The organism is Phenylobacterium sp. (genome assembly GCF_030651185.1).
In the GTDB taxonomy this organism is placed as follows: domain Bacteria; phylum Pseudomonadota; class Alphaproteobacteria; order Caulobacterales; family Caulobacteraceae; genus Phenylobacterium.
Map to the genome: position 1 here is coordinate 1 of NZ_JAUSCJ010000010.1, position 56,335 is coordinate 56,335.

The window sequence follows — 56,335 nt, forward strand, 5'->3', positions numbered from 1 at the left end:
GGTGGCGCTGAAGGGCGGTGGCGCCAACGTCCCCGTCGAGCGCGCCCTCGACCTGGTCTATGGCTACGCGGTCGGCGTCGACCTGACGCGCCGGGACTTGCAGAACGCCGCCAAGGACAAGGGCCAGCCCTGGGAAGCCGGTAAGGCCTTCGACGCCTCGGCCCCGATCTCCGCCATCCGCCCCTGGACCGGCCCCGCGCCGCAGGGCCGCATCGCCATCTCCGTGAACGGGACGGTGAAACAGGAGGGCGTCGTGGCCGACATGATCTGGAACGTCGCCGAGATCATCGCCGAAGCCTCCAAGCTCTGGACGCTCGCGCCCGGCGACCTGATCTTCACGGGCACCCCGGAAGGCGTCGCGGCCATCGTGGCCGGCGACAGGATCGAGGGCGAGGTCGAAGGCGTCGGCGCCCTCAGCTTCACGATGGTTTGAGATGAGCCTGACCCTCTATTCCCAGTGGCGGGCCACCGCCCCCTACCGCGTGCGCATCGGTCTGGCGCTTAAGGGCCTCGACTACGCCTATGAGCCCGTCGACCTGGTGGCCGGCGCCCAGCACAAGCCGGCCTATCGGGCGGTCAATATCCAGCGTCTGGTGCCGACCCTCGACCTCGGCGACGGGACCGACGTCCTGACCCAGAGCCTGGCGATCCTGGAATATCTCGATGAGACCCATCCGGACCCGGCCCTGATGCCCAAGGATCCGATGGACCGTGCCCGGGTCCGCGCCATGGCCGGCGTCATCGCCTGCGACATCCACCCGCTCAACAACATGCGGGTGCAGCGGGCCCTGGAGGCTATGGACGTCGCCGCCCCGCGCCGCGCCAAGTGGACCGAGCGCTGGATCGTCGACGGCTTCAACACGCTTGAGCCGATGATCGCCAAGTACGGCAAGGGCTTCTGCTTCGGCGACACGCCGACCATCGCCGACTGCTGCCTGATCCCGCAGATCTATTCCGCCGCCCGCTACAAGGTGGAGCTGGACGCCTGGCCCGCGATCCAGGCGGTGGGGCTGCGCTCCAAGGAACACCCAGCCTTCATCGCCGCATTGCCCGAGAACCAGCCGGACGCGATCCCGGCCTAACCAATTCCGCTCATCCCGGCGGAGGCCGGGACCCAGATTCAACCCCGGCCTTCGATCAGGAATCCCGTTCGTGTGGTTCGTGTGGTTCGTGGTTCCAACTCTTCAAGCCGTGCGGCTGGAGAGGCCCATCAGATGTCCACGAACCACACGAACCACACGAACGGTGGATCGGCTCTCAGGCACTTGATGCATCTGGGTCCCGGCCTTCGCCGGGATGAGCGGTTGAGGGGGCGGAGCCTAGTTTCCGCGCACCCGCACCCGCGCCGTCACCTTGCGGCCCTCTGAGTCGATGACCATCAGGCGGTAGAAGCCGGGCCCTTTGGGCCGCCAGACGACGCGGCCGGAGACCGGATCGCGGTCCAGCGGCTCGCCGTCGATGTACCAGGTGAGGCCTTCGCCGCCGGCGGCCAGGACCAGGCCGCGGGACCTTGGCCCGAAGCTTGCCACCTGCACCGCCGAACCGTCCGGCGGGAAGATCAGGCGCGGGCCCGGCGTGATGGTGTCCAGTTTCTGCAGGGCCTGCGGCGCGGCGCGGGGCGCGATGGGGCGCGGGGCGGCGGCCGGGGCGTCCAGCAGGTCGGCGACGTCGAACAGCAGGGGCAGGGCCGCGTCGCGTCCGGTCAGGCCGCCCCGCGCGCCGCCATCGGCCCGGCCCGTCCAGACCAGGATCACGTACTTGCCCACCACACCGGCGGCGACGGCGTCGCGGAAGCCGTAGGAGGTGCCGGTCTTGAAGGCCATCAGCGGCCGGCCCTTGGTGAGGGCCGCCGGGCTGGACCCGGCCGGTGGCGGGGTCTCGCGCAGGATGTCCAGCACCTGGGTCGCGGCGGCCGAGCGCATCAGCCGGTCGCCGCCTTGGCGCGGACGTTTCGCCGCGTCGGCTTCCGTCCAGGCCAGGGGCTTGGCCACCCCGCCGTCGCCCAGGGCCGCATAGAGGACGGCCAGGTCCCGCAGGCTGATGCCGACGCCGCCGAGGGCGATGGCCAGGCCCGGCGTGCGCAGCTGGCGGCGCGGGCGGACGAGCGTCACGTCGACGGCGGCCAGCCGGGCCTCGAAGGAGGATGGCCCCACCTTCTCCAGCAGCTCGACGGCCGGCACGTTCAGGGAATGGGACAGGGCCTCACGAGCGGTGACCTTGCCGTGGAACACCCGGTCGAAGTTCTCCGGCTGGTAGTCGGCGAAGCGGCGGGGCGCGTCGTTGATCTCGGTGTCGGGCGCCGCGATGCCGTCGTCGAAGGCGAAGCCGTAGATGAAGGGCTTCAGCGACGAGCCCGGCGAGCGGATGGCCCGGGTCATGTCGATCCAGCCGCCGGGGCGGTCCAGGCCGCCCGAGCCCACGGCGGCGCGCACGGCCCGGCTCTTGATCTCCACCACCAGGATGGCGGCGGTATCCTCCGGCCCCTGGGCGCGGGAGACGGCGGCCGCCAGCGGCTCCAGCCGCGACTGCAGGCCGGCGTCGATGGTCGAGACCACCGACGCCTGGGAGGCGGGCGCGGCGCGGGCCAGCTGACCCGCCACGTGCCATGCCATCGACGGGAAGGGGGCGCGGCCGGGCAGGGGTTCGCTGTCGGCCTCGCTGGCCTCGACCTCGGTCATCCGCCGGGCGCGGACCACCTTGTCCAGCACCTCGCGGCGGGCGGATCGCGCGGCGTCGGGGCGACGGTCGGGGCGGCGGGCCTCCGGCGACTGCGGCAGGGCGATCAGCAGGGCCTGCTCGCTGTCGGTCAGGGTCTCCGGCTCATGGCCGAAATAGGAGAGGCTGGCGGCGCGAACCCCCTCCAGGTTGCCGCCATAGGGGGCCAGGGTCAGGTAGAGGGCCAGGATCTCGCGCTTGGAATAGCGGGCCTCGATCTGCACCGCCCGGATCATCTCGATCAGCTTGGCGCCGAGGTTGCGCGGGCGGGGCTCCAGCAGGCGGGCGGTCTGCATGGTCAGCGTCGAGGCGCCGGAGGTCACCTGGCCCCGGACCAGGGCCGAGCCCCCCGCCCGGATCACGGCGATGGGGTCGACGCCCGGGTGCAGCCAGAAGCGGGCGTCCTCGATGGCCACCAGGCGTCTTTGAAAGCTTCTATCTGTGCGCGCCAGATCCGCCCGGATCCGCCATCGCCCATCCTCCACCGGCAGGGCCCGCAGCCAGGCGCCGCGCTGGTCGAGCGCCACCGGCGAGGAGCGCTTGGCGCGGGACAGGTCCGGCGGCGCCAGGGCGTCCAGGGCGACCACCGCCGTCTCGACAGCCAGCAGGGCGATGAGCGCCAGGGTAAGGCGCTTGATTCTTTCCTTCTCCCCTTGCGGGAGAAGGTGGCCCTGCGGAGCAGGGTCGGATGAGGGGTCGCCCAGACCTCTCCGTCGAACCCTCGCCAACAGCGCGTCGAGGGCGGCGCGACCCCTCACCCGACCGTCCTCCGGACGGCCACCCTCTCCCGCAGGGGGAGAGAGTTTACGCGAATTGGCTCAGACACTACGGCCCCGGCGAGATGGTGGTCCGGTCGGCGGCCGTGCGAGCGTTCAGCGCGGGACGGTACATGTCCTTGGCCTGGGCGCCCGGCAGCAGGAAGTCGCCGGCGGTCACCGCGCGGGCCACATAGGCGAAGGAGAAGCTCGCCTTGCCCGCCAGGTCGGTGGCGGCGACATAGCGGTCGTCGCGGCTTTCCTGGACGTCGGCCCCGGTCAGGGTTCCCAGGAACCGGAACGGTCCGTTCTGGGCGTCGTCGGGTCCGAGCACCGTCTCGATCTCGAAGCCCGCGGGCAGCGGATCGTCGATGACCAGCGACATGGAGCGCGCCTGGCCGGAGCGCCCGGAGATCACCACGATCACCCGGTCGCCCTGGCGAAGCGCCCGGGGATCGACCACGCCACCGGTGAAGCCCACCAGCCGCTTGCTGAGGCTGATCCCGCTTTCGCTGGCCGGTGGGGCGGCGATGGGCGTGCCCGTCACCGTCACCGTCCGCCACAGCGCATTGCCGCCGTTGACGAAGCTTGCCGCCGAAAGCTTGCCAACCGCCCAGCGCGGGGCGCCGCCCGCCGGATTCAACGGTATGGCGCCGGTGGCGGTCACCTTCATCGGACCTGCCGCCTTCAGCATGAAGTGGGCGGCCTGCAGCAGGCGGGCTTGCTCCTGGGTGTTGAGGCTGTCGGGGTCTTTCACGGCGTTCTCGAGCCGGCCCTGAAGACCACGCGCCATGCCGCTTTCCCCGGCTTCGTAGGCGAGCGCGATGACGCCGGCCAGGTCCCGCAGCGGGCTCTGGTACCAGTCGCTGTCCTCGCGATAGCCGAGGCCGGCGATGGCCTGGCGCAGGGCCGAGCGGGCCCGGGCGTGGTCACCCATCAGGGCCAGACCGGCGCCCACCTGGGCCTTGGCCAGGGGCGACTTCTCGCTCTTCATCTGCACGTCGTGCCACCAGCGCAGGCGGCCCAGGTCACCGCGTCCGCCCTTGGCCAGGACGTAGAGGGCGTAGGCGGAGGCCCGCGACCGCATGGTCTCGGTGGCTTTCTTGGACGCCTCAGGCGAGCCCGCCCACCACTCGGGATATTCCGTGCGGTAGGAGATCGAGACCCAACCGGTGGGCTGGGAGATCTGGCGCATGGCCGACAGCGCCCGGTCGACCGCCTGTTGCGGCACTGGCACGCCCGCGCGCTGGGCCTCGATCAGGAAGTCGGTGGCGTAGGCGCCCAGCCAGGCGTCGGCCTCCCCGTCGCCCACCCGCCAGAGGCCGAAGGCCCCGTCGAGGGTCTGGCGGTCCAGCAGGCGGCCCACCGCCCCGGCCAGGGCGGCCGAAGAGCGCTTGACCTTCGGGTCGCTGCTGACCTCCTGGGCGTAGAGCAGGGGATAGGCCGCCGAGATGGTTTGCTCGGTGCAGCCATAGGGGTAGCGCGACAGGGCCACGGCGATCGGCCCGGGGTCGAAGCCCCGGAAGGGGGAGTAGCTGACCTGCAGGGTCGCGTCGCCCGCCGCCAGACCTGAGAGCAGGTTGGCCGTGGGTGTGTAGCTGGTCCCGGGGCGTTGCAGATCGATGGTGGTCCGGGTGACAGGGCTCCAGCCCAGGCGGGTCTGGATCGGATAGTCGCGAGTGGTCGTGAAGCCCGGTCCGGAAACCGTGAACCCGACCTTGCCGATACCGGCGCGGATGGGGGCGTCGAAGGCTATCCGCTCAGCGACCCGCTGATTGAGGGCCAGCTGATAGGCCTTCTTGAACGGCGCCAGGATGCCGCCCGACGAGGTGAGCTGGGCGACGTACTGGCCGACCTTGCCCTCCAGGTTATGCAGTTCCAGTGTCGCGAAGGCCTTGTCCCCGGGGGCCAGGAAGCGCGGCAGGGAGAGTTCGGTCACCACAGGCTCGCGCACGGTGAGCGGCTTGGAGGCCGATCCCACGGCGGTGTCGGTCCAGGCCACGGCCATCAGCCGCAGTTCGCCGTTGAAGTCCGGGGCGGGGAACTTGATCACCGCCTTGCCATCCAGCCCGGTCTCCACCACCCCCGACCACAGGGCCACGGTCTTGATAGGGGTGACGGTCAGGCCCTCGCCGCCGATCTCGTCGCCGCCGAAGCTGACATTGGCCGGCGCGCCCAGGTTCGGGTCGAGCATCCGGCCGTAGTCGTCACGGTAGTCCAGCGTCAGGGCCTTCTTGCCGAAGTACCACTTCACCGGATCGGGGCTGTCGAACTTGGTCAGCCGCAGGATGCCCTCGTCCACGGCCGCCAGCGTCACGTGCGCCCGGCCGCCGAGCCCGGCGCCCTTGATGGTGATCGGCACGCTGAGCGTGGCCTTGGAGTCCACCTTGACCGGGGTTCCCAGCTCCACGTTGAGCTTGCGGCTCTTGGGATCGAGGGGGACGTAGACCAGGCCGAGGGCCCGGCGGGGCTTGGGCGCGGCGACGGGATCGCGGGGCTGCACCACGCTCACCAGCACATAGGCCCCGCCGCCCCAGGCGCCGTTGGTCTTCAGGCGCACGGTGGCGCCGTCCTTGCCGACCGTGACGGTCTTGAAGTCGATCAGCCGGTCGGTGGCCACCGCGATCTGGGCCTCCCCGGCATAGGGGGGCTTCAGGGTGATCTCGACGGTGTCGCCCTGGGCGTAGGCCTTGGCCCCGGCGCTGACGCGCACGAAGTCGGGGGCCTCGACGTCCTTGGCCGGCGCGCCCCAGCCCGAGGCGAAGCGGATGACGCTTTTCGCGCCGCCGGGTCCGGTCAGCTCCAGGCGATAGTCGCCCCAGCCGAGACGGCGCGAGATGCGGGCCGGAGCCCCGGCGCCGACGTTCAGCGCACCCTTCTGCACCACCACGTCGCGGCTGGTCCGCCGCCACTGCCAGCGGCCGTCCTGCTGGAACCAGTCATAGTCCCAGTTCTCGGCGATCAGGCTGTAGGCGACGCCGTTGGCGGATGTGCGCTTGCCGGCCGCGTCGGCGGCGATGACGTTCAGCGCGATGGTGGGGTCGCCATTGCCACCGGTGTCGCCCTGGTCGACCTTGACCCCCAGATAGAGGGGCTTGGTGCGGATCTTCAGGTTCAGCCCCTCGCGCACCGGCCGGCCGCCGGGCTCGAAGACGCTGGCGGTCATGATGGCCGACAGCGGCTGGGGGGTGTCGCCGGCCTCGGCGGCCGACAGCTTCAGGACCGCGCGGCCCTCACCGTCGGTGACGGTCTGGCCGAGATCGAGGTACTTCTCCTCGAAGGGGCTGACCTGGTCGCCCCACGAATAGCCCTCGAACTGCGGGAAGGGATCGGCGTCGACCTTCAGCCGCGCCTCGCCCTGGACCTGCAGCCCGGCGCCCGCCGCGCCGTAGAGGAAGCGGGCGTTGATGTCGACATTGCGGATTTCCGCGGTCTTCAGCGGAACCGATTCCTGGCCGACGGTGGTCACCGCCAGGCGTTGCGGGGCGAAGTCCTCGACCGAGAAGCTCAGGCTTCCGGCGGGTTGCTCCAGGCCGTCGATCTCGACCTTGGCGGTCCAGCGGCCACGGGGCGCGCTCTTGGGCAGGACCACGTCGGCGCCCACCGAGCCTGCCGGGGCGCGGTCGAAGGCGTAGCGCTTGAACTCCACGCCCGAGGGCCGACGCACCACGATGGCGCCCTTGCGGTCCTTGACGGCCTTGACCTCGCGGTCGCGGAGCAGGGCGTTCAGGTGGACGGTCTCGCCGGGGCGATAGATGCCGCGATCACCATAGATGTAGGCGTCGACAGCGGTGGAGACCGAGCGGCCGGCCGTGCCGCCGTCCGGGCTTTCGCTGGTGCGGCCGCCGATGCCCTGTTTCGACAGGTCGACGGGCGCGCGGTCGAGGTCAAGCACCGCGAGGTCGCCGGCCTGGCCATAGGCCATCACCATCTTGGCGTCGGCGGGGCCCTCGCCCTCCAGCAGGGCGTGGTCAAAGCGCACGCGGCCCGAGGCGTCGGCATTGGCCACGGCCAGGTCCTCGCCATTGCGGGCCACCAGGGTGACCTTTACGCCGGGCAGGGTCTTGGCGGTCTTCAGCGAGCGGACCACCACGTCCAGCGCCTCGGAACCGTCATAGGCCGAGAGCGCCATGTCGGTGAACATCACCCAGCGCCTCGCCTGAGCCGGCGGGTTGGGGTCGAGGCTCTCGCCGTCGTCGCCCTTGATGGCCCGGCCACCCGAGGCGTCGCGGGCCTTGATGACATAACCGCCCGGCTTCATGTCCTTGAGCACGGCGCCCAGGGGGAAGACGGTGGTGGTGCGGTCGCCGGCGTTCTGGGCGTTCACCGCCACCTCGCCCTTCCAGACGACGCGGCCCTCGTCGTCGGGACTGTCGGAGCCGTAGTCGTCGGAATACTGGCCCTCGGGGGTGGGATCGGGGGCGCTGATCGACTTGCGGACCAGGTTGCGGTCCACCACGCGCCAGACCTCGACATAGAGCCTGCTGACATTGACGGTCTCGATGCCGATGCCATCGGCGTCCTCGCGCGGCAGGATCACGCCCTCGCCGGCGAAGCCGACATAGGGAGGCTTCTCGCCGAAGGTGAAGTCGACGTCGGCATTGGCGGCCAGGACCTCGCCGCCGCGGGCCGGCAAACCTTTGAGCAGGGTCACGCGGCGATCGGTGAAGCCGACGCCGGCGACGCAGAGTTCGGAACCCTTCACAGAGACGGCCGGGCTGCTTCCGAGATCGGGCGCCACCAGCACGAAGTCGGCATAGGACTTGGCGGGATCGAGCGGCCTCGTCAGCTCGACGCAGGCTAGCGGCTCGGGCTTGGAGGTGTCGATGCGCGAACGCCAGACCGCGAAGCCCTCGGGCTTGGGGATGCCGCGCCGGGGCGCGCTGGCGTTGCGGGGCTTGCCGAACAGGGACCAGCCCTGGGCGCCCGGCTCCAGCTTGGCGGTGGGGCCGGACTTGCCGGCGCCGAACAGGGACAGGCCGTCCATGCCCTTGGCGGCGATGAAGCCGCCCCCGAAGGCCGCCACCAGCAGGCCGGCGGCCAGCAGGGCCGGCACACGGCTGGTCCGCGCGCGGTCGGCCCAGCCCTTAAGGCGGTCGCGGAAGGCGGAGGTGGGACGCTGCGGCGCCGGATCGGGCCGGGGCATGGGCTCAGGCGCGCCCTCAGTCGGCGTCTCGTCGCTCGGAGCCATCGCCCCCTCCCCGGATGACTAGAGTGTTGCCGGCAGAGGGGAGGGCAAAGGCAGGCCAGCGTCAATTGGCGTAGCCTGTTGCGGGCGTTTTCGCGGGTGATTTTCCAGGACCGCGATGCCGGAGAGGCGCGGGTCTTGCCGTTCGCGGGAGATGTCTCCCCACGGATGAATTTTCACGCGCACCGAGAACCCACGAACACCGACTCGCCGAACACGAATTCTATCGCCTCGCTGCACCGCATTGTGATCGCAACCGCTTGACACAGAGGCGCGTTGGAGTCGTGATCAGCCATTCTTGCTGCAACGCACACAACGCGAGGCCGCCTATGACAGACCAACCGTTCGCCTACTCGCTGGCCCATGCCGAGCGCGGTTGGTCGTGGTCCGTCTATGACGAGGACGGCGAGACCGTGGCCACCGGCCTCGACCTCAGCCAGTCCGACGCCCAGGCCGCCGTCGAGGCCACCATCCGTCGCGTCTCCTGGAGATACGCGCCCAGCGCTTGACGGCTAACCCGGCTGGAGGTCCCATCGCGGTCATGGCGGCGCAAACGCGTCGCACCCCTCACCGCGCAAGGACGATCCCATGCGATCCCAACTTCTGGCGGCCACCGCGGTCGCCCTGCTGGCCTTCGGGCCGGCCGCCGCCCAAGGCGCAAAGCCCACCGCCGCCGAGGCCAAGGCCTTCGTCGACAAGGCCGAGGCCGACCTCGCGGCCTTCAACGAATACGCCGCGAAGTCCTCCTGGGTGCGGGCCACCTACATCACCGAGGACACCCAATGGCTGGAGGCCAAGGCCAGCGCCGAGCAGAACGTGCTGGCCACCGGCTACGCCAAGCAGGCGGCCAGGTACGACGGGGTGGCCGTCGATCCGGTGACCGCCCGCAAGCTGAAGCTGCTGAAGCTCTATCTGGTGACCCCGGCGCCTGATCGGCCGGGCGCGGCGGCGGAGCTGGCGACCCTGCAGTCGAAGCTGGACTCCACCTACTCCACCGGCAAGTTCGACCACCAGGGCAAGTCGCTGACCCTGAACGACGCTGAGGACATCCTGGCCAAGAGCCGCGACCCGGCCGAGCTGAAAGCGGTCTGGGAAGGCTGGCACACCGTCGCCCCGCCGATGAAGGCCGACTACGCCAAGGCCGCGGCCCTGACCAACGAGGGCGCCAAGGGCCTGGGCTTCCCCGACACCGGCGCCCTCTGGCGCTCGAACTACGACATGGACCCCGACGCCTTCGCCGCCGAGACCGACCGGCTGTGGACCCAGGTCGAGCCCTTCTACCGCAACCTGCACTGCTATGTGCGCGCCCGGCTGAACGACAGGTACGGCGACGCCGTCCAGCCCCGCACCGGCCCGATCCGAGCCGACCTGACGGGCAACATGTGGGCCCAGTCCTGGGGCAATATCTACGACGTGGTGGCGCCCAAGACCGCCGGTTCCAGCTACGATCTCGACAAGCTGCTGGTGAAGAACGGCTACACCCCGGTGAAGATGACCCAAACGGGGGAGGCCTTCTATTCGTCCCTGGGCTTTGATCCCCTGCCCAAGACCTTCTGGGAACGCTCGATGCTGGAGCGTCCCCGGGACCGCGAGGTCACCTGCCACGCCTCGGCCTGGAATGTGAACGACCGCGACGACATCCGCATCAAGGCCTGTTTCAAGGTCAACGGCGAGGACTTCTACACCGTCCACCACGAGCTGGGTCACAACTACTATCAGCGCGCCTATTCGGCTCAGCCCTTCCTGTTCAAGGGCTCGGCCAATGACGGTTTCCACGAGGCGGTGGGGGATCTGGCCGGCATGTCGGCCCTCACGCCCACCTATCTCAACCAGATCGGCCTGCTGGAAAAGGTCCCCGGGGCGGAGGAGGACATCCCCTATCTGCTGAAGATGGCGCTCGACAAGATCGCCTTCCTGCCCTTCGGCCTGATGATCGACAAGTGGCGCTGGCAGGTGTTCTCAGGCCAGGTGGACCCGGCGCACTACAACGAAGCCTGGTGGAAGCTGCGCGGCCAGTACCAAGGCCTGACCCCGCCCGGCCCGCGCCCGGCCGACGCCTTCGACCCGGCCGCCAAGTACCACATCGCCGCCAGCGTGCCCTATGTCCGCTACTTCCTGGCCTTCAACTACGAGTTCCAGTTCCAGCGCGCGGCCTGCAAGCAGATGGGCTGGACGGGGCCGCTGCACCGCTGCTCGCTCTATGGCCGCAAGGATGTGGGCGAGAAGCTCAACGCCATGCTGGAGCTGGGCAATTCGCAGCCCTGGCAGGACACTCTGAAGGTCTATTCGGGCGAGACCCGCACCGACGGCAGCGCCATCACCGAGTACTTCAAGCCGCTGAACGTCTGGCTGATCAAACAGAACAAGGGCGAACGCTGCGGCTGGTGATCTGAGGGCGATCCTTACAGCCCCGTTTACCCTGCGTGGCGCCTCTTTCGTTTACGCTGACCTGCGAGACTTCCCCGATCTTCCTGCGATCGGGGGCGTGGCGTGCGCGCGAAACTGGACCAAGACAACACTCGGCGGATGGGCTGGCGCGTGCGCCTGCTGCGCCGCCTCGTGGCCGGCGCCAGGGACGAGAACGGCGCCGCGGCGGTGTTCTTCGCCGTCTCGCTGATCCTGCTGGCCCCGCTGATGCTGGGCATGTTCGACGTCTACCTGGCCTCGACCCAGCGCAACAACCTGCAGGATGCGCTGGACGCCGCGACCCTGTTCGCCGCCCGGTCCACCGGGACGACCACCCAGGCGGTGGACGCCGTGGGCGACGCCGCCCTGACCGCCAACCTGGTGCTGCCGGCCGGCTCGACCCTGGTGGCCTCGACCTTCACCCTGGTGGGCGACAAGGTGGTGGGCTACGCCGAGGTCTCGCCGCCAGCCCTGGCGCCGGACCTGTTCACCCACGGCAATGTGAAGGCCAATTCCGAGGTTGTCCGCTCGCTGGACAAGCTGGAGATCGCCCTGGTCCTCGACAACACCGGATCGATGCAGGGGACCAAGCTCACCACCCTGAAGGACGCCGCCGCCGACCTCGTGGACAAGCTGGTGGAAGCCTCGGCCCGCAGCGCCCAGACCGACCCCCTGAAGATCGCCCTGGTGCCATTCTCCACCACGGTGCGGGTGCAGAACACCACCGCCCTCACCAACTACAACACCACCACCCACACCGGACCGGGCATCCCGGCCTGGATCGATCCCATGGCGAATGCGCGCTGGAACGGAACCACCAACAACGACATCTTCGAGGTCAGCGCGGGCAGCACCACCAAGACCGACCGCTTCCACATGATGAAGAACATCGGCCAGTCCTGGTCGGGCTGCGTCGAGCAGCGGGCCCAGCCCTATGACATCAAGGAGGACGCGGCGGTTTCGACCACGCCGGCCTCGATGTTCATCCCCTATTTCTGGCCCGACGAGCCCGACAGCGGCTACTACAACAACTACATGAACGACGTGTCGGGCCTCACGGCCTGGAAGGACAAGGAGCGGCGCACCGGCAAGTACACCGGCGGCAGCATGAAGCGCACCGGGGCCATGAGCCTCGATAGCTCGGCCTATGGCGTCTACGCGCTCGGACCGAACGCCGGCTGCACCCTGCAACCGTTGATCCCCCTGACCACCAGCAGCGCCACCATCAAGACCGGCATCAACGCCATGACGGCGGTCGGCGAGACCAACATCCCCCTGGGCCTGGTCTGGGGCTGGCACGCCGTCTCCCCCATCGGGCCGCTGGCCCACGGTTCGGCCTACAACACGCCCCACGTGCGCAAGATCATCATCCTGATGACCGATGGCGAGAACACCATGAACAGCCCGTCCAAGGGCTCCAACGGCTCGTTCTATGGCGGTCTGGGCTATCTCTGGCAGAACATCCTGGGCACCACCTCGACCAACGCCAACACCCGCGCCGACGCGATCGACACGCGCCTGTCCCTGCTCTGCACGGCGGTGAAGGACAAGGATATCGTGGTCTATACAGTGCGCGTGGAGGTCACGAGCGGCACCTCCAGCTTGCTGCAGACCTGCGCCTCGACCCCGGACAAGTTCTATGACGTGCAGGACGTGTCGGACCTGTCGGCGGCCTTCGACGCCATCGCGGGCTCCATCGACAACCTTCGGCTCGCCAAATAGCGGCTTTCGCGCACAGTGCTTGAGAACCGGACCCCGGAGGCCTATCTTGGTCTCCGGCGGGTCTGCTGCGGATCTCGTCGAAGGCAACAAATCCCAGAGACCTTAATTCTCTCTACGGGAGCTGTCCCTGTCCGGGCTCGTGGGCCCGGGCATATGGCGCCCACCTGGTATACCAGGTCCGAGGGGGTTTTAACCGTCCTTCACGGCTCTCGCGGCGCCGCCACCCTTTCCCTCCCTTGGGGTTAGATCTTGTCCCCGATCTCCAAGACCGAGCAGCGGGCGCGGTTGCGCGTGTTGCGCAAGGCCCTGGCCGTCGCGGCCCCAAACGCCGCCGAGCGGGCCGCCGCCCTGCTGCCCCTGGAGCGCCTGCCCGCCTTCGCCACCTTCGCCGGCTACCATGCCCTGGGCTCGGAACTGGACCCCAGCCCGCTGATCCGCAGGCTGGCGGCCACCGGCGCCATGCTGAGCCTGCCGGTGGCCCTGTCGCGCGACGCGCCCCTGGTGTTCCGGGCCTGGGATCCTCGCGATACCCTGGTTCCCGACGCCGTCGGCGTGCCCGCGCCGCCGCCCGCGGCGCCGGGGCTGCATCCGGACCTGGTGATCGCCCCGCTTCTGGCCTTCGACCGCAAGGGGGGGCGACTGGGTCAGGGCGGCGGCCACTATGACCGGACCCTGGAAAGTCTGCGGGCGGCCCGTCCGGTCTTCGTCCTGGGGCTGGCCTATGCCGGTCAGGAGGTGGAGCCGATGAACCTGGCCCCCCACGATCAGAGGCTGGACGCCATTCTCACGGAAACCGGGTATATGGAAGTCTAGAGCATGTCAGGCGCGAGTGGGGACCGGTTCGCCGCCCGGACATGCTCTAGTTTCAAGAAGATAGACCCTTTTCATCCGATCAGGTTCCAACCTGATCCGGAAAGGGTCTAGAGGCCTCAAGGATTTTCAATGCGTTTTGCTTTCTTCGGGGATGTGGTTGGCCGCGCCGGGCGCGACGGGATTTCCGACCATCTCCCCGCTCTGCGTCGCCGCCTGGCGCTGGATTTCGTGATCATCAACGCCGAGAACGCCGCGGCGGGCTTCGGCATCACCGAGAACACGGCGCGTGAGCTGTTCGACGCCGGGGCCGATTGCCTGACGCTGGGCAACCACTCCTTCGACCAGAAGGAGGCGTTGACCTATATCGTCCGGGAGCCGCGCCTTATCCGTCCGGTCAACTATCCGCTGTTCGCCGACACCCCCGGGCGCGGCTCCCAGATGTTCGAGACCGACAAGGGCCAACGCATCCTGGTGATCAACGTCCTGGGCCGCGTCCACATGGACAGCCTGGATGACCCCTTCGCCGCCGTCGACCGCGAACTCGAGGCCTGCCCGCTGGGCATGGCCGTGGACGCCATCGTGGTGGACATCCATGCCGAGATCACCAGCGAGAAGATGGCCATGGGCCACTTCTGCGACGGCCGCGCCAGCCTGGTGGTGGGCACCCACACCCATGTTCCCACCGCCGACTGCCAGATCCTCAACGGCGGCACGGCTTACCAGACCGACGCCGGCGCCTGCGCCGACTATGACAGCGTCATCGGCAATCAGAAGGAAGAGCCCCTGCGGCGCTTCACCACCCGCATCTCGGGCGGCCGCTACAAGCCCGCCGAGGGGCCGGCCACCGTCTGCGGAGTCTATGTGGAGACCGACGACGCTACCGGCCTGGCGCTGCGGGTCGAGCCGATCCGCATTGGCGGGCGGCTGTCGGAAACCGTGCCGGTGCTGGACGCCGTGGCCGCGGAATAATCCACCACCCGTCATCCCCGGGCTTGTCCCGGGGACCCATGATCTCCGCCTAGACCCAGAACAAGCCAGCGGCGCCGCTGCGCGCCTTGCTGCGCCACGGAGATCATGGGTGGCCGGGACAAGCCCGGCCATGACGATCTGATTTTAAGCGGCGGCGGTCTTCGCCGCGTCAACCCGCGCCTCGCAGGCGTCGAGGATGGCGGCGATCAGGGCCATGGGCTGGATCGGCTTGGGCTGCACGTCGTCGAAGCCGTGGGCCAGCAGCTTCTGATCCTCGCCGGGCATGGCGTCGGCGGTGAGCGCGATCACCGGCTGGCGGGCGTCGCCCGTCTCGCCGGCGCGGATGCGGCGCAGGGCCTCGATGCCGTCCATGCGCGGCATGTGAACGTCCATCAGCACCAGGTCGAAGGCCCTTTCCCGCAGCATGTCCAGGGCCTCGACCCCGTCATTGGCGGTTTCGAGACGAGCGCCGACCGCCTCCAGGACGGCGCGCACCACCGCCTGGTTGATCGGGTTGTCCTCGGCCACCAGCAGGGTGAGATGCGAAAGGCCGCCGCTCTCCGCCTGGGGCTCGGCCAGGTCGACCGCGTCGGCGCGGGGCAGCTCCAGGGTGACGCGGAACACCGAACCCCGGTCCGGCTCGCTTTCCACCGCGATCTCGCCGCCCATCAGGTCGGTAAGCTGGCGGCAGATGGCCAGGCCCAGGCCCGTGCCGCCGAACTTGCGCGTGGTGGCGGCGTCGGCCTGGGCGAAGGACTGGAAGAGCCTGGCCTGTTGTTCCGGTGTGATGCCGATGCCGGTGTCGGAGACGGCGATCTCGAAACGGACGGTGTCCTCGCCCTGGGCGATCATCGGCCGGACCGAGAGGCGGACCTCGCCAGCTTGCGTGAACTTGAGCGCGTTGGACACCAGATTCAGCATGATCTGACGGATCCGGTTGGGGTCGCCGGACAGCCAGCGGGGCGCGCCGGGCGCCAGCTCGTAGCTGATGTCCACCCCCTTGGCGCTGGCGGTCTCCCGCCACAGGTCGATGACCCGGGCGCCCACCTCGCTGAGGTCGAAGGCGATCTCCTCCAGCTGCAGCTTGCCGGCCTCGATCTTGGAGACGTCGAGGATGTCATTGAGGATGGCCATCAGGCCATCGCCGGAGCGGATCAGCATCTCCACCTGGGCGGCCTGTCGGTCGTCGAGGCGGGTCTGTTTCAGGGCGTGCGCCATGCCCAGGACCCCGTTCATGGGAGTGCGCAGTTCGTGGCTCATCATGGCCAGGAAGGCCGACTTGGCCTGGTTGGCCTCGACGGCTTCGCGTTGGGCGCTCTCCAGGGCCTCGGCGTTGCGCATGTTCACGACGGCGCTGTTGAAGACGTAGAGCACCGCCAGGCTGACGCTGATCCCCAGGGTCAGCAGGGGTATGCCCTGAAAGCCGCCGTCCAGCAGGATCAGGCTCACCAGCAGGATGGCCGGGATACCGGCGAGGATGCCCAGGGCCAGCTTCGAGCGGAACGCGAAGCACTGGGCATGGATCATCTGGCTGGCGGAGATGGCGATGCAGACCAGCTGCAGGGCCTGGGACCCGGTTCGCCAGTACATCCAGGCGGCGCCCGACCAGATCAGGCTGATGGCGATCGTGGCGCCGACATAGAGCAGGCGCGTGGCCGTGGAGGGGCGTCGCCCCGCCGCCGCGTCGCGGGTGACCCACCACGTCCAGGCCTCGCCGGCGAAGACGGCGGCGAGCCAGGCGACCGCGGGCCAAGGGCCGAAGTTGAAGCCGAGCAACACCGCGCTGATGGAGGTGATGACCAGGCGGATCCACAGTGTCGCACGCGACTCCGCGGCGACGATGTCGAGCTGTTCGTTGAGCAGGCCGCGCGGCGTCATCGTTCCGGCCGGCCCCCTTTGGCGCGTGTTGATTTGCCCTGGGTTCAACCTAGACCGGCAATCGTGAAATCTTCGTTTTTTGACGGGGCGGACAAAACCCCGTTAGCGCGGCGGACGGGGTCCCGCGGGCGGGCTGGGCAGGGTGGTCAGGATCAGCGTGCCGTCGCCGTCGGTGTCGAGGAGCGCGAACCGCTTGCCCGCCGCCTTGGCCCACTCCTCGGCGGTCACCTTCCAGTCGAGATTGGCGTCGCCGCCGCGCACCGGCTGGGGCTCGTTGAGCAGGCCGTAGCGGGCGGCCCCCTCGCGGGGGACGGCGCGTTGGGGGCCACCGCCATGTCGGCTCCCGCCCCGAGGGCCGCCGGGGCCGCCGCGCGGTATGTGGCTGGCCTCGGAGTCGCCGCCCATGGGACCGCGGCGGTCGCCGCCGCCCTCGCCAGGGAAGCTCATGCGGGTGATCTCGGGCGCGATCTTCGTCTCGTAGGCGCTGTTCTCGAAGCCGTCGATTCTGCCATCGCCATTGGCGTCGAGCACCTTGAAGAAGACCATGGCGTCGGCGCGAAATTCCGCCAGCGACAGCGCGCCGTCATGGTCGGCGTCGGCCTGTGCGAACCAGGTCTCGCGCCCATCGCCACCCCGGAAGGGCTGGCCGGAGGGGCTGATGAACAGCCGGCCCATGCCTTCGGGCGGCGGCTGGCCGGCGGCTGGCGTGGCGATCAAGGCGGCGAGGAGCAGCAGGTGGCGCATGGAGATCCCTTCGGTGGGGACCAAATGGCCAAGCTCATGGGACCAAACTAAGCCGCGGCTGTAACGCCGGTGAAACGCGACGGCTTCCTCACCCCTGGACGGAGAGGAAAACTATCCCTTGTCCCGCGCGGCCAGGCTGGCGCCTCCGACGCCCCAGTGTTCGCGTTCGACCTCGTCGATCACCACGAAGGTGGTGGCGGGGTTCTTGTTCAGCACCCGGGCCAGCAGCTCGGTGGTCCCGGCGATCAGCTCTTCCTTCTGGGCCTGGGTGGCGCCGGGCGTGATGCGGATGTTGACGTAGGGCATGGAGCGAACCTGGATGCTGTGGCTTAAGTCACCTCGTCCTTAAGGCCGGAGTTCCGACATGTCCCGCTTCCTCGCCCGTGTGCTGATCGCAGCCCTGGGTCTCTGGCTCGCCGCGGCGGTCTTGCCGGGGGTCTCCTATTCCGGCTGGCTCGACCTGTTGCTGGCGGCCCTGCTGCTGGGCCTGGTCAACGCCATCGTCCGGCCCATCGTCTTCCTGCTGACCCTGCCCCTGACCATTCTGACCCTCGGGCTGTTCCTGCTTGTGGTGAACGCCGCGATGATCGGGCTGGTGGCCCTGCTGCTGCCGGGCTTCATGGTCTCGGGCCTGATCCCCGGTATCCTCGCCTCGATCATCGTGGGCGTGGTGAGCTGGATCGGCGGGGTCGTGCTGGGCGACGGAAAGGCCGACTGATGGCCACCTTCCTCGTGCGTCACAAGGGCGAGCTCGGTGTCGAGTGGGCCTTCCTCAAGGCCAAGTCGCCAGGGGCCATCGCGACGGCCTTCCGCGACCTGGAGGTGATCGAGCCCTGGCCGGAATGGGCGACGCCGCAGATGGTCAAGGACGTGGGGGTCTATGACATCAAGGGCGAGCTGAGCCCGCTGCTGGAACGCCTGAAGAAACCGGCATGAAAAAGGGCGGAGCCTCGCGGCCCCGCCCTCAATCTTAATCGCAGTATGGGTCCCGGCTCGTCCTTCGCGGCTTGCGCCGCTCCGTTGGCCGGGATGACGGACCTTAGAAGTCCATGCCGCCCATGCCGCCCATGCCGCCACCCATGTCGCCGCCGCCTTGGCCGCCCTTCTTGGGCGCCTCGACGATCGCGGCTTCTGTGGTGATCATCAGGCCGGCGACCGAGGCCGCGTCCTGCAGGGCGGTGCGGACAACCTTGGCCGGGTCGATGACGCCGGCCGTGACCATGTCCACATACTCTTCAGTCTGGGCGTTGAAGCCGAAGGTCGGGGAGGAATTCTCCATGACCTTGCCGACCACGATCGAGCCTTCGACGCCGGCGTTTTCGGCGATCTGACGGATCGGGGCCTGCAGGGCGCGGCGCACGATGGCGACGCCGGCTTCCTGGTCAGCATTGTCACCCTTGAAGCCGTCCAGAGCCTTGGAGGCCTTCAGCAGGGCGACGCCGCCGCCGGGGACGATGCCTTCTTCCACGGCCGCGCGGGTCGCGTTGAGGGCGTCGTCGACGCGGTCCTTCTTTTCCTTAACTTCCACTTCGGTCGAACCACCGACGCGGATCACGGCGACGCCGCCGGCCAGCTTGGCCAGACGTTCCTGCAGCTTTTCCTTGTCGTAGTCGCTGGTGGTGTCTTCGATCTGGCGCTTGATCTGGCTGATGCGGCCTTCGATCGCGTCCTTGGCGCCGATGCCGTCGACGATGGTGGTGTCGTCCTTGGTGATCGTGACCTTCTTGGCCTTGCCCAGCATTTCCAGGCCGACGTTTTCGAGCTTGATGCCCAGGTCTTCGCTGATCAGCTCACCGCCGGTCAGGATGGCGATGTCTTCCAGCATGGCCTTGCGGCGATCGCCGAAGCCCGGCGCCTTGACGGCGGCGACGCGAAGACCGCCGCGCAGCTTGTTCACCACCAGGGTGGCCAGGGCTTCGCCCTCGACGTCCTCGGCGATGATCAGCAGGGGGCGGCCCGACTGGACCACGGCTTCCAGGACCGGAAGCAGGGGCTGCAGCGAGGTCAGCTTCTTTTCGTAGAGCAGGATCAGAGGCTCTTCGAGTTCGACCTCCATCTTGTCGGCGTTGGTGATGAAGTAGGGCGACAGGTAGCCGCGGTCGAACTGCATGCCTTCGACGACGTCGAGTTCGGTCTCGGCGGTCTTGGCTTCTTCAACCGTGATGACGCCTTCGTTGCCGACCTTGGCCATCGCCTTGGCGATCATCTCACCGACTTCGGTGTCGCCGTTGGCGGAGATGGTGCCGACCTGGGCGATCTCGGCGTTGGTGGTGACCTTCTTGGCCGAAGCCTTGATCTCGGCCAGCACCTTGGTGACGGCCTTGTCGACGCCGCGCTTCAGGTCCATCGGGTTCATGCCGGCGGCGACCGACTTCAGGCCCTCGACGACGATGGCCTGGGCCAGGACGGTGGCGGTGGTGGTGCCGTCGCCGGCCTTGTCGTTGGTCTTGGAGGCGACTTCACGGATCATCTGCGCGCCGAGGTTCTCGAAGCGATCCGACAGTTCGATTTCCTTGGCGACCGACACGCCGTCCTTGGTGGAGCGCGGGGCGCCGAAGGACTTTTCGATGACCACGTTGCGGCCCTTGGGACCCAGGGTCACCTTCACGGCGTTGGCGAGGACATTGACGCCGCGCAGCATGCGGTCACGCGCGTCGGAGGAGAAATAGACGTCTTTAGCGGCCATTTTTGTTCAGCTCTTTCAGAATGTTGTGGGAAGGGAGGAAGCGGAGGAGGTGGTTATTCGACCACGCCCAGGACGTCGCTTTCCTTCATGATCAGGAGGTCCTGATCGTCGATCTTCACTTCGGTGCCGGACCACTTGCCGAACAGGATCTTGTCGCCCGGCTTCACGTCCAGGGGTTGGATCTTGCCGCTGTCATCGCGGGCGCCGGGGCCGACGGCGACGACTTCGCCTTCCTGCGGCTTTTCCTTGGCGGTGTCGGGAATGATGATCCCGCCCTTGGTCTTCTCAACTTCTTCGACGCGCTTCACGAGCACGCGGTCTCCCAGGGGACGAAACGCCATGTTTTTTTCTCTCCGTTCGAAACGGTTGAATGGATTGCGTGAGCGTCAGGGGCCGACCGTTAGCAGCCGTGGCCCCTGAGTGCTAACGACGGCCGGGAGGTAGGGTCGCGAGGGGCTGGAGTCAAGCTTGGCAGGCGCCGAGGCGGTGAATCCGCTTGGTGTGGAAGGCGCCGCGCCGCTAAGGGTTTGGGCGAGGGAAGAAACTTTTAAAGTCCCAGGAGATTGTCCATGCGCCGCCTTATCGCGCTCGCCGTCCTGTCCGCCACGGCCGCGGCGTCCGCCGCCTGCGCCGAGACGTGGAAGCCCTACAGCGCCGTCAGCGACAAGGGCCTGCAGTGGTCCTACGACACCGACTATTCCTATCGTGACGCCGCCAGCGGCAAGGTCGTCGTGCTCCAGGCCATCGGCAAGCCGGCCGCCGCCACCCGCCTTGGCCCCTCGGCCCCCGGCGCCGCGGACGGCGTCGGCAACGTCATGGGCCTCGACTGCAAGGCCAGGACGGTCGTGATCATCGGGTCCTACACCCCCTCCAAGCCCCTGGTGCTCTCCGACACCTGGCGCAGCGCCACCGCCGCCAAGGCCGCCAGCGCCGAGGACAAGGCCCTGGTGTCGTCGGCCTGCGAAGGCGCCGACAAGCTGCCCACCAAGTAGCGATTGCCAATCCGGCAGGGCGTCCTAGAGCGCGTCAGGGTTAAGTGGAAGCCGGTTAACCCGCCCGACGCGCTCTATCTCTTTGAATTAGAGCCTTTTTGAACGGGTCAGATGATTCCATCTGACCCTGAAAGGCTCTAGCCTCAGGCGACTGAGGAGGGACGCTGATGCTGGACCATGTGAGCCTGAGGGTGGCCGACCACGCCGCCGCCCAACGCTTCTACGACCAGGCCCTCGCGCCGCTGGGCCTGACCCGGCTGTTCGGCATGGATGACTCCTCCGGCTACGGTTCGGGGCGTCCCTTCTTCTGGATCGGCCAGGGCGAGACGGCCGGCTACTGCCACGTCGCCTTCACGGCGCCCGACCGCGCGACGGTAGACGCCTTTTACGCCGCAGCCATCGCCGCCGGCGGCCGCGACAATGGCCCGCCCGGCCTGCGCGAGCACTACCACCCCGCCTATTACGGGGCCTTCGTCCTCGATCCTGAAGGCCACAACATCGAGGCGGTGTGCCACGGGGCGGGTCCGGCGCGGCCGGCGTGACGCTGTAAATTGAAACGCTTGTTTGGATTTTGGCCGAAAGTGCGCCAAAGCTGACGGCAACAACAATTCGCAGGAGAGACCCGATGAGCGAGACCCAGGACAAGGCCCAGTCCAGCTTCAAGCTGAACCCGATGGACGAGCTCAACGACCTGCGTATGTCGGCCAAGGCCCTGCCGCTGCTGGAGCATGTGAAGCGGTTCATCGTCGAGACGGTCAACCCGATGTCGGCGGAATTCCACCGCCTGGGCGAGGGCAAGGCCGACATCTGGTCCTACGCGCCGGGCCAGCTCGAATGCCTGGAAAAGGCCAAGGACAAGGCTAAGGCCGAGGGTCTGTGGAACTTCTTCCTGCCCAACGCCGAGACCGGCGAGGGCCTCTCCAACCTCGACTACGCCTATATCGCCGTCGAGCTGGGCAAGAACCCGATGGCCTCGGAGACCATGAACTGCGCGGCGCCGGACACCGGCAACATGGAAGTCCTGGAACGGGTCGGCACCCCTGAGCAGAAGAAGCAGTGGCTGGAGCCCCTGCTGGCCGGCAAGATCCGCTCGGCCTTCGCCATGACCGAGGTCAACGCCGCCTCGTCGGACGCCAAGAACGTCAACACCCGCGCCACCCTGGTGGGCGACGAGTACGTCATCAACGGCGAGAAGCACTACATCTCCGGCGCCGGCGACCCGCGCTGCAAGATCATGATCACCATGGTCCAGACCAGCCCGGACGGCCCGCCGAACCTGCGCCAGTCGCAGATCCTGGTCCCCACCGACGCGCCCGGCGTGAAGATCGTCGGCCCCATGAACGTGTTCGGTGATCCCGACGCGCCCCACGGCCACATGCACATCATCTTCGACAACGTCCGCGTGCCAGCGTCGAACATGCTGCTGGGCGAGGGCCGCGGCTTCGAGATCAGCCAGCTGCGTCTCGGTCCCGGCCGTATTCACCACTGCATGCGCGCCATCGGTCAGGCCGAGAAGGCCCTGGACCTGATGGTCACCCGTGGCCTTTCCCGCGAAGCCTTCGGCAAGCCGCTGGTCCAGCTGGGCGGCAACATCGAGAAGATCAGCCGCGCCCGCATCGACATTGAGGCCATGCGCCTGATGGTGCTCAAGGCCGCCAAGGCCATGGACGTCCTGGGCAATCAGGAAGCCCGCATCTGGATCCACATGGTCAAGGCCATGATCCCCGAGCGGGTCTGCGAGATCATCGACGAGGCCATCCAGATGCACGGCGCGCTCGGCGTGTCGCAGCACACCCCCCTGGCCCGCATGTACACCTCGACCCGCACCCTGCGGATCGCCGACGGTCCCGACGAGGTCCACCACATGGTCGTGGGCCGCAACGAACTGCGCCAGTACCGCGAGATGCCGCACGATCCGTCGAACGCGGCCGTCTTCCGGAACTAGTCGTTCCGCGACATCGAGACGGAAGGAGAGGCGGGGGCCAGGCGGTCCCCGCCTCTTTTCGTTAGTGGCCGGGCGCGGCGGGCGGTGGAGACAGGCGCTTGACGTCCTCGGCGGTCACCGGGTCGGGATAGGCGTTGCCGAAGTTGGTGCGGACATAGGTGATCACCGCCGCGGTCTGTTCGGCGCTCAGCATGTCGCTGAACCAGGGCATGCCGCCCCGGCCCTTGGTGACCATGACGATGGGATAGGCCGCCATCTTCATCTTCGGATTGCTGGCCAGGGACGGGAAGCTTGCCGCCCCCACCGCGCCCTTGCCGTCGGCCATGTGGCAGGTCTGGCAGACCATCTGGTAGACCTCCTGCCCGGTCTTCGGCGTCGGCGGCTTGCTGCCTCCCGGACCCGGCTCGTCGGCCAGGGCCGGCGCGGCCAGGGTGAAGGCCAGCACCAGGGTAAGCTTCGAAATCATCTTCATGCTCAGGCCTCCAGCGCGCGCTTGTGCAGACGGGTGATGGCGTCGATGGAGGAGAGCAGCGAGCCCTCCATCCAGCAGCCGACGTAGGAGGCGTGCTCCCCGGCCAGCACCACCCGGCCGTCCATCGCCACCAGGTCCTGGTAGTGTGCGGCGCGGGTTTCCTCGGTCCAGCGGGCGCAGCAGCCCAGGATCCAGGGGACGCGGTTCCAGGCCACCGAGGCGCCGTTCGAGAACTCCTTGCGATAGCTCTCCGGATGAAACACCGACCCCTGGGCCAGGGCCGCCTCGATCCGTTCGGCTGGCGTCATCCCGGCCAGGTGATAGCCGCTCATCCCGCTGGCGAAGGCGCCCAGCAGCACGGCCGGGCCGTCCTGCAGGAAGTTGTTGTTGGGATAGGAGACCAGGCCGATCTCCTGGTTTGTGAAGGAGTGGCCGCCATAGATGGCGGCATCCTCCTCCCAGAACCGCCGCTTCATCTCCAGGCCGATCTTGACGGAGTTGGAGTAGGGCACGGCGGCGATCGCCGCGTTCATCTTCTCCGACATGTTGTTCTCGATCTGGCTCAGCACCGTCAGCGGGATGGTGCAGACGCACCAGTCGGCCTTGGCCTCCGTCACCACGCCCGTCCCGGTGTCGGAATAGGTGACGGTGACGCCCTTCCTGGCCTGGTCGATCTTGGAGACCTTGGCGTTGTAGGTGATCAGCGGCTGGACCTGCTTGGCGAAGGCCTTGCCGATCATGCCCATGCCCCCCACCGGCTGGAACATGGTGGTCTGGAATTCCTCGTTCATGAAGAACGACATGTTTCGCCAGATCTTGGAATCCAGCACGTCCTTCAGGGCGAAGACATCGGAAGGCGACGGCGCGCCGCCCGCCCCGCCGCCGGGATTGCGGGCGAACCCGCGGTGCTCCGAGGAGCGCAGGTTCTTGGCGTACTTCATGTCGCCGTCCAGCATGCCCCACTCGCGCAGGGCCTCCTTCAGGCGGTCGCGATCCTCCACGGTGACGCTGGCGTCCAGGCCCTTCTGGTCGATGGCCTTGCCCAGCAGTTCGGCGACATTGCCCTCGAAGTCGGCGGCCAGGGATTTGAACCGCTGCGGCTTGCCGCCGAAGGCCTCGGTGTTGTGGACATAGGCGTTGTGGTTGAACTGCACGAAGGGCTGCAGCTCGACATTGAAGGCCTTGCAGTAGTGCAGCAGGGTCCGGTGGTTGTGCGGGATGCGCCAGGGTCCGGGGTTCAGATAGTTGCCGTCGGCGAAGCCCACCTTCTGGGTCGCCCCGCCCATCTCGGTGATGGTGTCGCCGCCATAGAGGGACCAGTTCCGCCCCCCCGCGCGGTTCTGGTACTCCAGCACGGTGACCTTGTAGCCCGCCTTGGTCAGCTCATAGGCCGCCAGCATCCCGGCCAGCCCCGCCCCCAGCACGATCACCGAGGCGCCCTTGCGAGCCCCTGACAGTTTCGGCGGCCCCGTGAACTGACTCTCGGCGGCGTAACCGAGGGTGGTCATCATATTGTACATCAGGGCCGATCCGCCCAGCATCCCGATGGTCGACAGCAGCTGCCGCCGTGTCGTCTTTCCGGTCTCTTCCATAAGCCGCCCCTTGAACTTCAGGCTCCAGGCCTAGGGACGCCGCGGCGCCGGCGCCAACCGCCAGCGTGGGCGCGGGGGCCTTTTCGACCACCTGCCTGCGCTTTGACGGATGGGGCTAAAAACTGGCCATGGATCGGGCAGGGGCTATGCTCGGCCCATGACCCAGCAGGCTTTCCTCGACGGCTACCGCGCGCCCGGCGTGTTCACCGGCCTCGACGGGTTCGAAGCGCTGATCGACGCCCTGCCCGCCGAGGTTGGCGCGGTCGCCGCCTTCGTGCACGGCCTGCTGATCCATGAGGGCCTGACCGCCGCCTATGGCGTCACCCTGGCGCCCGGACGCGCCGACGAGAAGCAGCTGCACGGGACCGCCGCCATCCTGCGCCAGGCGATGCGGCTGCACGACAAGCCCATCACCGAGCCCCGCGCGCCGGAGCATCGCGTCGTCGGCGTCTGCCGCCACTTCGCCACCCTTTTCGCCGCCGTCATGCGCCGGAAGGGATTCCCCGCCCGCGTCCGCTGCGGCTTCGCCAACTACTTCGAGCCCGGCAAGCACTTCGACCACTGGGTCGGCGAGTACTGGAACGGTGACCGCTGGGTCCTGGTGGACTCCCAGGTCGACGACCTGCAGCGCAAGCTCTTCAACCTCACCCTCGATCCCCTCGACGTGCCGCGCGACCGCTTTCTGGTGGGCGGCGACGCCTGGCGCGCCTGCCGCCAGGGCGCCGACCCCATGGGCTTCGGCGTTTCGGGCACGGAGATGTGGGGCCTGGTGGAGGTCTATGGCGACATCTTCCAGGACCTCGCCGCCCTCCAGAATATCGAACTCCTCCCCTGGGGCTGGTACGGCCTGGCCGCCGACGAAGCGGGGATGGAAGAGACGGCGCTCATCGACAGGCTGGCGGACATCTCCAGCCGGGCGGACGAAGCGGCGATGGGGGAACTGGCCGAGTTGCTGGCAGCGGACGAGCGCCTACGGCCTCCGATCGAGCGGGTGGCGGAAACCGCCAGGGCCGAGGCCTCGACGCACTAATTCCTCCCCCACCGGGGGAGGGGGACCGCGAAGCGGTGGAGGGGGTTAGGCCCTCGCCGCCTCCGCGGCCCAAACCCCCTCCGTCTCGCAGGCTTCGCCAGCGATCCACCTCCCCCGAAACGGCCTGCGGCCTGGGGGAGGAATTGGCCCCCCCTCGACGGCTGCGCTTGTTCGGGTGTAGAGCCAACTTGCTCCCCACGAGCCAGGGTCGATCCGCCGTCGCGTGATCCCCAGGCTCCGTCCTCGCCGCGACCGGCGGACGTCAGCGAGCACAGCGCCTTCCTCCGGAGGGTGAGCGGGCGGACCCGCACATTCCGCGCACGATGCGCAGCTGTCCGGCGATCGGAGGGGGCCTGTGTCCCTCTCGACGAAGCCGGCGCAACCGGAGGACGACCCGATGAGCGCTTTCGCAGCCCTCTTCATCACTGTTCTGGCGTTCGTGACGGCCACCCTGTCGGGGGTGTTCGGCATGGCCGGCGGCCTTGTCCTGATGGGAGGGCTGGCCCTGGTCCTCCCCGTTTCGGCGGCCTTCGTCACCCACGGCCTGCTGCAGTTGGTCGCCAACGGCTGGCGGGCGATCCTGCACCGGCAGCACGTCAACTGGCCGATCGTGGCCCTCTACGCGGTGGGCTCGCTGATCGCCGGGACCGCGATCTCGCTGATTGCGCTGACGCCATCGAAGCCCGGCCTCTTCCTGTTCATGGGCCTGCTGCCGGCCCTGCTGTGGCTCCCCCAGGACTGGATCAAGCTGGACGCCGCCAAGCCGCCCCAGGCCCTGCTCTCGGGCATCATGGTCACCGGCGTGAACCTGACGGCCGGGGTGGCCGGGCCCCTGCTGGACATCTTCTTCGTCCGCACCGCGCTGACCCGCCACGTCATCGTCGCCACCAAGGCCGCCACCCAGGTCTTCGCCCACCTGGCCAAGGTGGTGGTCTATGGCGGACTGATGCTGCGCACCCACGACGGCGCCGCCATGCCGCCGCTGTGGCTGTTCGCGGCGGCCATTCCGCTCTCCATGCTGGGCACGGTGGTGGGGGGCCGCATCCTCGACCGGATGACCGACATCAACTTCAAGCGCTACACCCGGCTGATCGTCACGGCGGTGGGGATCCTCTACCTGATCCAGGCCGGCCAGCTCTTCCTGACCGCCCCATGAGCGGCGGCCTCGCGGCCCTGATCCTGTCGGCGGTGCTGGCGACGGCCACGCTTTCGGGCGTCTTCGGCATGGCCGGCGGCCTGATCCTGATGGGGGTGCTGACGGCCCTGCTGCCGGTCCCCGCCGCCCTGGCCATCCACGGCCTGGTGCAGATGGCCTCCAACGCCTCGCGCATCGTCCTGCATCTGAAGCACATCGTCTGGAAGGTGGTGGGGTTCTACGCCATCGGCGCCGTAGCCACGATGGCCGCCTTCACGGTGGTTTCGTACGTCCCCAGCAAGGCGGTGGTCTATCTGGCGCTCGGCCTGCTGCCGATCCTGATCTGGGTGCCCGAGCGCTACAGCCCGCTGGACGCCGCCCGGCCCAGCCACGCGGTGCTGGCTGGCGTGCTCTCCACCGCCATGGCGCTGACCTCCGGCATCTCCGGTCCCCTGGCCGACCTGTTCCTGGTGCGCAGCGCGCTGACCCGCCACCAGGTGCTCTCCACCAAGGCCGCCCTGCAGATGTTCAGCCACCTGTCCAAGGTGCTGTTCTATGGCGGGGCGATCCTGCTGGCCGGCGGCGGCGGTTTCGCTCCGCCCTGGCTGCTCGTCGCGGCTTGCGCCCTGACCGTCCTGGGCGTCACCCTCGGCGCCAGGGTGCTGGACAGGCTCACCGACCAGGGCTTCCGCGCCTGGCGTCGGTGGATTTTCACCGGCGTCGCCGCGGTGTACCTCGTCCAGGCCGCGATCCTGTTTGCGAGGGGCTCATGAAAGTCGATCCGACCCGGGTGATGGAGAACCGCTTCGTGCGGCTGGAGCCCTTCACCGAGGCCCACAAGGAAGGCCTGCGCGAGGCCTGCAATGCGGATCCAGCGGTCTGGACCGACCTCTATCCCTATTCCATGGCCGGCGAGCACTTTGACCCCCAATGGGCCCGCATGAACGCCAACCAGGCCAAGGGCGTCTCGATCCACTGGGCGGTGGTGGCCGATGGCCGCTGCGTCGGCATTACCTGCTACTCGTCCTATGACCTGCCCAACGCCAGCCTGGAAATCGGCGGCACCTACTACCATCCCGACTATCGCGGCGGGCCGGTGAACCCGGCGGCCAAGCGGCTGATGATGGGCCAGGCCTTCGGCGACGGCGCGCGCCGCGTGGTGTTCCGCGTCGACGCCATCAACGCCCGCAGCCGCGCCGCCGTCACCAAGCTGGGCGGCCAACTGGAAGGCATCCTGCGCCAGGACCGCGTCACCTGGACCGGCCGCATCCGCGACACCTGCATCTTCTCGGTGCTGAAGGACGAATGGCCGGCGGTGCGCGACGGCCTGGACGCGAGGCTCAAGGGGTTTGAGGCCTAGAGATGTTCGACGCCCTGATTGCCGGCCGCCCGCCCAACTATGAGGGCGAGGCCCGCTGGGGACCGCAGATCCACCTGTCGGTGCGGGTCTTCACCTGCGCCGAGCTCCCCCCCGCCGACCTCGTCACCTCTGTGCGCGGCGTGGTGTTCAAGGGTTCGAAGGTCGTGGTGGTGGACGACGGTATCGACAGCCACGTCATGCCCGGCGGCCGCATGGAGCCTGGCGAGACCATCGGGGACACCTTGGCCCGGGAACTGATGGAGGAGTGCGGCTGGTCGATGCCCGCGCCCGGCCTATTCGCCATGATCTGCTTCCGGCACCTGTCAGCGCGGCCGGAAAACTACCGTTATCCCTATCCTGACTTCCTGCATCTGCTGTTCGTAGGCGAGGCTGGCGACTATCGGCGCAGCGGCCTGAAACGCGCGGGCGAGATCGAGACCGGCTCGCGTCTAGTCCCGATCTCCCGGGCGCTCGCCACCCTGTCGCGGGAGCAGCGGACGATCCTGCGACTAGCGATGGACGCGCGGATGGCGGCTTTTCCTCCCCCGTGAACGGGGGAGGAAAACTCACACCTCTTAAGCGCTGGCCGCGGTCTTCTCTTCGGCCGCCGGGAAGAACACTTCCTTGGCGTGGTCGGCCACGTCCTGGGCGGTATAGGGCTTGCCCGGGTTGAAGCCGTCGGTCTGCAGCATCTTGATCTCGCGCACCCCGCGCGAGGAGACGCCGAGCACCTTGCCGGTGTGATCGGCGGCGAGATCCGACACCATGTAGAGCACGCCCGGCGCGATGTTCTCCGGCAGGCTCATGGCGTCCGGCTCCTTGCCCTGGCGGCCCGGCAGGTCCGACGTCATGCGGGTGAAGGCGCCCGGCGCCAGGCCCATGACTCGGATGCCGTACTTGCGGCCCTCGATGGAGAGCACGCGCATGAAGCCGTAGATGCCGGCCTTGGCCGCCCCGTAGTTGGACTGGCCGAAATTGCCGTAGAGGCCCGAGGTGGAGCTGGTCATTACGATGGCGCCGGGCTTGCCGTTGTCCTTCATCCACTTCCAGACCGGCATGGTGCAGCAATAGGTGCCCTTCAGGTGGACCTTCACCACCAGGTCCCAATCGGCCTCGGTGGTGTTGGCGAAGGTCTTGTCGCGCAGGATGCCGGCGTTGCAGACCAGGATGTCGATCTGGCCGTAGTTATCCAGCGCGGTCTTGGCGATGTTCTCGCCGCCTTCCATGGTCGAGACGTCGTCGCCGTTGGCCACGGCCTTGCCGCCCGCCGCGATGATCTCGTCCACCACCTTCTGAGCCGCCGCGCTCGTGCCGTTGCCGGAACCGTCGCGGCTGCCGCCCAGGTCGTTCACGACGACGCTGGCGCCTTCCTTGGCGAACAGCTTGGCATAGGCCTCGCCCAGACCGCCGCCGGCGCCCGTGACAATCGCCACCTTCCCATCAAGAAGTCCCATGGTCGTTCTCCCTATGATTTAATTATTCCGCATCATCGAACCGCGCTCGCCACCTGACAAGTATTGACCGCCGCCAGGGCAGGGGCGTTCTTGGCGGAAAGAGCCGCCAGGTTGGGGAAACACATGATCCGCGCACTCGCCGCCGCCGCGTTCGGCCTGATGGCCACGGCCGCCCTGGCCGACGAACCGGCCGCCCGCATCGCGCCCTCGCTCGCCGCCCACACCGCCGAGTTTGCGCCGGCCAAGGTCTATGAGCCGGCCCCCGGGGTCTTCTCCGCCGTCGGCTACGGCATCGCCAATTCGATCATGGTGGTGGGCAAGACAGGCGTGGTGATCATCGACACCACCGACAGCCTGGAGGAGGCCAGGAAGGTCTGGGCGGAGTTCGCGCCGCGGGCGGGCGGCAAGCCGGTCGTGGCCATCATCTATACCCACAACCACAACGACCACATCAACGGCGCCTCGGCCTTCCCGCTGGTCAAGGGCGGCAAGGTGATCGCCCAGGCGACCCTGCTGCGGGAGGCGGCCAAGTGGAACGGCGTCGCTGCCCCCTCCATCGCGGCCCGGGCGGCGCGCATGTACGGGGTCTTCCTGCCCAAGGGGACGCCGGACGGCTTCGTCAGCGTCGGGATCGGACCCTTCCTGTCGGCCTTCGGCGGGGGCGGGGCCGGCGGGTTCGTGGCCCCCAACCTGACCTTCGACCAGACGCTCACCCTCAAGCTCGGCGGTGAGCAGTTCGTCCTTGAGCATGCGCCGGGCGAGACCGAGGACCAGCTGTTCGTCTGGATGCCGGAGCGCCGGGTGCTGTTCCCCGGCGACAACATCTACAAGGCCTTCCCCAACCTCTACACGATCCGCGGCACCAGCTACCGCGACCCCGTCCAATGGGCGGCCTCCCTGGACCGTATGCGGGCGCTGCGCGCCGAGGTGCTGGTCCCCTCCCACACCCGGCCTATCGTCGGCGCCCCGGCGATCGCCGCGACCCTGACCGACTACCGCGACGCGATTTCCTTCACCCACGACCAGACCGTCCGCTGGATGAACCAGGGCCTTACGCCGGACGAGATCGTCGAGAAGGTGAAACTTCCGGCCCACCTGGCCGCCAATCCCTTCCTCCTCGAGCATTACGGCACGGTGGAATGGTCGGTTCGCTCGATCTTCGCCGGCTATATGGGCTGGTTCAGCGGCGACGCCGCCGAGCTGTCCAGGGACGCGCCCGACGCCCGCGCCAAGGAGATCACCGACCTGGCCGGCGGCCCCGCCGCCGCCCTGGCCAAGGCGCAGGCCGCCTATGCCGAAGGCCGCTGGAAGTGGGCCGCCGAACTGGCGACCTATGTCCGCCGCGCCGACCCGTCGCTGAAGGGGGAGGCCGACGCGCTGGAGGTCAAGGCCCTGCGCCAGCTCGGCTTCGACAGCGTCTCCCCGAACGGCCGTAACTACTATCTCGAACAGGCGGCCGAACTGGCAGGCAAGGCCCCAGGCTGGAAGCAGATCATCGGCGCCCGCCAGGGCGGGGCCCAGGCCGCGGGCCTGCCGGCCAGCGCCATCGTCGCCACCTTCCCGGTGCGTCTCAACGCGGAGAAGGCCGCCAAGGCCGAGACCGCGCTCGTCCTGCGGCTGGCCGGTGACGGCGACTGGACCATCCGCGTCCGCTGCGGCGTCGCCGAGACCTCTAAGGGCGCGGCGCCGGATGCCGGTGTGGTGCTGGCCGGGTCCAAGGCCGACCTCGTCGCCGCCATCGCCTCGCCCGCCGCGATGCAGGGCGCGCTGACCTCGGGCAAGCTGAAGCTGGAAAAGGGCGCCCCCAGCGACCTGGCGGCTGTCCTCGATCTATTCCGGGACTGAGATCCGGCTGTAGGTCCAGTGTTCGGCGCGCAGCTTGCCTGCGACCACGCCCTCGATCCCGGCGCAGAGGTTGGCGCCGCAGCGGCGGTACATGATCCGCTGCGGGAAATCGTGGGCCTTGTTCTCGAACACCGCGCTGCCCGGATCGCTGGCGATCGCCACGAAGGGCGTCGGCGGCTGGCCGTCGACATAGGCGGTGAAGGTCGTCCCTGCCGGCTCCGCGGTAATGGTCATGAACTCCGACCGCCCCGGCTTGCCTGGCCGATTGGTCTGGCCGGCCCCGGACATAGTTCCTCCCAGGGGCGCGAGCCAGGTTTCCCGCGTGATGGTCCCGTCCTGCTCGTGGGTCCAGGATCCGGCCATCCAGGCCAGGTCGGCGGGCGCGGCGATCACGGCGGCGGCCAGCATGGCCAGGATCATGTCGTCTCTCCTTTTTTACGCCGCGCCTTGAAGAACCCCTTCAGCATCGCCGAGCTCTCGTCGGCCAGCACGCCGCCCACCACTTCCGGCCGCCAGTGGCAGGTGGGCTGTTCGAAAAAGCGCGGGCCATGGACCACCGCCCCGCCCTTGGCGTCCTCGGCCCCGAACACCACCCGGCCGATCCGCGCGTGGCTGATGGCCCCGGCGCACATGGCGCAGGGCTCCAGCGTCACCACCAGGGTCAGGCCGGTCAGCCGGTAGTTGCCGAGCTTTTGCGCCGCCGCCCGCAGCGCCACGATCTCGGCGTGGGCGGTGGGATCGTGGCTGCCGATGGGCTGGTTGGCGCCCGTCGCGATCACCTCGCCGGTGGCCGGATCGACCACGACGGCGCCCACCGGGGTTTCGCCCCGGTCGGCTGCGGCTTGCGCCGCTTCGAGCGCGATGCGCATGGTGCGAAGATCATGGTCCACGATCCCCAAGACACCCAGGACGACCCCGCAGGTCAAGGCGGCGAACGCATCGCCAAGGCGATGGCGAGGGCCGGCGTGGCCTCGCGACGCGAGGTCGAGCGGCTGATCGAGGCCGGCCGCGTCTTCGTCAACGGCGAGCGCGTGACGACGCCGGCCACCAAGGTCGAGGCCGACGACGTGCTCACCGTCGACGGCGCGCTCGTTCAGGCCGCCGAGCCCGCCCGCCTGTTCCGCTATCACAAGCCTGTCGGCCTGGTGACCACCCACAAGGACACCCAGGAACGCCCCACGGTGTTTGACGCCCTGCCCAAGGCCCTGCCGCGGCTGATCTCGGTGGGCCGCCTCGACCTCAATTCCGAGGGCCTGCTGCTGCTGACCAATGACGGCGGCCTGGCCCGGGCGCTTGAGCTGCCCTCCAGCGCCATCGTGCGCCGCTACCGGGCCCGCGCCCGGGGCCGCGTCACCCAGGAAAAGCTCGACAGCCTGAAGGACGGCATCACCGTCGAGGGCGTCAGCTACGGCGCCATCGAGGCCCATCTCGACAAGGCCAAGGAAGGCGCCCAGGGCGCCAACGTCTGGATCACCGTCACCCTGGCCGAGGGCAAGAACCGCGAAGTCCGCCGCGTGCTGGAGGCCCTGGGCCTCACCGTCAACCGCCTGATCCGCATGTCCTATGGGCCGCTGGCCCTGGGAACCCTGGCCGTCGGCGAGATCGAGGAGGTGGGGCCGCGCGTCGTCCGCGAGCAATTCGCCGACCATATCGCGCCGGGAAACCTGCCCACCGGCGATCGCGCCCAGTTCTCCAAGCCCATCGCCACCCACGCCGGCGGCGACGTTCAGCGCCGGGGCCGCACCGCGCCGGGCGCAGGCCACCACACCGGGCCTGACGACGGCATGCCCGCCAAGCCGAAGACGGTCTACAAGGCCGGCTGGGCCAAGCCCACGATCACCCCCAGCCCGCACCCCAAGCGAAAGGCCAAGCCGAAGCCGGCCGGTCCCGTCGCCCAGGTCCGGCCCACCGCGATCCCCGCCCGGGCCCCCCGGTCCGACGCGCGCCTGGCCGCCCAGCGCGCGCCGGCCGAGCCCCGCGCGCCGAGTCCGGACGCCCCTCGGTCGGCGGCTCCGCGTGCGGAACGTTCCAGTAGCCCCCGACCGGACGCCCCGCGTCCGCAAGGCGCGCGCCCCGCCCAGGCCGAGGCCCGCCCTCCGCGACGCGACGCCCCGTCGCCCACGACGCCGCGTACGGATCGCGGGCCGCGCGCCGATGCGCCGCGATCGGGCCCACGCCCCAATGGCGCGAAGCGGGATGCTGTTCCCAAGCGCAAGGAAGGCCCCAAGGCCGACTCGCGCCGTCCCGACCGCTTCAAGGGTCCGCGGCCGGACGGCGGCAAGACGCACGACGCCCGGCCCGCCGCCCAGGACGCGCCGCGCGACGTCAAGCCCAAGCGTTCCGGATCTCCGCCGGCGGACGGGCGGCCTTCAGGCCCGCGCGCGCCCAGTCGATCGGGATCACGGCCGCCAAGCTCGCTCGCGCGTCCGCCAGGCCCTGCGCCAAAGGGCGGTCCCAAGCGGCGCGGATAGGCCGCTCGGCGCCCCCATCGCGCCCCGGCGTTCCGCCCCCGCTTCGCCAACGCTCTAGTTCCACCTGAGACACTGGTATCCCCATGCGCATCGTTTCCGGCGACTTCCGCGGCAAGGCGATCGTCACCCCGGCCGGCGAGGCCACCCGCCCCACCAGCGACCGCGCCCGTCAGGCGGTGTTCAACATCCTGGAGCATGCCGCCTGGTCCAAGGGTCTGCGGGAGCTGCGCGTCATCGACCTGTTCGCGGGCTCCGGGGCGCTGGGTTTCGAGGCCCTCTCACGCGGCGCTGCCTTCTGCCTGTTCGTGGAGACCGACGAGGCCGCCCGCGGTGCGATCCGCGAGAACGTCGATGCGATGGGCCTGTTCGGGAAAACCCGCGTCCACCGCCGCTCGGCCACCGACCTTGGCCAACGTCCCGGCGCCGACGGCCCGGCCTTCGACCTCGCCTTCCTCGATCCGCCCTACGCCAAGGGTCTGGGCGAGGTGGCGCTGGCCAAGCTGCGCGACGGCGGCTGGCTGGCGCCCGAGGCCCTGATCGTCTTCGAGCGCGGCTCGGCCGAGCCGGCCTTCAGCGTCGAGGGCTTCGAGGTGCTGGACGCGCGCGACTACGGCGCCGCGCGCGTCCACTTCCTTCGGTTGGTGGGGCTACCAGCCGCGGACTGAGGTCCGGTTGTCGAGCTGGGCCCGCAGGTTCACCAGGCCGTCGCGGGTCACCCGATAGGGCTGGCCGCCCCGGCTGGCGATCAGTCGCTTCTTCTTCAGGCTCTTGAAGACGGCGAGGTCGCAGTCGGCCAGCCGCCAGCCGTCACGGCTGATGCAGGTGGCTTCAACGATGCCGCCTCGGGGATCGCGTTCAAGGATGATCTGGCCGCCTTGGGCCAGGGCGTGCAGCGTGCGTTGCTGCGCTTTGGAAATGTTCAAGGGACTGTCCGGAACTGATCATAACAAGGCGCGCCCGCGCGCTGGCGCGGACGGCGAAGGGCCATGAGCCGATCAGAAGTCTAGGAACCTCGGTCGGCGGTTAGGCCCGGGTCCCGAACACAGTCTCCGACATGATCTCCCCTTGGGTTGAGAGGGCCCATCCTAGACACCGCGCAGCCCGCGGCAACAGCCAAGGCTGTGACCATCCGAAGTCAGTCTATGCCTGAAAATACTCGGGATCGACGCCGCGTGACGGATACATGACAGATATAAGACGATGATATCGAGTTCTGCTAAAGTATAACCACATTCAGATTCACCTCCCGTTAGTTCAGGCGACCTAGGACTTCGCTACCCCCAGTACTGAGGTCTTGCATGTCCGGCGTCCTCCTCGACCTTGCCCAGCGTTCCTTTCCCATCGCCCCGGAAACGCCCGGCGCCCTGATCTACGAGCGGTTCGAGGCCGAGCCCGATACGCTCGCCATCGCGGTGGTAGGCGCCGATGGCGCGCCGGTGGGTCTGGTGGAGCGCACCGCCTTCTTCCTGGCCATGGCCGGCCAGTTCGGCCGCGCCCTCTATGCGGGCCGTCCGATCTCCCTGCTGATGAATCCCGAGCCCCTGGTGGTGGAGGGCGACGTGGACGTGGCGGCCTTCTGCGGCGAGGCCCTGGCCGAGCGAGCCTCGGAACTGCTGCGGGGCTTCATCGTCACCCAGGGGGGACTCTATGCCGGCGTGGGCAGCGCGCTCTCCCTGCTCCAGGCCACCAACGCCGCCAGCCGCGCCCACGCCGACGAGATGACCACCCTGGCCGCCGCCACGGACCGGGCCCGGATCGAGGCCCAGGCGGCGCTGACCGCCAAGTCACAGTTCCTGGCGGTGATGAGCCACGAGATCCGAACGCCCCTGAACGGCGTTCTGGCCATCGCCGACATCCTGGCGCGCAAGCTGGTTCAGCCCGACCTCATCCCCTATGTCCGCGGCATCCAGGACTCCGGCGAGACCCTGCTGCGCCTTCTCACCGACGCGCTGGACCTGTCGCGCGCCGACGCGGGCCGCCTGGAGCTCAACGAGGACAGCTTCGCCCTCGGACGTCTCACCGGCGACCTGGCCACCCTCTGGGGCGCCCGGGCCGAGCTCAAGGGCCTGACCCTCGCCGTGGCCTATGACGGCCCCGCCGACCAATGGGCGCTGGGGGACGAGATCCGCATCAAGCAGGTGTTCAACAACCTGATCGGCAACGCGCTGAAGTTCACGGAGACCGGTGGCGTCGAGGTCGCGCTCCGGGTCCGCCGCGACGGCGTCCACCTGGCGGTGGAGGGCGAGGTCTCCGACACCGGCACGGGCGTGCCAGAGGACCGGCTGGCCAGCATCTTCCAGCCCTTCAGCCAGACCGAGCAGGGCCTGAAACAGGGCGGGGCAGGCCTGGGCCTCTCCATCTGCCGCGAGCTGGTGGCCCAGATGGGCGGGACCCTGGGCGCCGCGCGCAACGCCGCCGGCGGCCTGGACCTCACCTTCGCCATCCCCCTCTTCGCCTTGCCCGCCCCCTGCGAGATCGCCCTGGCGCAGGAGGCCGAGGTGATGGCCGATAGCGGCCTGCATATCCTGATCGCCGACGACAACGCCACCAACCGGCTGGTGGCCGAGACTCTTTGCGACATGTTCGGGGCGACGACCGAAAGCGTCGAGGATGGGCTGCAGGCCGTGGCCGCCGCTGAGGATGGGCGCTTTGACCTGATCCTGATGGACATCCGCATGCCCAACCTTGACGGTGTCGCGGCCACCCGCCGCATCCGCGCCCTTGCCGGCCCGGCGGGCCAGGTTCCGATCCTGGCGCTCACCGCCAACGCCGATCCCTGGGACGCCGCCAGCTACCTCGCCCAGGGCATGAACGGGGTCGTGGAGAAACCCATCAAGCCGGAACGCCTGATGACCGCCATCAACCAGGCCCTGGACACCGATCGACGCGCCGTTGCGGCCTGAGGGCTTGCTGACGTTTGCGGCGCGGGAACTCAGCTAACAAGAACCCTCACCCTACCCTCTCCCGCAAGCAGGAGAGGGGATTCGCCCAAGACCTCTGAGACAATCCCTCCTCGCCCGTCGGCGCAGGGGGAGAGGGCAGGGCGAAGGGGCCCTTCGCGCATCGAAGGGTCTTTCTGTTGTCAGGCCCGCAACGCCTCCGCCCCGTCCGCCGCCACACCACCCCCGGCCTTGTCGTTCCACACCTGCTCCACGACGCGGAGCAGGCCGTCGGCGGTGATGGGCTTGGTGATGTGGCCGTCGGCGCCGGCGTCGGAGGAGGCCTGGGCGTGTTCGGGCATGGCGTTGGCGGTCAGGGTGTAGATGGGCGTGGGCGCCGCCTTCTCGCGCCCCTCCCGGCGACGGATGGCGCGGATGGCGGTCAGGCCGTCCATCACCGGCATCTGCATGTCCATCAGGATCAGATCGAAGCTGGCGCGCGCGGCCTCGTCCACGGCCTCGGCGCCGTTCTCGACGCAGGTCAGGTCGACCCCGGCCGCTCCCAGGATCAGTTCCACGACCCGGCGGTTGGTGGGATGGTCCTCGGCCAGCAGCACGCGCATCGTGTCGAGGTCGGCCTCCTCATTGGCGGCCTCCTCGTGCTCACCCCACAGGTCCACGGCGCCGTGGCGGCGCTGCAGTTCGAGGTCGAGGGCGAAGGTCGAGCCCTGGCCCGGTTCCGAGGTCGCCGACAGCGTCCCGCCCATGGCCTCGGCCAGGGAGCGGGATATGGCGAGCCCGAGGCCGGTTCCGCCAAATCTCCGCGTGATGGAGCCGTCGGCCTGCTGGAACCGCCCGAACAGGCGCTGGCGGGTTTCCTCGTCGAAACCGATGCCCGTGTCGCTGACCTCGAAGGTGAGGTGGGTGGAGGTCTCGTCGCGCCGCGCCTTCACCGCCAGCTTCACCTCGCCGGCGTTGGTGAACTTCACCGCATTGCCCAGCAGGTTGGTGAGGATCTGGCGGATGCGCGGCGCATCGCCGTCGAAGGACCCCTGGGCGTAGGGGTCGCACTCGACGATCAGCTTCAGGTCCTTGGCCTGGGCGCTCGCATGGAACAGCGAGGCGCAGGCATTGACCGAGGTGGCCATGTCGAAGGGCTCGGGGCGGATCTCCAGCCGGCCGGCCTCGATGCGGGCCAGGTCCAGGATGTCGGTGAGCAGGGCTTCCAGGGTCTGGGCCGAGGTTTCGATCAGATTGACCATCTCGGCCTGGCCGGCAGTCAGCTCGGTGCGGGCCAGCGCCCCGGCGATGCCCATGACGCCATTCAGCGGGGTGCGGATCTCGTGGCTCATATTGGCCAGGAACTCGCTCTTGGCCTTGTTGGCGGTCTCGGCTTCCTCCTTGGCCTTCACCAGTTCCAGTTCGCCGCGCTTCTCCTTGTCGATATTGCGCAGCACCCCCAGCACCCGGACGATGCGGCCGCGTTCGTCGCGGATCGCCTCGCAGGCTGAGTAGTGCCACTGGTGCGGCCCCTCCTTCCGGGTCATGCGATAGACCTGCCGGAACGGGGCGCCGCCTTCGACGTATTCGTCCCAGGCGCGCATGGCCTCGTCGCGGTCGGCCGGATGGATGCCGCGCCAGATGTCGGCGTTCATCTCCTCATAGGTTGAGGCGCCCGCCTCGCCTTGCTGGGGCGACTGGTACCCGGCGCCGGTCAGTTCGCGGCGCTTCCAGTCCATCTCCCACATGCGCAACTCGCCGATCTCCATGGCGAGCTTCAGCCGTTCCTCGTTGCGCTTGGCCTCCTCCAGGGCGTCGGCGGTGCGGGTGACGTCCACCGACATGATCAGCAGGCCGCCGATCTCGCCGTCGGCCTCGCGCCAGGGATTGATCTCCACCCGCGCCCACAGATGGCGGCCGTCGGGCAGGTTCACCGGCACGCGGTCGTGCTGCACGGTCTGGCCCTTGAGGCAGCGGTTGTAGACCGGCGCCCAGCGCTGCGTGTCGGGATAGGCTTCGTAAAGGCTCTGGCCGGAGACATCCTCGCTCTGGCGCTCGGCCCGCCAGCGGGGGCTGGCCTGGATGACCCGCATCTCCTTGTCGACCATGCAGAGCGCCACGGGGGCGGCCTGGACGAAGGCGGAGATCATGTTGCGGGCGGCGGCGACCTCGCCGGCGGCGCGGGCCAGGTCCTGGCGGGCGGCGTAGCGGGCCCACTCGTCCCCGGCCAGGGCGGCCAGGTCGGCGAGGTAGTCGGCGAAGGCGGGATCGTGTTCACGGGGCTCGACGTCGGTCACCAGCACGGCGCCCACGCCGCGGCCGTCGGCCAGCCGGATCGGGGCGGCGGCGCAGAACCGGATGCCCAGGTCGCCGGTGACGCCTCGGTGGTCCTTGAAGCGCGGATCCTCGCGCGCGTCGGCGATCCACAACACGCCCTCCGAGCGCAGGGCCACAGCGGTGAAGGAGTCCTCGTTGGGCACCGCGCTGCGCCAGTCGTCGGGCTGGGCGGCATGCCAGGTCTGGTCGCCGTCCAGGATCACCACATCGCTGTTCGGCAACCTGGCATAGGCCTGGGCCAGGCGCGCGATGCGGGCCAGGGTCGGCTTCACCTCCGAAAGGTCCAGCCCGCCGTTGGCGGCCGGACGTTCAGCTTCGCCAAGCAAAGCCCCGTCCTTCTTGGCCATGACGTCTCCCCCGATCAGTGGGGGGGAACGATGGGCGCGCGAGGGTTAAATCTCCGTGACCGTCAAAAACCGACTCTTCAAACTTCTACGCAGGGTTTTGGGTGGGCGCGCCGCCTACAGCAGCTTGATCTCGCGCAGCCGCTCTTTCAGGAACTCATCGGCCGTGATCGGGTCCGGATAGCGATCCGGGTGCTGCCCATCCACGCAGGACGCCAGGGTCTTGATCTCGTGGTCGGGATTGAAGTGCAGGAAGAAGGGCGTCGAATAGCGCGGGAAGCCGCGGCGTTCGGGCGCGGGGTTCACCACCCGGTGGGTCGTCGAGGGCAGCCGGTGGTTGGTCAGGCGCTGCAGCATGTCGCCGATGTTGCAGACCACCGAGCCGGCCGGCGGATTGATCGCCAGCCACTGGCCGTCGCGGTCCAGAACCTCCAGCCCCGCCTCTTCGGCGCCAAGCAGCAGGGTGATGACATTGATGTCCTCATGCGCCCCGGCCCGGATGTTGGGGCCGTCCTTGGGGACCGGCGGATAGTGCAGCAGGCGCAGCACCGAATTGCCGTCGTTCACCGTGGCGTCGAAGAAGTGGCGGTCGAGCTTCAGGTAGGTGGCGATGGCCTCCAGCACCTGGACCCCCAGGTCGTCGAGGGAATCGTAGAGCCAGGCGATGTCGGAGACGAAGGTCGGGGTCTCCACCGGCCAGACATTGGGCGGCATCACGTCCTGATAGGGATGGCCCGGCGGCAGGTCGCGCCCCATGTGCCAGAATTCCTTCAGGTCGAAGTGGGCCGCATCCTTGGCCGTCTCGATGCCGAAGGGGGTGTAGCCACGCTGGCCGCCGGTTCCCACCACATAGCGCCGCTTCACCTCCTCGGGCAGGGCGAAGAAGGCCTTGGTGGCGTCGGTGGCCCCCGTGACCTTCTTGTCGGGCAGGCCGTGGTCGGAGATCACCGCGAACCCGTAGCGGGCGAAGCTGTCGCCCAGGGCCTGGGAGAAGCCTTCGAAGTCGGCGCTGAAGGCCTTGAACGAAACGGGGGTGATGGCGGCTTGGGTCATTTGCGCCCCTTACACCGACTGGCGATCCTTCTCCACCCGTCTGGAAGACTGGGGGGTGTCGGGCTCCCCATCGTCCTCGGCGCCGACCCGGCGCATCTCCGCGGCCAGCAGCCGCTCCATGGTCTCGGTGGAATCGCGGCTGGCCAGAACGTAGTTCTCCTCCTGGCCATAGGCCGGCGCCAGCTTCTCGAACAACTGCCGGTCCAGCTTGCGGAAGGTGACGGCGGCGGCCACCGCGCGCCGCTCGGTGAAGCCCAGCCGCAGCAGGGCGCGCTTGCCCATGGCAAGACTGCCTTCGAAGCTCTCACGCTCCACGTCGTCGGCGCCGTGGGCCAGCAGGTCGTAGGCATGGCGGCGGTCCCAGGCCCGCGACATGATGGCCAGGTTGGGGAAGGCCGCCTTGGCCGCCTCCACCAGCTCCACGGCCTTGTCCTTGTCGTCGATGGCCACGATCAGCAGGCGCGCCTTCTCGGCGCCGGCGGTGCGCAACAGGTCGATGCGGCTGGCGTCGCCATAGTGGACCTTGCGCCCGAAGGCCCGCAGCAGCTCGATCTGCTCGATGCTGGAGTCCAGGGTCACCACATTGAAGTCGTTGGCGATCAGCAGGCGGGCGGCGATCTGGCCGAACCGCCCGAAGCCGGCGACGATCACCTCCGGGTCGCCCTCGTCGAAGGGGATGTGCTCGGGCTCGGCGCCCGGGCCCGCCTGGCGGTTCAGCACCAGCTTCTCGTAGGCCAGGAAGGCCAGGGGCGTGAAGGCCATGGACAGCGCCACCACCGCCGACAGCAGTTTGGACAGGTCCGGGTCGATGACGCCCGCGGCGACGGTGAAGCCCAGCAGCACGAAGGCGAACTCGCCGCCCTGGGCCAGGGACACCGCCGAGGCGCCGGCCTCGCGACGGGGCATGCGGAACAGGGCGGCGACCCCGAACATGGCCGCGGCCTTCAGCGCCATCATGCCGATCACCAGCGCGATCAGCGCCACCGGCTGGCGGGCGATCACCGAGAAGTCGAGACCCGCCCCCACGGTGATGAAGAACAGGCCCAGCAGCAGGCCGCGGAAGGGCTCGATGTCGGTCTCCAGCTCACGCCGGAACTCGCTCTCGGCCAGCACCACCCCGGCCAGGAAGGCGCCTAGGGCCGGCGACAGGCCCACGGTCTGCATCAGGGCGGCGACGGCCACCACCAGCAGCAGGGCCGAGGCGGTGAAGATCTCCCGCAGCCGCGCCTGGGCGATGAAGCGGAACACCGGCCGCACCAGGTAGCGTCCACCGCCGATCACCGCGGCCACCGCGCCCAGGATGGACAGGGCCTTGGCCCAGGCGGGCAGGCCCACCAGCAGGCTGGCGCCGTGTCCGCCGGCCGCCGCAACGTCGTGGACGGGCGCGCTCATGGCCAGCAGGGGCAGCAGGGCGAACAGAGGAATCACCGCCAGGTCCTGGAACAGCAGCACCCCGAACACCGCCTCTCCGACGGCCCCTTGGCGCATACCCTTTTCCTCCAGGTTGGCCAGGACGATGGCCGTCGACGACAGGGCCAGAACCGCGCCGGCGGCCAGGGCGGTGCGCCAGTCGCGCCCCAGCGCCAGGCCCGCCGCGGCCATGATCAGGGTGGTGCCCACCATCTGCCCGCCGCCCAGTCCGAAGATCGCCGTCCGCATCCGCCACAGCAGCGCCGGGCGCACCTCCAGCCCGATCAGGAACAGCAGGATCACCACCCCGAACTCGGCGAACTTCATGACGTCGGCGGGCTCCCCCACCAGGTCCAGCAGGAAGGGCCCGACGATGACGCCGGCGATCAGGTAGCCCAGCACCGAGCCCAGGCCGATGCGCTTGGCGATCGGCACCGAGACCACGCCCGCGGTCAGATAGACCAGGGCCTGGATCAGCAGGTCCTGACCGTTCATCGGGCGCGCTTGGTTTTGAGGCGTGACATGGTTGAACTATGCACCGGCGTTCTCGGTTTTGTGCACGCGAATTCGGCGTGGACGGTTCCCAAATGTTGCAGTGCGGCGTAATGGGCATTCATGGCTGACAAGACACAGAAATCCGCCGTCGACGCCCTGGCTGGGCGCCTGTTCGATGGCATGACCATAATGGCCGGGGGCTTTGGCCTCTGCGGCATCCCGGAAAACCTCATCGCGGCGATCCGCGAGAGCGGGACCAAGGACCTGACGGTGGTCTCCAACAACTGCGGCGTCGACGGCTTCGGCCTCGGCGTGCTGCTGGAGAGCGGCCAGATCCGGAAGATGATCTCGTCCTATGTCGGCGAGAACAAACTCTTCGAGCAGCTTTATCTGTCGGGCGACCTGGAGCTGGAGTTCAACCCGCAGGGCACCCTGGCCGAGCGCATCCGCGCCGGGGGCGCCGGCATCCCGGCCTTCTTCACCAAAACCGGCGTCGGCACCCTGGTGGCGGAGGGCAAGGAGGTCCGCGAGTTCGACGGCGAGATGTACGTCATGGAGCGCGGCTTGGTGGCTGATCTCTCCATCGTCAAGGCCTGGAAGGGCGACGCGGCGGGCAACCTCGTCTACCGCAAGACCGCGCGGAACTTCAATCCGATGATGGCCACGGCCGGCAAGACCACCGTGGTCGAGGTCGAGCAGCTGGTTGCGGTGGGCAGTCTCGACAAGGACAACATCCACACCCCGGGCATCTATGTCGACGCCATCGTCGCCGGGGCGAAATTCGAAAAGCGGATCGAGCGCGTCACCACGCGGCCCCGCCAAGCAAAGGCGAGCGTCTAAGATGGCCTGGACCCGCGAACAGATGGCGGCCCGCGCCGCCCAGGAGCTGCGCGACGGCTTCTATGTGAACCTCGGCATCGGCATCCCGACGCTGGTGGCCAACTACATTCCTGACGGAATGAGCGTCACCCTGCAGAGCGAGAACGGCATGCTGGGCATGGGCCCCTTCCCCTATGAGGGGGAGGAGGACGCCGACCTGATCAACGCCGGCAAGCAGACCATCACCGAACTGCCGGAGAGCTCCTACTTCTCCAGCGCCGACAGCTTCGCCATGATCCGCGGCGGCCACATCGCGCTTTCCATCCTGGGCGGCATGCAGGTGTCGGAAAAGGGCGACCTGGCCAACTGGATGGTGCCGGGCAAGGTGGTGAAGGGCATGGGCGGGGCCATGGACCTGGTGGCCGGCGTCAAGCGCGTCGTCGTGGTCATGGACCATGTCGAAAAGTCCGGCGCCCCCAAGCTGCTCACCGCCTGTTCCCTGCCGCTCACCGGCGCGCGGGTCGTGGACCTGCTGATCACCGACCTCGGGGTGTTCGACATCGCCCGCGGCAAGACGCCCCTGACGCTCACCGCGCTGGCCGACGGCGTCACCCTGGAGGAGATCACGGCCAAGACGGAAGCCAGGTTCGAGGTCGCGCTCACCTAGGGTGAAACCTCCGGGCCTGGCCTTGCGTATGTCTGATCAGGACAACCAAGGCAGACCCATGAACAAGCCCCTCTTCGCCGCCGTCGCCGCCAGCGCCCTGCTGGCGGCCAATGTCGCGCCGGCCGCCGGCGCCCTGAAGACCGCGGTCTTCGCCGGGGGCTGCTTCTGGTCGGCCGAGCACGACATCGAGCACGCCAAGGGGGTCAAGTCCGTCGTGGTCGGCTATGCGGGCGGCGCCTCGACCCGCCCGACCTACCAGAACCACGAGGGCCACCTGGAGGCCATCAAGGTCACCTACGACCCCGCCCAGACCAGCTACTCCCTGCTGGTGGCCAACTTCTTCCACCATATCGACCCCACCGACGCGAACGGCCAGATCTGCGATCAGGGCCCGTCCTACCGCACCGCCGTCTTCGTGGAGGGGCCCGCCGAGCGCGCGGCGGCCGAAGCGGTGAAGGCCCAGGTCGCCAAGGAACTGGGCAAGTCGGTGGCGACCATGATCCTGCCCGCCGCCACCTTCCACATGGGCGAGGCCTACCACCAGGACTACGCGAAAAAGAACCCCATGGCCTACAACGCCTACCGCGTCGGCTGCGGCCGCGAGGCGGCGCTCAAGGCGGTGTGGAAGCGCTGACCTCGGCCGCCTTCGGTTTCGGCGGCTGCCCCGTGAGCGGATCGCGCGGCAGGGGCGCGAAGCCCTCGCCGAGGAACAGCTCGGTCTTCCGCCGCCGCGTCCTGTCCAGCATCACGCTGTGGATCTCGCGGCCGCTGACGGTCTTGAAGTCCTGGGCCAGCTCGTCGCGGTAGATCAGGTCCAGGCTGGCGGCCAGCACCAGGGCGCCGGTGGCGGGCGTCAGGGGATCGGTGGTCTCGGCCTGGTTCTGCGGATGGCCTTCGCGCACCCACATCTTCAGCGGCGGGGCGTTCGCGGCGCCGAAGAAGGCCCGCCCATAATAGGCGCTGGCGTTGAACAGGAACCGGTCGTCCACGGCCACGGCGGTCAGGCCAGGCTCCGCGGCCGCCCGTTCGGTGAGGGCCGCCACCGTCTGCTCCCAGCCCTTGGCGCGCTTGAAGGCGTTAGCCGCACCGATCTTCTCGGCCAGCGGCGGGCTGATCACGCAGGCCAGGAACAGGGTCGCGATCAGGGCCTGGCTCGCCACCGCCCCCACCAGCCACCACCGGGCCCGCCAGCGCATCAGCCAGGCGGCCACCAGGATTGATCCGGCCACGTATCCGGCCCCGGACCAGTTGGCGTTGGCCCGGCTGATGAAGGCCTGGGTGGTGACGATCAGGAACGGCGGGATGGAGAAGCACAGCAGGGTCAGGTCGGCGGCCGTCAGGCGCTTGCGCAATCCCAGCAGCACCCCGCCCCCGATCAGCACCGCGAAGGGGATCGGTCCGAACACCCCGAACTGCGAGACCAGGAATTCGCCGAGCTCCGGCAGGTTGAACAGCTTGCGCCCGCCCCAGGCGGCGTTGGCGGCGGTGTGCTGGACCGTGGCGAAACCGTGGGCCGCGTTCCAGGCCAGGTTCGGCGACAGGATCAGCAGGAAGGCGCCCAGCGCCGCGCCGGCGGTCTTCCAGTCCCAGACGCGGCGCGCGTCCTTGCTGATCAGCAGGTGCAGGGCGAGACCAATGATCGCGTAGACCGCGGCGTACTTGGAGAGGAAGGCCAGACCCACCGCCGCCCCGAAGCCCGCCGCCATCAGCAGGCGGCGGCGTCCCACCGCGGCCGGCAACTCCACATAGGCCAGCAGCGACAGCGACAGGAAGAACAGCAGGGCCGCGTCGGTGGCGATGGCCAGGGACGAGATCTGCACGCCCGGCATCAGGGCATAGAGGGCGCAGGCGGCGAACCCGACCGCCGGCCCGTACAGCCGCCGGCCGATCCCGAACACCGCCAGGGTCACCCCCAGGTGATAGAACGGCGCGGCCAGCCGCACCCAGGCCTCGTCGTTTCCGCCGATCGCCGTGGTGGCCCAGATGGTCCAGGCGATCATCGGCGGCTTGGAGAAATAACCCCAGTCCAGGGTCCGCGACCACAGCCAGTACTGAGCTTCGTCCGGGTAGAGCTCCAGGGGGGTGACGAACAGCGCCACCAGCCGCGCCGCCGTCAGGCCGAAGGCCAGCAGCAGGGCGCCTTTCCAGTGGGCGTCGGCCCCGGGGGCGGACAAAGCGTTACCAGCCAAGCGATCTATCCCTGTTTTGGCGGCGGACCGTGGCGCGCTGGGGGCGCCCTGTAAAGGACGATGCGTGTCTTTAAAGCAGCACTCCCGACAGGACATGATGTCGTAACAAATCCGTCACCCACAGCCACATTTTTGGCGCTATAGGGACTCGCAACGCCGGGGGCCCTGGGCTGGTCCCCGCTGATGGATAGGGGATTCCAATGACTTCGATGAAGCGGCTCGCCGGTGGCGCAGCTCTGACGGCGCTCGTTTTCGCCATGTCCAGCGCGGTCTACGCGCAGGACACCACCAGCGCCGTGCGCGGCCAGCTGACCGGCAACGACGGGAACACCGTCCGCAACGCCTCGATCACGATCGTCCACACGCCCTCCGGCACCCGGTCGGTCACCGCGCCGAACGCTGACGGCATCTTCGACGCCCGCGGTCTGCGGGTCGGCGGCCCCTACAACATCACCGTCGCCGCCCCCGGCTACGAAACCAAGTCGGTCAGCGGCATCAACCTGGCCCAGGGCGACAGCATCCGCCTGGACTTCGACCTGATCGCCCAGGCCTCGGTGGACGAGTTCGTTGTCACCGCCGCCCGCGACGTCACCTCGGAAAACTCCGGCGCCAACACCACCCTGGACCGCGGCGGCATTGAATCGGTGGTCTCGGTCACCCGCGACATCCGCGACCTGGCCCGCCGCAACCTCCTGGCCTCGGCCAACACCAGCGCCGACGGCGGCATCTCCATCGCCGGCTCCAATCCCAAGGCCAACCGCATCACCATCGACGGTTCGCCGGTGCAGGACGACTTCGGCCTGAACTCGGGCGGCGTGCCCACCCGTCGCGGCCCGATCTCGCTGGACGCCATCGAGCAGTTCACCATCCAGGCCGTGCCCTATGACGTGCAGAACGGCGACTTCCAGGGCGGTTCGATCGACATCGTCCTGCGCTCGGGCGCCAACGATTTCCACGGCAGCGTCTTCACCAACTATCTGAACGACGGCATGGTCGGCGACTCCCTGCGCGACAAGCCGGTGAAGCAGACCATCACCCAGTCCAACTACGGCGCGTTCCTCGCCGGCCCGATCCTGCAGGACAAGCTGTTCTTCGCCATCTCCTACGAGCTCTATGAAACCTCAGACCAGGTCGGCTTCGGCCCGGCCGGCCAGGGCTTCCCGAACTCGTTCTCCGGCATCGGCCAGTCGCAGATCGATCAGGTCACCAACATCCTGAACAACACCTACACGACGGACTTCGACGCCGGGACCATCCCGCGCACCGGCGCCATCATCGACGAAAAGTACTCGGCCAAGCTCGACTGGAACATCAACGACAACCACCGTGCCTCGTTCACCTACCGCTACGCCCTGTCGGAATCGGTGGCGCGTTCGAACCTGAACAACAATACCGCCAGCCTCTCGTCGAACTTCTACCTCTCCGGCGACGAGGACTATTCCTATGTCGGCGAACTGAACTCCAAGTGGACCGACCAGCTCTCCACCCAGCTGCGCGTCTCCTATCGCGACTATGAGCGCCGCCAGAACCCGCCGGCCGGCCAGGAGTTCGCCGAACTGCAGATCTGCTCTATGGCGGTCAGCAACACCACGCTCACCACCTGCGACAGCCCCAGCGGCCTAGTCCGCATCGGGCCGGACTCGTTCCGTCAGGCCAACGAGCTTGAGACCCACAACCTGCAATTTCAGGCCAAGGCCGAGTATTCCTTAGGCGATCATCTGCTGAAGGTCGGCTTCGAGAGCCAGAACCTGGAGATCGTCAACCTGTTCGTGCCGGAAAGCGACGGGGTCTACTACTTCGACTCCATCGCCGACTTCCAGGCTGGCCGCGCCAACCGCCTGACCTATTCCAATGCGCCGTCAGGCAATCCGCGGGATGCCGCCGCCCTCTTCGAGTACCAGCAGAACAGCCTCTACTTCCAGGACGTGCTGGACGTCACCGACGATCTGCAGGTCACCGCCGGCTTCCGCTACGACTGGTTCAAGAGCGACGACAAGCCGATCCTCAACCCGAACTTCACGGCGCGGAACCGCTTCTCCAATCAGCAGACCTATGACGGCCTCTCGATCGTCATGCCGCGGGTGGCCTTCAACTGGAAGCCGGAGGGCAAGCCCTACCGCGTCAACGGTGGGTTCGGCCTGTTCTCCGGCGGCGTGCCGGACGTGCTGATCTCCACGGCCTTCTCCACCACCGGCTACGCCGCGGCCGGCGTCAATATCGTCCGCAATGCCAACGGCACCTTCAGCGAGGTGAACAACACCGCCGGCTTCACCCAGGCCAATGGCGCCGCGGGCCTGAACATCAATGTCACCGACCCGCGCTTCGGCTACGACCTGCCCACCGGCGTCACCAGTCTGGTGACCCCCGCCGGTATCCCGGCGGCCGGCGAGACCATCGCCTTCACCCCCGGCTTCCAGATGCCGTCCTCGTGGAAGTTCTTCCTCTCGGCGCAGTACGACCTGCCCTGGGACGTGAAGCTCACCGCCGACTTCGTGCAGACCACCGTGAGGGACGCCATCGCCTTCAAGGACCTGCGCGCCCAGCCGCTGATCGTGAACGGCGTCATCCAGAAGACCCCCGACGGCCGCATTCGCTATGACGGCCTGCAGGCCACCGACGCGGCCCGCGCGGCGGCCGGCATCGCCGGCTCCAACGCCCCGGCCACCCGCGACCTGCTCGTCTACAACACCGACAAGGGCAAGGGTTACGTCTTCGGCGTCGGCCTTTCGAAGGACTTCGACTTCGGCCTCGGCGCCTCCATCGGCTATGCGCGTCAGCGCCTGGACGAAGAAACCTCGGGCGGCCGTTTCGGCACCACGGCCGGCTCGCTCTACGCCAGCCAGTCGACCGGTACGGACTTCAACCGCGACGCCTACGGCAAGGGCTACGAAGAGGTCAGCGACCGCGCCAAGTTCGAACTCAACTACAAGCATGAGTTCATCGCCAACCACCCGACCCGGTTCTCGCTGTTCGGCGAGACCCGCACGGGCCGCCCGGTCAACGCCACCATGGGTTCGGTCTCCCGCGACCGCAGCACGACCTTCGGTGTGAACCGTTCGGCCTACCTGCTCTATGTCCCCGACATCGCCGGCGACACCAACAAGACCGACCTGCAGATCGGCAAGGTCTTCTTCGACACCGCCACCACCCGCGACAACTTCGTCAACGCGGTGAGGAAGTTCGACCTGGGCAACGACACCATCGTCGGCAAAGGCGCCATCAAGAACCCCGACGTGAACCAGCTCGACCTGCAGATCAGCCAGGAGTTCCCCGGCCTGACCGAGGGTCACAAGTTCAAGGTCGTCCTCGACGTCCAGAACGTGCTCAACCTGGTCAACAACAAGTGGGGCATCGTCGAGGAATACGGTTCGACGGGGTCCGGTCAGGGCAACAACCGCATCATCGACGCGGCCTGCGCCAACGCCGCCGGGGTGGCTTCCGCCGCCAGCAGCGCCGTCTGCGACACCTACCGCTACTCGAACTTCAGCTCGACGGCGACCACCCGCACGATCAACAACGATCGCTCGCTCTGGTACGCCCAGGTCTCGCTGCGCTACGAGTTCTAGTCCTCGCAGCGACATCGCTTTCGCGGAAAGGGCGGCCCTCCAGGGCCGCCCTTTTTCGTGCTTCCAAGTCCTTCTGCCCTTGCGGGAGAAGGTTGGCCCTGCGGAGCAGGGTCGGATGAGGCGTCGATAGGCCTCTCGGGTTAGGTCGGTGGGTGTCGCGCGGAGAGGGGAGCGTGACCCCTCATCCGACCGGACTCCGACCGGCCACCTTCTCCCGCAAGGGGAGAAGGATCGTAATGTCCTTCCAAGGCCACGCTTGACGTAGCCCACCGCGCCGCCCATTTCGCGGCTCCAAGATACAAGGGCCTGCCATGACCGTTCTCGTTCCCGCCGAGTGGGCGCCGCACAAGGCCATGTGGCTGGGCTTTCCCAGCCATGCGGAGGTTTGGGCTGACGACCTCGACCTGGCCCAGGCTCAGGTGGCCGCCCTGGCCCGCGCCCTGGCCGGTCCCGGCAAGGAGCGCGTGCGGCTGATGACCGGCGCCCCGGAGGGGGAGGCCGCCGCGCGCCGCCTGCTCTCCGATGTCCCGGGGATCGAGATCACACCCGGCGCGTTCGGCGACATCTGGCTGCGCGACACCGGCCCGATCTTCGCCAAGGGACCGAACGGCGATGAGGCGCGCGGCTTCCGCTTCAACGGCTGGGGCGGCAAGTACGAGATGGAGGGCGACGACACCGTGGCCGCTCAGATCGCCACCGCCTCGGGCGCGCCCCTGATCCAGCAGGAGATCATCATGGAGGGGGGCTCCCTCGACCATGACGGGGAGGGAACGATCCTCACCACCGGCCAGTGCCTGCTCAATCCCAACCGCAATCCGGGCTGGACCCGCGAGGCCGCCGAGGCCGAGCTGGCCGCGTCGCTGGGCGCGCGCAAGATCCTCTGGCTGGGGGACGGCCTGGCCAACGACCACACCGACGGCCACGTCGACAACCTCGCCCGCTTCGTGGCGCCCGGCGTCGTGGTCTGCCCGGTCGCTTGGGGCCGGGGCGACGTCAATGTCTATGCCTATGACGCCTGCGCCCGGGACCTGGCGGCCATGACCGACGCCCAGGGCCGCAAGCTCAAGGTGGTCCGCATCCCCTCGCCGGGCTGGATCGAGAGCCACCAGGGCGGCGCCGCACCGGCCAGCCACATGAACTTCATCATCGCCAACGGGGCGGTGGTCATGCCCACCTATGACGGCGACCCGCGCGCCGCCGAGCTGGCGGCCCAGGCGCTGCAGGAGCTGTTCCCCGACCGCGAGGTCATCGCCCTGCGTTCCGACGCCATCCTCACCGGCGGCGGATCCTTCCACTGCATCACCCAGCAGGAGCCCGCCTGATGGCCCGCACCCTGAGCGTCGCCGCCCTGCAGACCTCCTACGGGATGGATCTGGCGGCCAACATCAAGAAGACCGAAGGACTGATCCGCCAGGCCGCCGCTGGCGGCGCCCAGGTGATCCTGCCTTCCGAGCTGTTCCAGGGGCCGTATTTCTGCGTGACGCAGGAAGAGCGCTGGTTCGCCCAGGCCCATCCGTGGCGTGAGCACCCCTGCGTCACGGCCCTGGCGCCGCTGGCCGCCGAGCTCGGCGTCGTCCTGCCGATCTCGATCTTCGAGCGCGAGGGGCCGCACTACTTCAACTCCCTGGTCATGGTGGACGCCGACGGCTCGCCGATGGGGGTCTATCGCAAGAGCCACATCCCCGACGGGCCGGGCTATCAGGAGAAGTACTACTTCCGCCCCGGCGACACCGGCTTCCGGGTCTGGGACACCAAGTTCGGCAAGGTCGGCGTCGGCATCTGCTGGGACCAGTGGTATCCGGAAGCCGCGCGCGCCATGGCCTTGATGGGCGCCGAGGTGCTGCTCTATCCCACCGCCATCGGCTCTGAGCCCCACGACCCCACCCTGGACACCGCCGCCCCCTGGCGGCGCGCCATGCAGGGCCACGCGGTCTCCAACGTCATTCCGGTGGTGGGCGCCAACCGCATCGGCTTCGAGCCCTGGGACAACTATCCCAATGGCGGCCAGGCCTTCTACGGGGCCTCCTTCATCGCAGATCATCGCGGCGACCTGGTGTCGGAGCTGGGCGACGAGGAGGGGATCGTGGCGGCCAGCTTCGACCTGGACTTCCTGACCACCCACCGCGCTGCCTGGGGGTTCTTCCGCGACCGCCGCACCGATCTCTACGGTGGGCTGGTGGGCCCGCGGCCTGTCTGACGATCACATGTCGGCCCATGTTGGCCGTCGCGACGGCCCGCAAACCCTCGGCCGGCAAGGACCGCGCGGCCATACCCCCGTCTAGGACGGGGTTTGGTCCCTCCGCGGCCACCAACATGTTGTCAGGCGGGGCAGCTCAGCGCCGGCGCCCGGGCCAGCTCCCTGCGCGCCGTCGCGAGGTCGCGCTGGAACTCCGGCTCCCCATGCAGCCGCGCCACCATGGCCGAGGCCAGGGTCCGGCCGGCCTCGATGTCGCTCTGGAAGTGGACCCCGCAGATCACCCGGCTGTCGCCCACCGCCTTGCCCGCCGCCATCAGGCCGTCGGCCCTGGCCGGCGCCAGTTCGCTGAGGATCAGCCCCCAGGACCAGCCCACCATGGAGTGGCCCGAGGGGTAGGAGGCGTTGGTCTTCATCCAGTCCTCGCGGGGCACGCAGATCGGCTGGCTGTTGCCGATCATCGGCCGCGGGCGGTTGTAGTGGTCCTTGGCCGGCTTGCCGATGGTGCGCACATCGATCTCGATCCGGTGCAGCAGGCGGTAGAGGACGGGCGTCGTCTTGACCCCGATCGCCTTGCCCGCGGCGCAGGAATAGGCCTTCAGCGCGCCGCCCGCCCAGATGTCGTTGTCCGCGATGGCCTGGGTCCAGCGGGCCGAGCCGGCCAGGGACCGGGTCTCGTCATAGTGCGCCCGCTCCCCCAGGCCACGCGGGCTGTCGGGCGCCGGCGGCGGTCCCAGCAGGGCCGCGCCATCGAGGTCGGCGGCGGCCAGATAGCCGGCCAGATCGGTAGGGACGGGGTTCAGAGGCGCCGCCAGCGAGGCGTCCGCCGGGGCGGGGCGCATCTGCGGGAGCATGGCGCAGGCGGCCAGCGACAGGGCGGCTGCGGCGCCCAGGAGAGGTCGAAGGATCATGAAACCTCTTTAGAGCGGTTCCCGGACTTCGGGAACCGCTCCGCAGATGGGTTTTAGGCGCGCAGGACGGTCAGGCCGTTCTTGATCACCGTCGCGCCGCGTTCCTTCACGCGGGCCTCGAAGGAGATGTTCTTGCCGTCCTTCCAGAGGTCCACCGTGATGGTGTCGCCGGGGATCACCGGGGCCGAGAACCGGGCCTGGTGGCTGAGGATCTGGTCGGGATCAAAGCCGGTGATGGCCTGCAGCACCGCGCGGCAGGTGATGCCGTAGGTGGCCAGCCCGTGCAGGATCGGACGCGGGAAGCCCGAGCGGCGGGCCGACTCGGGGTCGGAGTGCAGCGGGTTGCGGTCGCCGTTCAGGCGGTACAGCAGGGCCTGGTCCTCACGGGTGGTGAAGTCCACCGAGAGGTCCGCCTTGCGGGTCGGAACCACGTGGGGCTCCGGCGCGCCTTCCGACGGGCCGCCGAAGCCGCCGTCGCCGCGGGCGAAGGTGGAGCCGGTCAGGGTGGCGACCTTCTCGCCGGCGGCGTCGCGCCAGATGGTCTCGTTGATGATGACGGCGCCCTTGCCCTCACCCTTGTCATAGGCGCCGACGGTGCGGCCCTCGGCGGTGAAGGTGCCGGTGGTGGGCAGGGGCTTGTGCAGCTCGACCTTCTGCTCGCCGTGGACGACCATCAGGAAGTTGATCTGGCTCTGGCGGTGGCCTTCGGGCATCACCGGCGCAGGCCCGCCGGCCGAGCGCATGTTCGAGGCCAGCACGGTGGCGGCCGTCGGGATGACCTTCAGGTTCTTCTCGTAGACGTAGGCCAGCTCGTCCTCGTTCATGGGGTCCTGCCCCATGCCGACGCCCAGCGCGTAGAGCATCACGTCCTTGTCGCGATAGGTGAATTCGCGCGCCGCCGTCTTCTGTTCAAGAATGTCGGGATAAAAGATCGCCATTGAAAATATTTCCTCCGCTATGCGGTCCGTTTGCTATCTGCGGATTGAAGCGGTTCGGCCCCGGCGAAGCAAGCGGCGAGCGAGCGCATTTGCCGCCCCTCCTTTGATCGGGTAGAAGCGCGGACCCTGCGAAGACGGGTTCTAGAAAAGCCCGCTCGCACCTTTCTTTCGCGCCCAGGATCATCGAAGGCATTTCATGGCGACCGACACTCAGCCCGGCATGGGCGGCCAGATCACCGGCAACGTTCTTTTCTATTCCAAGCCGGAACCCCTGACCTCCGACCACCACAAGACCCTCGGCGTAAAGCGCATGGACGGGCCCTTCGGCTTCGCCAAGGCCGGCCACGCGGTGCCGCTCACCGTCACCGAATTCCCGCTCGCCGCCGTCTCGGGGCCGATCATCTTCGTCGGCGACGAGAAGATGCCGCTCGCCGTCATGGGCCTGAACGCCGGTGACAACATGTTCATCCAGGACAACGGGATCTTCGAATCCGGCGTCTACATCCCGGCCTATATCCGCCGCTATCCCTTCGTCTTCGCCAATGACGACAAGGCCCAGCAGATGGTCTTGTGCATCGACCGCGCCGCCGAGTTCATCGTCGAGGGCGGCGAGATGGCCTTCTTCGACGAGAAGGGTGAGCCCACCGAGTACACCCAGAACTGCATCAGCTTCTGCAATGACTATGAGGTCGAGCGGCAGCGGACCCAGTTCTTCCTGGGCATCCTGAAGGACAACGACCTCTTCGAACTGAAGACGGCGACGCACACCCCGACCAACCCCGACGGCACGCCCGGCGAACCCCAGAAGATCGCCGAGTACTTCGGCGTCTCGGAGGAGAAGCTGGCCAAGCTCGCGCCGGAAAAGCTCGCCGAGCTGCGCGACAACGGCGCGCTGGGCCAGATCTACGCCCACCTGGTTTCGCTGGTGGGCTGGGACCGTCTGGTGGCGCTCGCCATGTTCCGGGCGTCGCAGCTGCCGCAGGCCGCCAACGCCTGATCCCACCGATCAGTCCTGAGTTCGGAAGCGGCGGGTCGAAAGGCCCGCCGTTTTCTTTGGCGGGCTAGCGCGCTAGCGCGCGAAGACGCTGCGGGTTAGGCAGGAGAAGACCAGCCGTCCGGCCTCATCCAGCAGGTCGTGCTGGGCGATGATGATGCCCTTGCCCTCGCCCACGGGGTCCTTGCCCATCACCGTCATGCGGCCGCGCAGGGTCTCACCGGCGGGCGGGTTGCGGGCCCAGCGCAGGGCGTCGACCCCCAGACGCTTGGTCTGGGGCCAGTTGACCACGGAGGCTGAGTCCAGCCGCGTCCAGATGGCGAACACCATGGCGTCGGGGGCGCCGCGCTCGGCCGGCCAGCCGGGGGCGAAGGCGGCGATGAAGGCCTCCAAGGCGCGGGCGTCGACCCGCACCTCACCGAGATAGACCACCTGACCGATCTCGATCTCGTCGAAGGGGGCGGGCACGTAACTCTCCTGGGGTTCAAGCCGAACTGATTCGTCGATGATGGGCCGCGCCCGTGACAAGTCGAGCGCTTTGCGGATCAGCGTTGGCGGCTCATATAGCGGTGTGAGTATGGCGATTGGGATAACGGCATGACGCGTTTCGTTGCGAGAGCCCTGGCCGTCCTTGCGGTCGCCGCCGCCTTCGCGCTCCCCGCCGCCGCCGCGCCGGTGCAGACCGGCCATATCGAGGCCGAACTGGTGGCCCGCGACGCGGGCGTGACGCCCGGTGGAACCGTCCATGTCGCCCTGCGCCAGAAGATTCAGAAGGGCTGGCACACCTACTGGCGCAACTCCGGCGATTCCGGCGAGGCGACCCAGATTCGTTGGACCCTGCCGCCGGGCTGGGCCGCGGGCGAGATCATCTGGGCGCCGCCGTCGCGCCAGCCCACCGGCCCGCTGATGAACTACGGCTACAAGGGCGAGGTGCTGTTGCCGGTCGCCATCACCGCACCGACGTCGGCCCGGCCCGGCGACATCATCACGCTGAAGGCCGCCGCCGCCTTCCTGGTCTGCGAGGACATCTGCGTGCCTGAGGACGCCGTCCTGACCCTGGATCTGCCAGTGGTGGCCGCCCCCCCGCAGCCGGACGCCAGGTGGGGCGCCGCCGTCACCAAGGCCCTGGACGCGGCCCCCAAGCCCGCCGGCCTGACGGCGACCTTCAGCAAGACCGAGGCGGGGCTGAAGCTGGCCATCGCCGGCGCGCCCCTGAAGGGCGTCGACCAGAGTCAGGCTTATTTCTATCCCTTCAAGGGCACGGTCATAGACCACGCCAAACCCCAGGCCATCGAGCGCGGTCCCGAGGGCCTGACGCTCTCCCTGACGCCCGGCTACGACTTTACCCAGGGCGCGCCGCCCGCCGC

General features: G+C 68.6%; 49 protein-coding genes and 1 other RNA gene (1 of these 50 cut by a window edge). 30 read left to right on the top strand and 20 right to left on the bottom strand.

Features of this window, described 5'->3' with window-relative positions; all coding sequences use genetic code 11:
• Together Q7J39_RS02560 and maiA are read left to right on the top strand one after the other, a co-directional pair.
• The coding region (locus Q7J39_RS02560; RefSeq protein WP_304820105.1) for a fumarylacetoacetate hydrolase family protein at positions 1-433 on the top strand (433 nt) is incomplete at its 5' end.
• Between the two features lies 1 nt (position 434).
• Positions 435-1,082, top strand: coding sequence for a maleylacetoacetate isomerase (maiA, locus tag Q7J39_RS02565; RefSeq protein WP_304820107.1), 648 nt, complete (start codon positions 435-437; stop codon positions 1,080-1,082).
• Positions 1,083-1,319: 237 nt separating this feature from the next.
• Here maiA and pbpC read toward each other — a convergent pair whose 3' ends face one another.
• Together pbpC and Q7J39_RS02575 are read right to left on the bottom strand one after the other, a co-directional pair.
• Positions 1,320-3,353, bottom strand: a complete 2,034-nt coding sequence (gene pbpC, locus Q7J39_RS02570; protein ID WP_304820223.1) for a penicillin-binding protein 1C — start codon at positions 3,351-3,353, stop codon at positions 1,320-1,322.
• A gap of 187 nt (positions 3,354-3,540) precedes the next feature.
• Positions 3,541-8,661, bottom strand: coding sequence for an alpha-2-macroglobulin (locus Q7J39_RS02575; protein WP_304820109.1), 5,121 nt, complete (start codon positions 8,659-8,661; stop codon positions 3,541-3,543).
• Positions 8,662-8,987: 326 nt separating this feature from the next.
• Here Q7J39_RS02575 and Q7J39_RS02580 point away from each other — a divergent pair, with 326 nt between their 5' ends.
• The 6 genes from Q7J39_RS02580 (at position 8,988) to Q7J39_RS02605 (ending at position 14,568) form a co-directional block, all read left to right on the top strand.
• Positions 8,988-9,167 carry a hypothetical protein gene (locus tag Q7J39_RS02580; protein WP_215338147.1) on the top strand — a complete coding sequence of 60 codons (180 nt, stop codon included), beginning with the start codon at positions 8,988-8,990 and terminating at the stop codon, positions 9,165-9,167.
• Positions 9,168-9,246: 79 nt separating this feature from the next.
• Complete coding sequence (locus tag Q7J39_RS02585) at positions 9,247-11,046, top strand: M2 family metallopeptidase (protein WP_304820111.1); 1,800 nt, start codon at positions 9,247-9,249, stop codon at positions 11,044-11,046.
• Positions 11,047-11,148: 102 nt separating this feature from the next.
• Positions 11,149-12,786, top strand: a complete 1,638-nt coding sequence (locus tag Q7J39_RS02590; RefSeq protein WP_304820113.1) for a TadE/TadG family type IV pilus assembly protein — start codon at positions 11,149-11,151, stop codon at positions 12,784-12,786.
• Positions 12,787-12,845: 59 nt separating this feature from the next.
• A non-coding RNA gene (ssrS, locus tag Q7J39_RS02595) (6S RNA) lies at positions 12,846-13,007 on the top strand.
• A 28-nt stretch (positions 13,008-13,035) separates the two neighbouring features.
• The gene (locus Q7J39_RS02600; protein ID WP_304820115.1) at positions 13,036-13,599 is read left to right on the top strand and encodes a 5-formyltetrahydrofolate cyclo-ligase; all 564 of its coding nucleotides are present in this window, start codon (positions 13,036-13,038) and stop codon (positions 13,597-13,599) included.
• A 129-nt stretch (positions 13,600-13,728) separates the two neighbouring features.
• Positions 13,729-14,568, top strand: coding sequence for a TIGR00282 family metallophosphoesterase (locus tag Q7J39_RS02605; RefSeq protein ID WP_304820117.1), 840 nt, complete (start codon positions 13,729-13,731; stop codon positions 14,566-14,568).
• 144 nt (positions 14,569-14,712) lie between these two features.
• Here Q7J39_RS02605 and Q7J39_RS02610 read toward each other — a convergent pair whose 3' ends face one another.
• The 3 genes from Q7J39_RS02610 to Q7J39_RS02620 all read right to left on the bottom strand — a co-directional run bounded on the left by Q7J39_RS02610 (position 14,713) and on the right by Q7J39_RS02620 (position 17,496).
• Positions 14,713-16,446 carry an ATP-binding protein gene (locus Q7J39_RS02610; protein ID WP_304820119.1) on the bottom strand — a complete coding sequence of 578 codons (1,734 nt, stop codon included), beginning with the start codon at positions 16,444-16,446 and terminating at the stop codon, positions 14,713-14,715.
• Between the two features lie 102 nt (positions 16,447-16,548).
• On the bottom strand, positions 16,549-17,190 hold the full coding sequence (locus Q7J39_RS02615; protein WP_304820121.1) for an EF-hand domain-containing protein: 642 nt from the start codon (positions 17,188-17,190) through the stop codon (positions 16,549-16,551).
• 111 nt (positions 17,191-17,301) lie between these two features.
• Entirely contained in the window at positions 17,302-17,496 is a 195-nt protein-coding gene (locus Q7J39_RS02620) for a 4-oxalocrotonate tautomerase family protein (RefSeq protein WP_304820123.1), read from the bottom strand.
• Positions 17,497-17,554: 58 nt separating this feature from the next.
• Here Q7J39_RS02620 and Q7J39_RS02625 point away from each other — a divergent pair, with 58 nt between their 5' ends.
• Both Q7J39_RS02625 and Q7J39_RS02630 read left to right on the top strand, forming a co-directional pair.
• Entirely contained in the window at positions 17,555-17,908 is a 354-nt protein-coding gene (locus tag Q7J39_RS02625; protein WP_304820126.1) for a phage holin family protein, read from the top strand.
• Positions 17,908-18,126, top strand: a complete 219-nt coding sequence (locus Q7J39_RS02630) for a hypothetical protein (protein WP_304820128.1) — start codon at positions 17,908-17,910, stop codon at positions 18,124-18,126. Before Q7J39_RS02625 ends, Q7J39_RS02630 begins: the two co-directional genes overlap by 1 nt.
• 103 nt (positions 18,127-18,229) lie before the next feature.
• Here the strand turns inward: Q7J39_RS02630 and groL are convergent, their stop codons facing one another.
• Together groL and groES are read right to left on the bottom strand one after the other, a co-directional pair.
• Positions 18,230-19,876, bottom strand: a complete 1,647-nt coding sequence (gene groL / locus Q7J39_RS02635) for a chaperonin GroEL (RefSeq protein WP_304820130.1) — start codon at positions 19,874-19,876, stop codon at positions 18,230-18,232.
• Positions 19,877-19,929: 53 nt separating this feature from the next.
• Positions 19,930-20,217: a co-chaperone GroES gene (gene groES / locus Q7J39_RS02640; RefSeq protein WP_304820132.1), complete on the bottom strand. Its 288-nt coding sequence runs from the start codon at positions 20,215-20,217 to the stop codon at positions 19,930-19,932.
• A 228-nt stretch (positions 20,218-20,445) separates the two neighbouring features.
• Here groES and Q7J39_RS02645 point away from each other — a divergent pair, with 228 nt between their 5' ends.
• The 3 genes from Q7J39_RS02645 to Q7J39_RS02655 all read left to right on the top strand — a co-directional run bounded on the left by Q7J39_RS02645 (position 20,446) and on the right by Q7J39_RS02655 (position 22,813).
• Positions 20,446-20,868 (top strand): hypothetical protein, encoded by a 423-nt coding sequence (locus Q7J39_RS02645; protein WP_304820134.1) that lies wholly within the window; start codon positions 20,446-20,448, stop codon positions 20,866-20,868.
• Between the two features lie 167 nt (positions 20,869-21,035).
• Positions 21,036-21,410, top strand: a complete 375-nt coding sequence (locus Q7J39_RS02650; protein WP_304820137.1) for a VOC family protein — start codon at positions 21,036-21,038, stop codon at positions 21,408-21,410.
• Between the two features lie 83 nt (positions 21,411-21,493).
• Positions 21,494-22,813, top strand: coding sequence for an acyl-CoA dehydrogenase family protein (locus Q7J39_RS02655; protein WP_304820139.1), 1,320 nt, complete (start codon positions 21,494-21,496; stop codon positions 22,811-22,813).
• 61 nt (positions 22,814-22,874) lie between these two features.
• Here Q7J39_RS02655 and Q7J39_RS02660 read toward each other — a convergent pair whose 3' ends face one another.
• Both Q7J39_RS02660 and Q7J39_RS02665 read right to left on the bottom strand, forming a co-directional pair.
• Positions 22,875-23,285 (bottom strand): cytochrome c, encoded by a 411-nt coding sequence (locus Q7J39_RS02660; RefSeq protein WP_304820142.1) that lies wholly within the window; start codon positions 23,283-23,285, stop codon positions 22,875-22,877.
• A 2-nt stretch (positions 23,286-23,287) separates the two neighbouring features.
• On the bottom strand, positions 23,288-24,877 hold the full coding sequence (locus Q7J39_RS02665; protein ID WP_304820144.1) for a flavin monoamine oxidase family protein: 1,590 nt from the start codon (positions 24,875-24,877) through the stop codon (positions 23,288-23,290).
• A 157-nt stretch (positions 24,878-25,034) separates the two neighbouring features.
• Between Q7J39_RS02665 and Q7J39_RS02670 the strand changes: the two genes are divergently transcribed.
• The 5 genes from Q7J39_RS02670 (at position 25,035) to Q7J39_RS02690 (ending at position 28,953) form a co-directional block, all read left to right on the top strand.
• Positions 25,035-25,907, top strand: a complete 873-nt coding sequence (locus Q7J39_RS02670) for a transglutaminase-like domain-containing protein (protein WP_304820146.1) — start codon at positions 25,035-25,037, stop codon at positions 25,905-25,907.
• Positions 25,908-26,304: 397 nt separating this feature from the next.
• Positions 26,305-27,063 (top strand): sulfite exporter TauE/SafE family protein, encoded by a 759-nt coding sequence (locus tag Q7J39_RS02675; protein ID WP_304820148.1) that lies wholly within the window; start codon positions 26,305-26,307, stop codon positions 27,061-27,063.
• Positions 27,060-27,815, top strand: coding sequence for a sulfite exporter TauE/SafE family protein (locus Q7J39_RS02680; RefSeq protein WP_304820150.1), 756 nt, complete (start codon positions 27,060-27,062; stop codon positions 27,813-27,815). Before Q7J39_RS02675 ends, Q7J39_RS02680 begins: the two co-directional genes overlap by 4 nt.
• Positions 27,812-28,402, top strand: coding sequence for a GNAT family N-acetyltransferase (locus tag Q7J39_RS02685; protein WP_304820152.1), 591 nt, complete (start codon positions 27,812-27,814; stop codon positions 28,400-28,402). The genes Q7J39_RS02680 and Q7J39_RS02685 overlap by 4 nt, the downstream gene beginning before the upstream one ends.
• Positions 28,403-28,404: 2 nt before the next feature.
• Complete coding sequence (locus Q7J39_RS02690) at positions 28,405-28,953, top strand: NUDIX domain-containing protein (RefSeq protein WP_304820154.1); 549 nt, start codon at positions 28,405-28,407, stop codon at positions 28,951-28,953.
• A 24-nt stretch (positions 28,954-28,977) separates the two neighbouring features.
• Here the strand turns inward: Q7J39_RS02690 and Q7J39_RS02695 are convergent, their stop codons facing one another.
• Positions 28,978-29,856, bottom strand: a complete 879-nt coding sequence (locus Q7J39_RS02695) for an SDR family NAD(P)-dependent oxidoreductase (RefSeq protein WP_304820157.1) — start codon at positions 29,854-29,856, stop codon at positions 28,978-28,980.
• A 123-nt stretch (positions 29,857-29,979) separates the two neighbouring features.
• On the opposite strand from Q7J39_RS02695, the gene Q7J39_RS02700 reads away from it, so the two are divergent.
• Entirely contained in the window at positions 29,980-31,701 is a 1,722-nt protein-coding gene (locus tag Q7J39_RS02700; RefSeq protein ID WP_304820159.1) for an alkyl sulfatase dimerization domain-containing protein, read from the top strand.
• Here the strand turns inward: Q7J39_RS02700 and Q7J39_RS02705 are convergent.
• Together Q7J39_RS02705 and tadA are read right to left on the bottom strand one after the other, a co-directional pair.
• Positions 31,687-32,121, bottom strand: a complete 435-nt coding sequence (locus Q7J39_RS02705) for a DUF6265 family protein (RefSeq protein WP_304820161.1) — start codon at positions 32,119-32,121, stop codon at positions 31,687-31,689. The genes Q7J39_RS02700 and Q7J39_RS02705 overlap by 15 nt on opposite strands.
• Positions 32,118-32,570 (bottom strand): tRNA adenosine(34) deaminase TadA, encoded by a 453-nt coding sequence (tadA, locus tag Q7J39_RS02710; protein ID WP_304820225.1) that lies wholly within the window; start codon positions 32,568-32,570, stop codon positions 32,118-32,120. The genes Q7J39_RS02705 and tadA overlap by 4 nt, the downstream gene beginning before the upstream one ends.
• 12 nt (positions 32,571-32,582) lie before the next feature.
• On the opposite strand from tadA, the gene Q7J39_RS20850 reads away from it, so the two are divergent.
• Together Q7J39_RS20850 and rsmD are read left to right on the top strand one after the other, a co-directional pair.
• Positions 32,583-34,172, top strand: a complete 1,590-nt coding sequence (locus Q7J39_RS20850) for a pseudouridine synthase (protein WP_370689980.1) — start codon at positions 32,583-32,585, stop codon at positions 34,170-34,172.
• Between the two features lie 83 nt (positions 34,173-34,255).
• On the top strand, positions 34,256-34,837 hold the full coding sequence (gene rsmD / locus Q7J39_RS02720) for a 16S rRNA (guanine(966)-N(2))-methyltransferase RsmD (protein ID WP_304820162.1): 582 nt from the start codon (positions 34,256-34,258) through the stop codon (positions 34,835-34,837).
• Here the strand turns inward: rsmD and Q7J39_RS02725 are convergent.
• Positions 34,820-35,095 carry a YjhX family toxin gene (locus Q7J39_RS02725; protein ID WP_304820164.1) on the bottom strand — a complete coding sequence of 92 codons (276 nt, stop codon included), beginning with the start codon at positions 35,093-35,095 and terminating at the stop codon, positions 34,820-34,822. The two genes, rsmD and Q7J39_RS02725, sit on opposite strands and share 18 nt — an antisense overlap.
• Positions 35,096-35,470: 375 nt before the next feature.
• Here Q7J39_RS02725 and Q7J39_RS02730 point away from each other — a divergent pair, with 375 nt between their 5' ends.
• The gene (locus Q7J39_RS02730; protein WP_304820166.1) at positions 35,471-37,075 is read left to right on the top strand and encodes an ATP-binding protein; all 1,605 of its coding nucleotides are present in this window, start codon (positions 35,471-35,473) and stop codon (positions 37,073-37,075) included.
• A 179-nt stretch (positions 37,076-37,254) separates the two neighbouring features.
• On the opposite strand, the gene Q7J39_RS02735 is transcribed toward Q7J39_RS02730, so the two are convergent.
• The 3 genes from Q7J39_RS02735 to Q7J39_RS02745 form a co-directional block, all read right to left on the bottom strand.
• Positions 37,255-39,735, bottom strand: coding sequence for an ATP-binding protein (locus Q7J39_RS02735; protein WP_304820168.1), 2,481 nt, complete (start codon positions 39,733-39,735; stop codon positions 37,255-37,257).
• Positions 39,736-39,849: 114 nt separating this feature from the next.
• Positions 39,850-40,785: an isopenicillin N synthase family oxygenase gene (locus Q7J39_RS02740; RefSeq protein WP_304820170.1), complete on the bottom strand. Its 936-nt coding sequence runs from the start codon at positions 40,783-40,785 to the stop codon at positions 39,850-39,852.
• A gap of 9 nt (positions 40,786-40,794) precedes the next feature.
• Positions 40,795-42,690: a monovalent cation:proton antiporter-2 (CPA2) family protein gene (locus Q7J39_RS02745; RefSeq protein ID WP_304820172.1), complete on the bottom strand. Its 1,896-nt coding sequence runs from the start codon at positions 42,688-42,690 to the stop codon at positions 40,795-40,797.
• A gap of 120 nt (positions 42,691-42,810) precedes the next feature.
• On the opposite strand from Q7J39_RS02745, the gene Q7J39_RS02750 reads away from it, so the two are divergent.
• From Q7J39_RS02750 to msrA, 3 genes are read left to right on the top strand one after another with little or no spacing between them, the layout of a single operon-like run.
• Positions 42,811-43,530 (top strand): CoA transferase subunit A, encoded by a 720-nt coding sequence (locus tag Q7J39_RS02750; RefSeq protein ID WP_304820174.1) that lies wholly within the window; start codon positions 42,811-42,813, stop codon positions 43,528-43,530.
• 1 nt (position 43,531) lies between these two features.
• Positions 43,532-44,176 (top strand): 3-oxoacid CoA-transferase subunit B, encoded by a 645-nt coding sequence (locus Q7J39_RS02755; protein WP_304820176.1) that lies wholly within the window; start codon positions 43,532-43,534, stop codon positions 44,174-44,176.
• A 58-nt stretch (positions 44,177-44,234) separates the two neighbouring features.
• Complete coding sequence (gene msrA / locus Q7J39_RS02760) at positions 44,235-44,810, top strand: peptide-methionine (S)-S-oxide reductase MsrA (RefSeq protein ID WP_304820178.1); 576 nt, start codon at positions 44,235-44,237, stop codon at positions 44,808-44,810.
• Here the strand turns inward: msrA and Q7J39_RS02765 are convergent.
• The gene (locus Q7J39_RS02765; RefSeq protein ID WP_304820180.1) at positions 44,788-46,365 is read right to left on the bottom strand and encodes a glycosyltransferase family 39 protein; all 1,578 of its coding nucleotides are present in this window, start codon (positions 46,363-46,365) and stop codon (positions 44,788-44,790) included. The genes msrA and Q7J39_RS02765 overlap by 23 nt on opposite strands.
• 200 nt (positions 46,366-46,565) lie before the next feature.
• Here Q7J39_RS02765 and Q7J39_RS02770 point away from each other — a divergent pair, with 200 nt between their 5' ends.
• The 3 genes from Q7J39_RS02770 (at position 46,566) to aguB (ending at position 52,128) form a co-directional block, all read left to right on the top strand.
• Positions 46,566-49,931, top strand: a complete 3,366-nt coding sequence (locus tag Q7J39_RS02770; RefSeq protein ID WP_304820182.1) for a TonB-dependent receptor — start codon at positions 46,566-46,568, stop codon at positions 49,929-49,931.
• Between the two features lie 311 nt (positions 49,932-50,242).
• A complete protein-coding gene (locus Q7J39_RS02775; protein ID WP_304820184.1) occupies positions 50,243-51,253 on the top strand; it encodes an agmatine deiminase family protein in 1,011 nt (336 codons plus the stop codon).
• Positions 51,253-52,128, top strand: coding sequence for an N-carbamoylputrescine amidase (gene aguB / locus Q7J39_RS02780; RefSeq protein WP_304820186.1), 876 nt, complete (start codon positions 51,253-51,255; stop codon positions 52,126-52,128). The genes Q7J39_RS02775 and aguB overlap by 1 nt, the downstream gene beginning before the upstream one ends.
• 122 nt (positions 52,129-52,250) lie before the next feature.
• On the opposite strand, the gene Q7J39_RS02785 is transcribed toward aguB, so the two are convergent.
• Both Q7J39_RS02785 and Q7J39_RS02790 read right to left on the bottom strand, forming a co-directional pair.
• Positions 52,251-53,036 (bottom strand): phosphatase PAP2 family protein, encoded by a 786-nt coding sequence (locus tag Q7J39_RS02785; protein WP_304820189.1) that lies wholly within the window; start codon positions 53,034-53,036, stop codon positions 52,251-52,253.
• Between the two features lie 53 nt (positions 53,037-53,089).
• Positions 53,090-53,974, bottom strand: a complete 885-nt coding sequence (locus tag Q7J39_RS02790; RefSeq protein WP_304820191.1) for a MaoC/PaaZ C-terminal domain-containing protein — start codon at positions 53,972-53,974, stop codon at positions 53,090-53,092.
• Positions 53,975-54,170: 196 nt separating this feature from the next.
• On the opposite strand from Q7J39_RS02790, the gene Q7J39_RS02795 reads away from it, so the two are divergent.
• The gene (locus Q7J39_RS02795) at positions 54,171-54,971 is read left to right on the top strand and encodes a SapC family protein (protein ID WP_304820193.1); all 801 of its coding nucleotides are present in this window, start codon (positions 54,171-54,173) and stop codon (positions 54,969-54,971) included.
• 72 nt (positions 54,972-55,043) lie between these two features.
• On the opposite strand, the gene Q7J39_RS02800 is transcribed toward Q7J39_RS02795, so the two are convergent.
• Positions 55,044-55,436 (bottom strand): acyl dehydratase, encoded by a 393-nt coding sequence (locus Q7J39_RS02800; RefSeq protein WP_304820195.1) that lies wholly within the window; start codon positions 55,434-55,436, stop codon positions 55,044-55,046.
• Positions 55,437-55,565: 129 nt separating this feature from the next.
• Between Q7J39_RS02800 and Q7J39_RS02805 the strand changes: the two genes are divergently transcribed.
• Positions 55,566-56,335, top strand: the 5' end (the start) of a protein-coding gene (locus Q7J39_RS02805) for a protein-disulfide reductase DsbD (RefSeq protein ID WP_304820197.1). Its footprint extends 1,360 nt past the window's final position; the window shows 770 of its 2,130 coding nt (coding positions 1-770); it begins with the start codon at positions 55,566-55,568; the stop codon falls past the right edge of the window.

Excerpts from the sequence above, each read along its gene's own strand:
- maiA (WP_304820107.1), top strand. The coding sequence starts at position 435 with ATGAGCCTGACCCTCTATTCCCAGTGGCGGGCCACCGCCCCCTACCGC.
- Q7J39_RS02575 (WP_304820109.1), bottom strand. The coding sequence starts at position 8,661 with ATGGCTCCGAGCGACGAGACGCCGACTGAGGGCGCGCCTGAGCCCATG.
- Q7J39_RS02580 (WP_215338147.1), top strand. The coding sequence starts at position 8,988 with ATGACAGACCAACCGTTCGCCTACTCGCTGGCCCATGCCGAGCGCGGT.
- Q7J39_RS02585 (WP_304820111.1), top strand. The coding sequence starts at position 9,247 with ATGCGATCCCAACTTCTGGCGGCCACCGCGGTCGCCCTGCTGGCCTTC.
- Q7J39_RS02605 (WP_304820117.1), top strand. The coding sequence starts at position 13,729 with ATGCGTTTTGCTTTCTTCGGGGATGTGGTTGGCCGCGCCGGGCGCGAC.
- Q7J39_RS02610 (WP_304820119.1), bottom strand. The coding sequence starts at position 16,446 with ATGACGCCGCGCGGCCTGCTCAACGAACAGCTCGACATCGTCGCCGCG.
- Q7J39_RS02615 (WP_304820121.1), bottom strand. The coding sequence starts at position 17,190 with ATGCGCCACCTGCTGCTCCTCGCCGCCTTGATCGCCACGCCAGCCGCC.
- Q7J39_RS02620 (WP_304820123.1), bottom strand. The coding sequence starts at position 17,496 with ATGCCCTACGTCAACATCCGCATCACGCCCGGCGCCACCCAGGCCCAG.
- Q7J39_RS02625 (WP_304820126.1), top strand. The coding sequence starts at position 17,555 with ATGTCCCGCTTCCTCGCCCGTGTGCTGATCGCAGCCCTGGGTCTCTGG.
- Q7J39_RS02630 (WP_304820128.1), top strand. The coding sequence starts at position 17,908 with ATGGCCACCTTCCTCGTGCGTCACAAGGGCGAGCTCGGTGTCGAGTGG.
- groL (WP_304820130.1), bottom strand. The coding sequence starts at position 19,876 with ATGGCCGCTAAAGACGTCTATTTCTCCTCCGACGCGCGTGACCGCATG.
- groES (WP_304820132.1), bottom strand. The coding sequence starts at position 20,217 with ATGGCGTTTCGTCCCCTGGGAGACCGCGTGCTCGTGAAGCGCGTCGAA.
- Q7J39_RS02645 (WP_304820134.1), top strand. The coding sequence starts at position 20,446 with ATGCGCCGCCTTATCGCGCTCGCCGTCCTGTCCGCCACGGCCGCGGCG.
- Q7J39_RS02650 (WP_304820137.1), top strand. The coding sequence starts at position 21,036 with ATGCTGGACCATGTGAGCCTGAGGGTGGCCGACCACGCCGCCGCCCAA.
- Q7J39_RS02655 (WP_304820139.1), top strand. The coding sequence starts at position 21,494 with ATGAGCGAGACCCAGGACAAGGCCCAGTCCAGCTTCAAGCTGAACCCG.
- Q7J39_RS02660 (WP_304820142.1), bottom strand. The coding sequence starts at position 23,285 with ATGAAGATGATTTCGAAGCTTACCCTGGTGCTGGCCTTCACCCTGGCC.
- Q7J39_RS02665 (WP_304820144.1), bottom strand. The coding sequence starts at position 24,877 with ATGGAAGAGACCGGAAAGACGACACGGCGGCAGCTGCTGTCGACCATC.
- Q7J39_RS02670 (WP_304820146.1), top strand. The coding sequence starts at position 25,035 with ATGACCCAGCAGGCTTTCCTCGACGGCTACCGCGCGCCCGGCGTGTTC.
- Q7J39_RS02675 (WP_304820148.1), top strand. The coding sequence starts at position 26,305 with ATGAGCGCTTTCGCAGCCCTCTTCATCACTGTTCTGGCGTTCGTGACG.
- Q7J39_RS02680 (WP_304820150.1), top strand. The coding sequence starts at position 27,060 with ATGAGCGGCGGCCTCGCGGCCCTGATCCTGTCGGCGGTGCTGGCGACG.
- Q7J39_RS02685 (WP_304820152.1), top strand. The coding sequence starts at position 27,812 with ATGAAAGTCGATCCGACCCGGGTGATGGAGAACCGCTTCGTGCGGCTG.
- Q7J39_RS02690 (WP_304820154.1), top strand. The coding sequence starts at position 28,405 with ATGTTCGACGCCCTGATTGCCGGCCGCCCGCCCAACTATGAGGGCGAG.
- Q7J39_RS02695 (WP_304820157.1), bottom strand. The coding sequence starts at position 29,856 with ATGGGACTTCTTGATGGGAAGGTGGCGATTGTCACGGGCGCCGGCGGC.
- Q7J39_RS02700 (WP_304820159.1), top strand. The coding sequence starts at position 29,980 with ATGATCCGCGCACTCGCCGCCGCCGCGTTCGGCCTGATGGCCACGGCC.
- Q7J39_RS02705 (WP_304820161.1), bottom strand. The coding sequence starts at position 32,121 with ATGATCCTGGCCATGCTGGCCGCCGCCGTGATCGCCGCGCCCGCCGAC.
- tadA (WP_304820225.1), bottom strand. The coding sequence starts at position 32,570 with ATGCGCATCGCGCTCGAAGCGGCGCAAGCCGCAGCCGACCGGGGCGAA.
- Q7J39_RS20850 (WP_370689980.1), top strand. The coding sequence starts at position 32,583 with ATGGTCCACGATCCCCAAGACACCCAGGACGACCCCGCAGGTCAAGGC.
- rsmD (WP_304820162.1), top strand. The coding sequence starts at position 34,256 with ATGCGCATCGTTTCCGGCGACTTCCGCGGCAAGGCGATCGTCACCCCG.
- Q7J39_RS02730 (WP_304820166.1), top strand. The coding sequence starts at position 35,471 with ATGTCCGGCGTCCTCCTCGACCTTGCCCAGCGTTCCTTTCCCATCGCC.
- Q7J39_RS02735 (WP_304820168.1), bottom strand. The coding sequence starts at position 39,735 with ATGGCCAAGAAGGACGGGGCTTTGCTTGGCGAAGCTGAACGTCCGGCC.
- Q7J39_RS02740 (WP_304820170.1), bottom strand. The coding sequence starts at position 40,785 with ATGACCCAAGCCGCCATCACCCCCGTTTCGTTCAAGGCCTTCAGCGCC.
- Q7J39_RS02745 (WP_304820172.1), bottom strand. The coding sequence starts at position 42,690 with ATGAACGGTCAGGACCTGCTGATCCAGGCCCTGGTCTATCTGACCGCG.
- Q7J39_RS02750 (WP_304820174.1), top strand. The coding sequence starts at position 42,811 with ATGGCTGACAAGACACAGAAATCCGCCGTCGACGCCCTGGCTGGGCGC.
- Q7J39_RS02755 (WP_304820176.1), top strand. The coding sequence starts at position 43,532 with ATGGCCTGGACCCGCGAACAGATGGCGGCCCGCGCCGCCCAGGAGCTG.
- msrA (WP_304820178.1), top strand. The coding sequence starts at position 44,235 with ATGAACAAGCCCCTCTTCGCCGCCGTCGCCGCCAGCGCCCTGCTGGCG.
- Q7J39_RS02770 (WP_304820182.1), top strand. The coding sequence starts at position 46,566 with ATGACTTCGATGAAGCGGCTCGCCGGTGGCGCAGCTCTGACGGCGCTC.
- Q7J39_RS02775 (WP_304820184.1), top strand. The coding sequence starts at position 50,243 with ATGACCGTTCTCGTTCCCGCCGAGTGGGCGCCGCACAAGGCCATGTGG.
- aguB (WP_304820186.1), top strand. The coding sequence starts at position 51,253 with ATGGCCCGCACCCTGAGCGTCGCCGCCCTGCAGACCTCCTACGGGATG.
- Q7J39_RS02785 (WP_304820189.1), bottom strand. The coding sequence starts at position 53,036 with ATGATCCTTCGACCTCTCCTGGGCGCCGCAGCCGCCCTGTCGCTGGCC.
- Q7J39_RS02790 (WP_304820191.1), bottom strand. The coding sequence starts at position 53,974 with ATGGCGATCTTTTATCCCGACATTCTTGAACAGAAGACGGCGGCGCGC.
- Q7J39_RS02795 (WP_304820193.1), top strand. The coding sequence starts at position 54,171 with ATGGCGACCGACACTCAGCCCGGCATGGGCGGCCAGATCACCGGCAAC.